Source organism: Marasmitruncus massiliensis (assembly GCF_900186535.1).
In the GTDB taxonomy this organism is placed as follows: Bacteria; Bacillota; Clostridia; order Oscillospirales; family Ruminococcaceae; genus Anaerotruncus; species Anaerotruncus massiliensis_A.
Genome location: NZ_FYDE01000003.1, coordinates 1 through 54,788 on the forward strand (window position 1 = coordinate 1; position 54,788 = coordinate 54,788).

The 54,788-nt window shown below is 55.0% G+C and carries 65 protein-coding genes, 2 tRNA genes and 2 rRNA genes (1 of these 69 running past the window's edge); 59 read left to right on the forward strand and 10 right to left on the reverse strand.

Going from position 1 to position 54,788, the window contains the following annotated elements:
- The first annotated feature begins 34 nt into the window (after window positions 1-34).
- From C1A10_RS01100 to C1A10_RS01120, 5 genes are all read left to right on the forward strand, one after another.
- Window positions 35-109, forward strand: a tRNA-Glu gene (locus C1A10_RS01100).
- Between the two features lie 21 nt (window positions 110-130).
- Window positions 131-247, forward strand: a 5S ribosomal RNA gene (gene rrf / locus C1A10_RS01105).
- A 66-nt stretch (window positions 248-313) separates the two neighbouring features.
- Window positions 314-389: transfer RNA gene (locus C1A10_RS01110), tRNA-Asn, on the forward strand.
- Between the two features lie 2 nt (window positions 390-391).
- Window positions 392-508, forward strand: a 5S ribosomal RNA gene (gene rrf / locus C1A10_RS01115).
- Window positions 509-678: 170 nt separating this feature from the next.
- Window positions 679-1,038: a DUF4234 domain-containing protein gene (locus tag C1A10_RS01120; RefSeq protein ID WP_101908471.1), complete on the forward strand. Its 360-nt coding sequence runs from the start codon at window positions 679-681 to the stop codon at window positions 1,036-1,038.
- A gap of 37 nt (window positions 1,039-1,075) precedes the next feature.
- Here C1A10_RS01120 and lexA read toward each other — a convergent pair whose 3' ends face one another.
- The 3 genes from lexA to C1A10_RS01135 all read right to left on the reverse strand — a co-directional run bounded on the left by lexA (window position 1,076) and on the right by C1A10_RS01135 (window position 3,318).
- Window positions 1,076-1,660, reverse strand: a complete 585-nt coding sequence (gene lexA, locus C1A10_RS01125; protein ID WP_101908472.1) for a transcriptional repressor LexA — start codon at window positions 1,658-1,660, stop codon at window positions 1,076-1,078.
- 301 nt (window positions 1,661-1,961) lie between these two features.
- Window positions 1,962-2,720: a heparan-alpha-glucosaminide N-acetyltransferase gene (locus tag C1A10_RS01130; protein WP_180950931.1), complete on the reverse strand. Its 759-nt coding sequence runs from the start codon at window positions 2,718-2,720 to the stop codon at window positions 1,962-1,964.
- A gap of 43 nt (window positions 2,721-2,763) precedes the next feature.
- The gene (locus tag C1A10_RS01135) at window positions 2,764-3,318 is read right to left on the reverse strand and encodes a DUF4358 domain-containing protein (protein WP_180950932.1); all 555 of its coding nucleotides are present in this window, start codon (window positions 3,316-3,318) and stop codon (window positions 2,764-2,766) included.
- Window positions 3,319-3,501: 183 nt separating this feature from the next.
- Here C1A10_RS01135 and C1A10_RS01140 point away from each other — a divergent pair, with 183 nt between their 5' ends.
- The 6 genes from C1A10_RS01140 to C1A10_RS01165 all read left to right on the forward strand — a co-directional run bounded on the left by C1A10_RS01140 (window position 3,502) and on the right by C1A10_RS01165 (window position 9,939).
- Entirely contained in the window at window positions 3,502-4,098 is a 597-nt protein-coding gene (locus C1A10_RS01140; protein WP_101908475.1) for a nuclease-related domain-containing protein, read from the forward strand.
- A 9-nt stretch (window positions 4,099-4,107) separates the two neighbouring features.
- On the forward strand, window positions 4,108-5,565 hold the full coding sequence (locus tag C1A10_RS01145; RefSeq protein ID WP_101908476.1) for an ATP-binding cassette domain-containing protein: 1,458 nt from the start codon (window positions 4,108-4,110) through the stop codon (window positions 5,563-5,565).
- Between the two features lie 320 nt (window positions 5,566-5,885).
- On the forward strand, window positions 5,886-6,971 hold the full coding sequence (gene serC / locus C1A10_RS01150; RefSeq protein ID WP_101908477.1) for a 3-phosphoserine/phosphohydroxythreonine transaminase: 1,086 nt from the start codon (window positions 5,886-5,888) through the stop codon (window positions 6,969-6,971).
- Between the two features lie 29 nt (window positions 6,972-7,000).
- Entirely contained in the window at window positions 7,001-8,167 is a 1,167-nt protein-coding gene (locus C1A10_RS01155) for a phosphoglycerate dehydrogenase (RefSeq protein WP_101908478.1), read from the forward strand.
- 343 nt (window positions 8,168-8,510) lie between these two features.
- A complete protein-coding gene (locus C1A10_RS01160; protein ID WP_101908479.1) occupies window positions 8,511-8,993 on the forward strand; it encodes an NfeD family protein in 483 nt (160 codons plus the stop codon).
- A 13-nt stretch (window positions 8,994-9,006) separates the two neighbouring features.
- Window positions 9,007-9,939 carry an SPFH domain-containing protein gene (locus C1A10_RS01165; RefSeq protein ID WP_101908480.1) on the forward strand — a complete coding sequence of 311 codons (933 nt, stop codon included), beginning with the start codon at window positions 9,007-9,009 and terminating at the stop codon, window positions 9,937-9,939.
- Between the two features lie 80 nt (window positions 9,940-10,019).
- Here C1A10_RS01165 and C1A10_RS01170 read toward each other — a convergent pair whose 3' ends face one another.
- On the reverse strand, window positions 10,020-10,619 hold the full coding sequence (locus C1A10_RS01170) for a DUF1638 domain-containing protein (protein ID WP_101908481.1): 600 nt from the start codon (window positions 10,617-10,619) through the stop codon (window positions 10,020-10,022).
- A gap of 216 nt (window positions 10,620-10,835) precedes the next feature.
- Between C1A10_RS01170 and hflX the strand changes: the two genes are divergently transcribed.
- Entirely contained in the window at window positions 10,836-12,083 is a 1,248-nt protein-coding gene (gene hflX, locus C1A10_RS01175) for a GTPase HflX (protein WP_101908482.1), read from the forward strand.
- 40 nt (window positions 12,084-12,123) lie between these two features.
- Here hflX and C1A10_RS01180 read toward each other — a convergent pair whose 3' ends face one another.
- Window positions 12,124-12,624, reverse strand: coding sequence for a flavin reductase family protein (locus C1A10_RS01180; protein WP_101908483.1), 501 nt, complete (start codon window positions 12,622-12,624; stop codon window positions 12,124-12,126).
- A 246-nt stretch (window positions 12,625-12,870) separates the two neighbouring features.
- Between C1A10_RS01180 and C1A10_RS01185 the strand changes: the two genes are divergently transcribed.
- From C1A10_RS01185 to ilvN, 10 genes are all read left to right on the forward strand, one after another.
- Entirely contained in the window at window positions 12,871-14,088 is a 1,218-nt protein-coding gene (locus tag C1A10_RS01185) for an argininosuccinate synthase (RefSeq protein ID WP_101908484.1), read from the forward strand.
- Window positions 14,089-14,191: 103 nt separating this feature from the next.
- Window positions 14,192-15,574 carry an argininosuccinate lyase gene (gene argH / locus C1A10_RS01190; RefSeq protein ID WP_101908485.1) on the forward strand — a complete coding sequence of 461 codons (1,383 nt, stop codon included), beginning with the start codon at window positions 14,192-14,194 and terminating at the stop codon, window positions 15,572-15,574.
- A gap of 32 nt (window positions 15,575-15,606) precedes the next feature.
- Window positions 15,607-16,647, forward strand: a complete 1,041-nt coding sequence (gene argC, locus C1A10_RS01195; RefSeq protein ID WP_101908486.1) for an N-acetyl-gamma-glutamyl-phosphate reductase — start codon at window positions 15,607-15,609, stop codon at window positions 16,645-16,647.
- A gap of 28 nt (window positions 16,648-16,675) precedes the next feature.
- Window positions 16,676-17,896 (forward strand): bifunctional glutamate N-acetyltransferase/amino-acid acetyltransferase ArgJ, encoded by a 1,221-nt coding sequence (argJ, locus tag C1A10_RS01200; protein ID WP_101908981.1) that lies wholly within the window; start codon window positions 16,676-16,678, stop codon window positions 17,894-17,896.
- Window positions 17,897-17,915: 19 nt separating this feature from the next.
- Window positions 17,916-18,770: an acetylglutamate kinase gene (gene argB / locus C1A10_RS01205; RefSeq protein WP_101908487.1), complete on the forward strand. Its 855-nt coding sequence runs from the start codon at window positions 17,916-17,918 to the stop codon at window positions 18,768-18,770.
- A 38-nt stretch (window positions 18,771-18,808) separates the two neighbouring features.
- A complete protein-coding gene (locus tag C1A10_RS01210; RefSeq protein WP_101908488.1) occupies window positions 18,809-19,972 on the forward strand; it encodes an aspartate aminotransferase family protein in 1,164 nt (387 codons plus the stop codon).
- Entirely contained in the window at window positions 19,969-20,874 is a 906-nt protein-coding gene (argF, locus tag C1A10_RS01215) for an ornithine carbamoyltransferase (RefSeq protein ID WP_101908489.1), read from the forward strand. Before C1A10_RS01210 ends, argF begins: the two co-directional genes overlap by 4 nt.
- Before the next feature lie 139 nt (window positions 20,875-21,013).
- Window positions 21,014-22,054 carry an ABC transporter substrate-binding protein gene (locus tag C1A10_RS01220; RefSeq protein WP_101908490.1) on the forward strand — a complete coding sequence of 347 codons (1,041 nt, stop codon included), beginning with the start codon at window positions 21,014-21,016 and terminating at the stop codon, window positions 22,052-22,054.
- A gap of 29 nt (window positions 22,055-22,083) precedes the next feature.
- Complete coding sequence (ilvB, locus tag C1A10_RS01225) at window positions 22,084-23,721, forward strand: biosynthetic-type acetolactate synthase large subunit (protein WP_242968798.1); 1,638 nt, start codon at window positions 22,084-22,086, stop codon at window positions 23,719-23,721.
- A complete protein-coding gene (gene ilvN / locus C1A10_RS01230) occupies window positions 23,718-24,215 on the forward strand; it encodes an acetolactate synthase small subunit (protein ID WP_101908491.1) in 498 nt (165 codons plus the stop codon). Before ilvB ends, ilvN begins: the two co-directional genes overlap by 4 nt.
- Before the next feature lie 52 nt (window positions 24,216-24,267).
- Here ilvN and trmB read toward each other — a convergent pair whose 3' ends face one another.
- Window positions 24,268-24,939: a tRNA (guanosine(46)-N7)-methyltransferase TrmB gene (trmB, locus tag C1A10_RS01235; protein WP_101908492.1), complete on the reverse strand. Its 672-nt coding sequence runs from the start codon at window positions 24,937-24,939 to the stop codon at window positions 24,268-24,270.
- Window positions 24,940-24,967: 28 nt separating this feature from the next.
- Window positions 24,968-25,942 (reverse strand): tRNA dihydrouridine synthase DusB, encoded by a 975-nt coding sequence (dusB, locus tag C1A10_RS01240; protein WP_101908493.1) that lies wholly within the window; start codon window positions 25,940-25,942, stop codon window positions 24,968-24,970.
- A gap of 148 nt (window positions 25,943-26,090) precedes the next feature.
- On the opposite strand from dusB, the gene polA reads away from it, so the two are divergent.
- From polA to C1A10_RS01260, 4 genes are all read left to right on the forward strand, one after another.
- Complete coding sequence (polA, locus tag C1A10_RS01245; protein ID WP_101908494.1) at window positions 26,091-28,667, forward strand: DNA polymerase I; 2,577 nt, start codon at window positions 26,091-26,093, stop codon at window positions 28,665-28,667.
- A 16-nt stretch (window positions 28,668-28,683) separates the two neighbouring features.
- The gene (gene rimI / locus C1A10_RS01250) at window positions 28,684-29,124 is read left to right on the forward strand and encodes a ribosomal protein S18-alanine N-acetyltransferase (protein ID WP_242968799.1); all 441 of its coding nucleotides are present in this window, start codon (window positions 28,684-28,686) and stop codon (window positions 29,122-29,124) included.
- 43 nt (window positions 29,125-29,167) lie between these two features.
- A complete protein-coding gene (gene tsaD / locus C1A10_RS01255) occupies window positions 29,168-30,181 on the forward strand; it encodes a tRNA (adenosine(37)-N6)-threonylcarbamoyltransferase complex transferase subunit TsaD (RefSeq protein ID WP_101908495.1) in 1,014 nt (337 codons plus the stop codon).
- 339 nt (window positions 30,182-30,520) lie between these two features.
- Entirely contained in the window at window positions 30,521-32,287 is a 1,767-nt protein-coding gene (locus tag C1A10_RS01260) for a phosphoenolpyruvate carboxykinase (GTP) (protein WP_101908496.1), read from the forward strand.
- Between the two features lie 181 nt (window positions 32,288-32,468).
- Here the strand turns inward: C1A10_RS01260 and C1A10_RS01265 are convergent, their stop codons facing one another.
- The 3 genes from C1A10_RS01265 to C1A10_RS01275 are packed head-to-tail and all read right to left on the reverse strand — an operon-like array spanning window position 32,469 to window position 34,788.
- Complete coding sequence (locus C1A10_RS01265; RefSeq protein ID WP_101908497.1) at window positions 32,469-32,969, reverse strand: shikimate kinase; 501 nt, start codon at window positions 32,967-32,969, stop codon at window positions 32,469-32,471.
- Window positions 32,966-33,808: a shikimate dehydrogenase family protein gene (locus C1A10_RS01270; RefSeq protein WP_180950933.1), complete on the reverse strand. Its 843-nt coding sequence runs from the start codon at window positions 33,806-33,808 to the stop codon at window positions 32,966-32,968. The genes C1A10_RS01265 and C1A10_RS01270 overlap by 4 nt, the downstream gene beginning before the upstream one ends.
- Before the next feature lie 47 nt (window positions 33,809-33,855).
- Window positions 33,856-34,788, reverse strand: coding sequence for an ACP S-malonyltransferase (locus C1A10_RS01275; RefSeq protein ID WP_101908499.1), 933 nt, complete (start codon window positions 34,786-34,788; stop codon window positions 33,856-33,858).
- Between the two features lie 170 nt (window positions 34,789-34,958).
- On the opposite strand from C1A10_RS01275, the gene C1A10_RS01280 reads away from it, so the two are divergent.
- The 33 genes from C1A10_RS01280 to secY form a co-directional block, all read left to right on the forward strand.
- Complete coding sequence (locus tag C1A10_RS01280) at window positions 34,959-35,951, forward strand: beta-ketoacyl-ACP synthase III (protein WP_101908500.1); 993 nt, start codon at window positions 34,959-34,961, stop codon at window positions 35,949-35,951.
- Between the two features lie 39 nt (window positions 35,952-35,990).
- Window positions 35,991-36,989 carry a nitronate monooxygenase gene (locus C1A10_RS01285; RefSeq protein ID WP_101908984.1) on the forward strand — a complete coding sequence of 333 codons (999 nt, stop codon included), beginning with the start codon at window positions 35,991-35,993 and terminating at the stop codon, window positions 36,987-36,989.
- Complete coding sequence (fabG, locus tag C1A10_RS01290; RefSeq protein WP_101908501.1) at window positions 36,982-37,722, forward strand: 3-oxoacyl-[acyl-carrier-protein] reductase; 741 nt, start codon at window positions 36,982-36,984, stop codon at window positions 37,720-37,722. Before C1A10_RS01285 ends, fabG begins: the two co-directional genes overlap by 8 nt.
- A gap of 98 nt (window positions 37,723-37,820) precedes the next feature.
- Window positions 37,821-39,056 carry a beta-ketoacyl-ACP synthase II gene (gene fabF / locus C1A10_RS01295; protein WP_101908502.1) on the forward strand — a complete coding sequence of 412 codons (1,236 nt, stop codon included), beginning with the start codon at window positions 37,821-37,823 and terminating at the stop codon, window positions 39,054-39,056.
- Between the two features lie 14 nt (window positions 39,057-39,070).
- Window positions 39,071-39,532, forward strand: a complete 462-nt coding sequence (accB, locus tag C1A10_RS01300; RefSeq protein ID WP_101908503.1) for an acetyl-CoA carboxylase biotin carboxyl carrier protein — start codon at window positions 39,071-39,073, stop codon at window positions 39,530-39,532.
- Window positions 39,533-39,542: 10 nt separating this feature from the next.
- A complete protein-coding gene (fabZ, locus tag C1A10_RS01305) occupies window positions 39,543-39,974 on the forward strand; it encodes a 3-hydroxyacyl-ACP dehydratase FabZ (RefSeq protein WP_101908504.1) in 432 nt (143 codons plus the stop codon).
- A gap of 43 nt (window positions 39,975-40,017) precedes the next feature.
- Window positions 40,018-41,370: an acetyl-CoA carboxylase biotin carboxylase subunit gene (gene accC, locus C1A10_RS01310; protein WP_101908505.1), complete on the forward strand. Its 1,353-nt coding sequence runs from the start codon at window positions 40,018-40,020 to the stop codon at window positions 41,368-41,370.
- Window positions 41,371-41,404: 34 nt separating this feature from the next.
- Window positions 41,405-42,292 (forward strand): acetyl-CoA carboxylase, carboxyltransferase subunit beta, encoded by an 888-nt coding sequence (gene accD, locus C1A10_RS01315; protein WP_101908506.1) that lies wholly within the window; start codon window positions 41,405-41,407, stop codon window positions 42,290-42,292.
- Complete coding sequence (locus C1A10_RS01320) at window positions 42,273-43,070, forward strand: acetyl-CoA carboxylase carboxyltransferase subunit alpha (RefSeq protein ID WP_101908507.1); 798 nt, start codon at window positions 42,273-42,275, stop codon at window positions 43,068-43,070. Before accD ends, C1A10_RS01320 begins: the two co-directional genes overlap by 20 nt.
- A gap of 64 nt (window positions 43,071-43,134) precedes the next feature.
- Window positions 43,135-43,365: an acyl carrier protein gene (locus tag C1A10_RS01325; RefSeq protein WP_101908508.1), complete on the forward strand. Its 231-nt coding sequence runs from the start codon at window positions 43,135-43,137 to the stop codon at window positions 43,363-43,365.
- Between the two features lie 241 nt (window positions 43,366-43,606).
- On the forward strand, window positions 43,607-45,043 hold the full coding sequence (gene proS / locus C1A10_RS01330) for a proline--tRNA ligase (RefSeq protein WP_101908985.1): 1,437 nt from the start codon (window positions 43,607-43,609) through the stop codon (window positions 45,041-45,043).
- Window positions 45,044-45,523: 480 nt separating this feature from the next.
- Entirely contained in the window at window positions 45,524-45,835 is a 312-nt protein-coding gene (rpsJ, locus tag C1A10_RS01340; protein WP_101908510.1) for a 30S ribosomal protein S10, read from the forward strand.
- Between the two features lie 94 nt (window positions 45,836-45,929).
- Complete coding sequence (gene rplC / locus C1A10_RS01345; RefSeq protein ID WP_101908511.1) at window positions 45,930-46,562, forward strand: 50S ribosomal protein L3; 633 nt, start codon at window positions 45,930-45,932, stop codon at window positions 46,560-46,562.
- Window positions 46,563-46,581: 19 nt separating this feature from the next.
- Window positions 46,582-47,205, forward strand: coding sequence for a 50S ribosomal protein L4 (gene rplD / locus C1A10_RS01350; RefSeq protein WP_101908512.1), 624 nt, complete (start codon window positions 46,582-46,584; stop codon window positions 47,203-47,205).
- Window positions 47,205-47,501: a 50S ribosomal protein L23 gene (gene rplW / locus C1A10_RS01355; protein ID WP_101908513.1), complete on the forward strand. Its 297-nt coding sequence runs from the start codon at window positions 47,205-47,207 to the stop codon at window positions 47,499-47,501. Before rplD ends, rplW begins: the two co-directional genes overlap by 1 nt.
- 74 nt (window positions 47,502-47,575) lie before the next feature.
- Entirely contained in the window at window positions 47,576-48,409 is an 834-nt protein-coding gene (rplB, locus tag C1A10_RS01360) for a 50S ribosomal protein L2 (RefSeq protein WP_101908514.1), read from the forward strand.
- Between the two features lie 27 nt (window positions 48,410-48,436).
- Window positions 48,437-48,712 carry a 30S ribosomal protein S19 gene (rpsS, locus tag C1A10_RS01365; RefSeq protein WP_101908515.1) on the forward strand — a complete coding sequence of 92 codons (276 nt, stop codon included), beginning with the start codon at window positions 48,437-48,439 and terminating at the stop codon, window positions 48,710-48,712.
- A gap of 24 nt (window positions 48,713-48,736) precedes the next feature.
- The gene (gene rplV / locus C1A10_RS01370) at window positions 48,737-49,072 is read left to right on the forward strand and encodes a 50S ribosomal protein L22 (RefSeq protein ID WP_101908516.1); all 336 of its coding nucleotides are present in this window, start codon (window positions 48,737-48,739) and stop codon (window positions 49,070-49,072) included.
- A gap of 20 nt (window positions 49,073-49,092) precedes the next feature.
- Entirely contained in the window at window positions 49,093-49,782 is a 690-nt protein-coding gene (rpsC, locus tag C1A10_RS01375; protein WP_101908517.1) for a 30S ribosomal protein S3, read from the forward strand.
- Complete coding sequence (gene rplP, locus C1A10_RS01380) at window positions 49,782-50,213, forward strand: 50S ribosomal protein L16 (RefSeq protein ID WP_101908518.1); 432 nt, start codon at window positions 49,782-49,784, stop codon at window positions 50,211-50,213. Before rpsC ends, rplP begins: the two co-directional genes overlap by 1 nt.
- Entirely contained in the window at window positions 50,213-50,413 is a 201-nt protein-coding gene (rpmC, locus tag C1A10_RS01385; RefSeq protein WP_101908519.1) for a 50S ribosomal protein L29, read from the forward strand. Before rplP ends, rpmC begins: the two co-directional genes overlap by 1 nt.
- Before the next feature lie 22 nt (window positions 50,414-50,435).
- Window positions 50,436-50,693 (forward strand): 30S ribosomal protein S17, encoded by a 258-nt coding sequence (rpsQ, locus tag C1A10_RS01390; RefSeq protein ID WP_101908520.1) that lies wholly within the window; start codon window positions 50,436-50,438, stop codon window positions 50,691-50,693.
- A 32-nt stretch (window positions 50,694-50,725) separates the two neighbouring features.
- On the forward strand, window positions 50,726-51,094 hold the full coding sequence (gene rplN / locus C1A10_RS01395) for a 50S ribosomal protein L14 (protein WP_101908521.1): 369 nt from the start codon (window positions 50,726-50,728) through the stop codon (window positions 51,092-51,094).
- Window positions 51,095-51,108: 14 nt separating this feature from the next.
- A complete protein-coding gene (gene rplX / locus C1A10_RS01400) occupies window positions 51,109-51,432 on the forward strand; it encodes a 50S ribosomal protein L24 (protein ID WP_101908986.1) in 324 nt (107 codons plus the stop codon).
- A gap of 16 nt (window positions 51,433-51,448) precedes the next feature.
- The gene (gene rplE / locus C1A10_RS01405; protein WP_101908522.1) at window positions 51,449-51,988 is read left to right on the forward strand and encodes a 50S ribosomal protein L5; all 540 of its coding nucleotides are present in this window, start codon (window positions 51,449-51,451) and stop codon (window positions 51,986-51,988) included.
- A gap of 12 nt (window positions 51,989-52,000) precedes the next feature.
- Window positions 52,001-52,186, forward strand: a complete 186-nt coding sequence (locus C1A10_RS01410) for a type Z 30S ribosomal protein S14 (RefSeq protein WP_016317586.1) — start codon at window positions 52,001-52,003, stop codon at window positions 52,184-52,186.
- Between the two features lie 32 nt (window positions 52,187-52,218).
- Window positions 52,219-52,617 carry a 30S ribosomal protein S8 gene (gene rpsH / locus C1A10_RS01415; RefSeq protein ID WP_101908523.1) on the forward strand — a complete coding sequence of 133 codons (399 nt, stop codon included), beginning with the start codon at window positions 52,219-52,221 and terminating at the stop codon, window positions 52,615-52,617.
- Window positions 52,618-52,632: 15 nt separating this feature from the next.
- The gene (rplF, locus tag C1A10_RS01420) at window positions 52,633-53,178 is read left to right on the forward strand and encodes a 50S ribosomal protein L6 (protein WP_101908524.1); all 546 of its coding nucleotides are present in this window, start codon (window positions 52,633-52,635) and stop codon (window positions 53,176-53,178) included.
- Between the two features lie 18 nt (window positions 53,179-53,196).
- Entirely contained in the window at window positions 53,197-53,556 is a 360-nt protein-coding gene (rplR, locus tag C1A10_RS01425) for a 50S ribosomal protein L18 (RefSeq protein ID WP_101908525.1), read from the forward strand.
- Between the two features lie 15 nt (window positions 53,557-53,571).
- Window positions 53,572-54,072: a 30S ribosomal protein S5 gene (rpsE, locus tag C1A10_RS01430; RefSeq protein WP_101908526.1), complete on the forward strand. Its 501-nt coding sequence runs from the start codon at window positions 53,572-53,574 to the stop codon at window positions 54,070-54,072.
- 13 nt (window positions 54,073-54,085) lie between these two features.
- Window positions 54,086-54,265, forward strand: a complete 180-nt coding sequence (gene rpmD / locus C1A10_RS01435; protein WP_101908527.1) for a 50S ribosomal protein L30 — start codon at window positions 54,086-54,088, stop codon at window positions 54,263-54,265.
- Between the two features lie 20 nt (window positions 54,266-54,285).
- Window positions 54,286-54,726, forward strand: a complete 441-nt coding sequence (rplO, locus tag C1A10_RS01440) for a 50S ribosomal protein L15 (protein WP_101908528.1) — start codon at window positions 54,286-54,288, stop codon at window positions 54,724-54,726.
- Window positions 54,727-54,728: 2 nt separating this feature from the next.
- A protein-coding gene (gene secY, locus C1A10_RS01445) for a preprotein translocase subunit SecY (RefSeq protein WP_101908529.1) crosses the window boundary here: on the forward strand, window positions 54,729-54,788 show its start. The gene runs 1,245 nt beyond the window's last position; only the first 60 of its 1,305 coding nucleotides appear in the window; it begins with the start codon at window positions 54,729-54,731; the stop codon falls past the right edge of the window.

Below are 54,788 nucleotides of genomic sequence, written 5' to 3' on the forward strand. Positions count from 1 at the left end.
CCGGGTTCGAGTCCCTGATGGCGCACCATCTTGTGGCCCGTTGGTCAAGCGGTTAAGACAGCGGCCTCTCACGCCGTTAACATGGGTTCGATTCCCGTACGGGTCACCAACTCTTTTACAGTTTCATATGGCTGGTGTTTATTACGCTGAGGTCCCACCTGTTCCCATTCCGAACACAGTAGTTAAGCTCAGCAGTGCCGATGATACTTGGCGGGAAGCTGCCTGGGAAAATAGGTCTTTGCCAGCTCTTGATACAGCACAATTGTTATTGTGCTGTATTGTCATCAAACGCCGGAATTCGGTGTTTCCATATTCCTCCTTAGCTCAGTCGGTAGAGCATGCGGCTGTTAACCGCAGGGTCGTTGGTTCGAGCCCAACAGGGGGAGCCATAACTGGTGTTTATTACGCTGAGGTCCCACCTGTTCCCATTCCGAACACAGTAGTTAAGCTCAGCAGTGCCGATGATACTTGGCGGGAAGCCGCCTGGGAAAATAGGTCTATGCCAGTATTGGAAAGCTCCTGCAAATAAGCAGGAGCTTTTTGTTATTATTTTTTATATCGATAGTAAAGAACAAGAAATATTGGATTAATATTTCAGTAAACGGTTGAAATCCATCTGTGGGAATGTTAAAATAGAAACGAGAAGATACCGGGGGTACCGGAGAAAGGAGTGTTTACATGTACATAAGGAATAAAAGCATCCCTATGGTAATTATTCTTTCCCTTGTGACCTGCGGCATCTACTATTATGTATGGATGTATCAGACTTCAGAGGAAATCAATAATTCTCTGGGCGATACCCTGGAAAATTCGGGGTTGGAAATTTTACTTACGATTATTACCTGTGGAATCTACGGATTGTATTGGCTTTATAAATACAACCATAAAATTCTCCGGCTGGCGACTAACATGGGGAAATCTGTGTCCGATAATTCAATTATCTGCATTATCCTGGCAATCTTCGGGTTCGCAATTGTTTCGCAGGGTATCATGCAGTCTCAGATCAATTTTCTGGCTGGTGATCCGACTCAACAATAAGGCATCAAAAAGGACGGCTACCGCCGTCCTTTTTTTGTTATTCAAAATTCCGCTGAAGCGCGATGACCTTGCCGAGAATTGAAACATGGTCGGTATAAATCGGCTCCATTGTATCGTTTTCAGGCTGCAGGCGGTATCCGCCGTTTTCCTTATAAAACCGCTTTACAGTTGCCTCGTCATCAATCATCGCTACGACAATTTCACCGTTATGGGCAGCGGAGCCTTGGCGGACAATAATGAGGTCACCGTCAAGAATCCCGGCATTGATCATACTTTCCCCCTGAACGCGCAATGCAAACAGCCCGTTCACATCACCTCGGCAGGAGAACGGAATGTAACTTTCAACAGACTCTACCGCCAGAATGGGGGCTCCGGCGGTAACCCGACCAACAACGGGAATCCGCGCCATTCCGGCTCCGGGGATGCGAATAGAACGATTCAGATTGTCGGAACGCTCAATATATCCCTTATCGGCAAGGCTTGTGAGGTAACGGTGAACGGTGGAAGTAGACTTGATAGTGAGTTTCGCGCAGATTTCCCGCACGCTGGGAACAACGCCGCCGTCGATTGACCGGCGAATGAATTCGAATACAGCTGCTTCCTTTGGTGTCAATTCTTGCATGGCGGCCTCCTTGTGTTTTTTTATACTATAACACAATCTCTTCCCGATTGCAAACATATGTTTGCAGGAGCTTCTCTGTAGAAGTCCGATCTTTCGACAAGCATACCAGTTTGTTCAGAGAAAATGTCACTTTTTTTTAAAATTCGTACATATATCATTCACACAATCCAAATTTTAAAGGGTATAATAAAGATGTACTCAAGATTAGCCGCAAACATTTTGAGTATCTCTACCCTCCTCAAAACACACCTCAAACAGATTGAGCCGGATGCCTCGTGCATCCGGCCCTTTTCTTTGTCTCTTATTTTAAAAGATGGAAAATGAGAACCAGAATTCCATAAAGAACCGGCTGATGGAACATATAGATCCAAATGGTGTAGCGGCCGATTTTCGATAAAACAGGCAGATGCTCACGGTAAAAATAGGAAGGCAGAGTACCCTGCCTTGCGAAAACGCCAAAATAGCTGCCTGTCAGAAAAAAGAACAGCCACGGCAGAACCGGAAAATAGTCGGAGGAGAAAAAACTGGATGCCGGAAAGCCCAGCGGAAACAGGACCCCCATCTGATAAATCGATTCCGGCAGCCGTACCGCAAACGGCGGGAACCCCAGAACACCGTAGGGCACATACATTGTGAGAGCAAAGCACAGCAGCATCAGCAAAAAGCCTGCGGCGGGATGCAGCTTGTCCAGCGGCCGCCGCAGAAAAGAAAACACAAGCATTGCCGTGCCCAAAAGATGCAGTACGCCAAACATGACCCGCTGAGATGGAATCACCAGCAGCGTGACTGCCGTAAGCACCATGCCAAGCCCGAACGTGATCAAGCCGCGTTTACGGTTGCTGTGGGAAAAACGGCAGGCTACGCCGGATATGAAAATAAAGCTGCCCGCAATCCCTTCCTGCACAACATGCATGCCGAACGACTGGAACAGCGGCCAGTCGACGCCGAAAATTTCCACCACGTCATAAGCGCCGTGGTAGAATACCATCAACAAGATTGCCAGACCGCGCCATTCATCAAAAAAGTGAACCCGCCCGGCGGGTCTGCTCTGATTGTTCAATGAGACTCCTCCGCTTCCAGCAAAACTGCGGCCAGATGTCGGCTCAGGCCGGGATGTAGTGGTCAATGATCTTCCGTGCGGCATTCATGTCGCCCACCATCAGCATAATGAGGTAGTCGCCCTGCTCAAAGATTTCGGCGTCATTGGCGATGCGCAGGGAATCATAGACGTCATAGTTTTCAAATTCCTTAATGCGGTTGATTTTCACCTGTTCGAGTGTTTCTCTCACGGTTGGCGTTTTGCCTTCCGCAGGCTTCAGGATAAACACGTCCGCTACACCGAAACGTCCGGAGGCATAACGTACATAGTATTCATCGAGATCGTCTAAATTAAAAAAGAATTTATTTTCCATCACGGATTTCGGCGCTTGTCTGACACCTCTGACATCAATGTCACGATAGATTTCTTCTACCGCTGCCTTTGGATCGGGTTCGTCAACAGGGGGCAGCGAGCTTTCAGGGATATCTGAGCTGGTGGAAATTTCCGAACTGCCGTAAGCGGTCAGGCTCTGCGGGACGGCTTCGGCTGTCTCGTTTGCGCAGCCGCCCAGCAGCAGCGAAAACGCTAAAATACAGGCGGCTGCTTTTCGCTTTAACAAAGCGGCACCTCCTTTTTTAAATAAGCTGCTCAAACAGTATAGCGGATTTCGGCCCATTATTCAAGCGTTCCGCGCTATGTTTAAAAAGCGTTCACGTTTTTGGGAGCAGTTGCAAAGAGACCGGATTTTTGATATAGTACCTAATAGAATAGGGCCGGAACATCAGAAAGGACTCGATGAAAGATGACACTCACTGATAAAATCGCATTCGGATCAGGAATCGCCGCACTGGCAGTTGCTCTGGTGGTGTTGATCGCCCGTGTGATGCGTGTGCGTGCCGGCGCCGCCGGGCAGAAAAAACGGGTTTCGGCGGCACTGCGGCGCTTTGCCGCGCCGCGGGGGTATCGGGTGATCGACGATGCGCGGTTCGTCATGGGCCCGCTGACCGGCTGGGCAGACCATCTCCTGATCGGAATGTTCGGTGTCCTTCTGGTTTATGACCTGAGCATCCAGGGCGAATATTATGGAAAACCGGACGACGAGAGATGGACGGTCGCCGCCGCCGGCGGAAAGCGCTGGGCGGTCGGGAATCCGCTTCTGGAAGCCGGGAAGTGCGAGGGCCGTGTGAGGACCCTGCTGAAGGAAGCGGGCATCAGGGTTCCGGTTGAGCACGCGGTGGTGATCGCGTGCCCGCTGAAAGGCTCTGTCAGCCGTATTCCGTCGGAGGAAGTGATGGTGCTGAACAAGCTGGGCGCCTATCTCGGAAAATCCAAATTTGAGACCGACCGCGGCATCGATGTGGAAAAGGTATTCCAGATCCTGTCCGGCGCGAAAAAATAGGAGGCCGTTATGGAACTGTTGGAACTGGAGCATGTCAGCCGCCGGATCAGCAGTGAATTCTCCCTGCGGGATATCAGCCTGACGCTGAAACAGGGTCAGGTGCACGCGCTTGTGGGGCGCAACGCTTCGGGCAAAAGCACGGTCCTTTCGGTGCTGATGGGCATTCATCCCGCGGATAGCGGTAGTATCCGGATTCGGGGCAGGCAGACGGAAATTCGGGAACCCAAGGACGCAGGTGCGAACGGCATCATGCTGATCAGCCAGAATCAGCAGATGTTTCCAAATCTTAGGGTTTATGAAAATATCTTCTTTGGGCGGGAGCTTACCGTGGGCGGCAGTGTCGGGATGCTGAGCAACCGGAAGATGATCGAAAGTGTGGAAACAGCTTTCCGCAGTATGCATGCGGACATCAACCCGATGTGCACCTACGGGAGCCTGACCCCGGCCGAACGGCAGCTGGCAACAATTGTGCGCGCACTCGTGTCCCATGCGGACATCATTCTTCTGGACGAGCCGTCGACCCATTTGAACCCGGAGGAAAAACAAAGGCTTTACGAGGCGGTTGCCGCGCTGCGGCAGCAAGGCTGTTCTTTTTTGATTGTATCGCATGACCCCGACGAGGTTCTCGCTCTGGCAGACCAGGTTTCCGTAGTGGAGGACGGCTGTATCGTCCGGACAGCACCGATCAGTGAATTTGACAAGCCTGCCCTGATTGAGGCGGCCTACGGCGTCAAAACGGCTGATCTTTACAGGCGTACCCGCGTGAAACCCGGTGAAGAACTGATGCGGGCGGAGCATCTGTCCGGGAGCGGATTTCAGGATGTGAGCTTCAGCCTGCACAGAGGCGAGCTGGCGGTACTGCTTGGAAATGCGAAATCAGGCAAGCTGCAACTGGCGGGCGCGCTGGCCGGACTGGAGAAACGCGCGGGGAAGCTGACCATTTCGGGAACGGAGCTGCCGGCGGAGGCGCCGCTTGCCACGGTGCGCGCGGGGCTTGTCTTGGCGTCCAGCGAGCAGGATGAGGAGGTCTTCCGGGAATGCGAGGCGGTGACGGACGCAGGCGGGAAGGATTCCCCGCTTGGGCGTATGAGCCTTGCGATGAAGCTGTTCGCTTCCGGGATGAGCAAAACGTTCGGCGCTTACGTCGGGGTCAGGCAGAACAAAGAGTACGTGACGGGCGGCAACCGCCAGCGGGAGCTGATGGAGCGCGCTCTGCGCAAGCAGGCGTCGGTCTATATCCTCTGCGAGCCTTCCGCCGGGGTGGATGTCCCCGCGCGGATGCATCTCTACGACGAAATCGGGCGTCTGCTGCAAAAAGGCGCGGCGGCGCTGCTGCTGACCTCCGACCCGGACGAGGCGCTGGGACTTGCGGACCGCGTAATGGCCCTGCGCAATGGGCAGTTGGTGCTCGACAGGGATACGGCGAATCTCACAAAGGAGCAGCTGGAGGCGGCTGTTTCTGAATAACAGACGTAGCGCGGGAAGCAGTTGCTTCCCGCGCGTTTTTGAAACGCCACAGAGAAAATATGGAAGATCAGGGGTAATTATATCAATGATCGATATAATAAGTACGCGCTGAAAAAACAATTGGTTTCGTATAAAACACACGAAATTGCATCAAAAATTGCTACAAACCTCGATAAAAAGCGGGTTTGACTTGCCTAAAACGTAGAATTTCAAACCGGCATTTAGAAACTGATTGACTAACGTCCGGAATAGAAATATAATAAAAATCAATGTTTATCGATTTAGAAGAATAAACAATACAAAACTAGGAGGCTTTGATTATGGCAAGAGTTTACAATTTTTCCGCTGGCCCGTCCATGCTGCCCGAGCGCGTGTTGGCAAAGGCGGCGTCAGAAATGCTGGACTACGAGGGCAGCGGACAGTCCGTTATGGAGATGAGCCATCGATCTAAAGAGTACGAGGCAATCATCAACGGATGCGAAGCTCTTCTGCGCGAAGTCATGAGCATCCCGGACAATTATAAAGTATTGTTTTTGCAGGGCGGCGCGTCCAGCCAATTTGCGATGATCCCGCTCAACCTGCTCAACGGCTCCGGCAAGGCGGATTTTGTGATCACCGGACAGTGGGCAACGAAAGCCTATCAGGAGGCTTCCCGTTATGGTGAATGCCATGTGGTCGCTTCCTCCAGGGATCAGACGTTTTCCTATATCCCGAAGCTTGATAAATCCACCTTCACACCGGATGCCGACTATTTCCACATCTGTTTAAACAACACGATCTATGGGACGGTTTATCATGAACTTCCCGATACGGGCAAGATTCCGCTGGTGGCCGACATCTCCTCCTGCGCGCTTTCTCAGCCGGTCGATGTTTCAAAGTTCGGCATGCTTTATGCCGGCGCACAGAAAAATATGGGACCCGCCGGTCTGACGGTGGTCATCATCCGCGAGGATCTGCTGGGGCACGCCCGTGAAAACACCCCGACCATGTTCAACTATGTGACCCATTCTGAAAACGGGTCGATGTATAATACGCCGCCGACCTATGCAATTTATATCTGCAAGCTGGTGCTGGAATGGCTGAAAAACGATATTGGCGGACTCAAAAGTATGCAGGCCATCAATGAGAAGAAAGCAAAGCTCCTCTATGAGTTCCTTGACGGCTCCAAACTGTTCCGCGGTACGGTTGTACCGGAGGATCGCTCGCTGATGAATATTCCGTTTGTTACCGGCAATGACGAACTGGATAAGAAATTTGTCACCGAGGCAAAAGCGGCCGGTTTCGTGAACCTGAAAGGACACCGCAGTGTGGGAGGTATGCGTGCCTCGATCTATAACGCGATGCCTGTGGAGGGCGTTGAAAAGCTGGTCGCCTTCATGGAAAAATTTGAGCGCGAAAACGCCTGACCGGGCGATGATGGAAAGGAAGAGATTGTGTGTACCAGATTTTGACGCTGAATAAGATCAGCCCCAGCGGGCTGGATGTTTTCGATAAAACCAAATACCGTATCACCGAAGACGGCGCGAACCCGGATGGGATCCTTGTCCGTTCCGCCGCGATGCATGACATGGCGCTGCCGCAGTCGCTGAAAGCGATTGCCCGGGCGGGAGCCGGCGTCAATAATATCCCAATTGACAAGTGCAGCGAACAGGGGATTGTCGTATTCAATACGCCCGGCGCGAATGCCAACGCTGTGAAAGAGCTAGTTATCTGCGCTTTGCTGATGAGCGCGCGTAAGATTTACCCCGCCATGGAGTGGACACAGACGCTGAAAGGACAGGGCGAGGAAGTCCCCAAGCTGGTGGAAAAGGGCAAGTCTCAGTTTGTAGGGCCGGAACTTTGCGGCAAAAAGCTGGGGGTCATCGGCTTGGGCGCCATCGGTACCCGTATTGCCAACTTTGCACGGCACCTTGATATGGAAGTCTGGGGCTATGATCCCTATATGTCGGTGGAGACTGCATGGAATATCTCCCGCGACATCAAGCGTGCGGCCTCTCTGAAGGAAATCTACGAGAACTGCGACTTCATTACGCTGCACCTTCCCTCCACGCCGGAAACAAAGGGCATGATTAATTCCCAGTCGATTCAGATGATGAAACACGGCGTCCGCCTGCTGAATTTTGCGCGCGGTGATCTGGTCATTAATGAGGATTTGATCGAGGGGCTCAACGAAAAGCAGATCCGCTGCTATTTCACCGATTTCCCCAGTGACGAACTGCTTGGCCATCCGGGTGTGCTTGCCATTCCGCATCTCGGTGCGTCCACACCCGAAAGCGAGGATAACTGCGCGAAGATGGCGGCGTCCGAGCTGGTGGATTATCTGGAGAACGGCAACATTAAGAATTCGGTGAACCTGCCCGCGGTTTCCATGGCGCGCAGCGGTGATATGCGCATCACCATAATCCACAAAAACATCCCGGCAATGATTACCAAGATTGCGACGGAAATTTCGGACAGCGGTGTTAATATTGAAAATCTGACCAACAAATCCAAAAAAGATTACGCCTACACGATGGTGGATATCAATGGCGCCATCAGTGACAGCGTGATTGCAAAACTGCGCGGAATTGAAGGCGTCGTCCGCGTCAATATTTATCACTGAGTCCAATGATACAGTTTTTTAAGCCAGCCCGCCGCCGTGCATTCAAAGTACGGCGGCGGGCTTTGTAATTAGAGCTCATCGAAATCCGGATAATTAGAATGAGCGAGATTGAGCGAGATCGAGAGAGATATAGAAAGAACGGAAGAGGACACTTTCAAACGGGAAAGCGGGCGGCCGGGAGGAGATTGGGAAGGAACCGTTTCTCAGCTTGTGCAAATCTCCCGATCTATGCTATACTATATACATGCAGGAAATCCCGTACAGGCGGACCTGCCGGCTATGGAATGTACATTGCATACCAATTTTCGAATACCATATCATATTAGAAAGTGAGGAGCGGAAAATGACCATTTTCGGGCTTGCAAGCCCACAGATCGCGGCGGTGCTGTGGCTGTTTCTGGGAGTCCTGTTTGCTGTAGGGGAGGGCCTGACGGTCCAGCTGATCGCCATTTGGTTTGCGCTGGGCGCAGCCGGCGCAGCGATCGTTGCCATGTTCGGTGCCTCGCTTTTGACTCAGTGTGTTGTTTTTCTTGTCCTGTCGGTGGCCTCGCTGGCCGCAACACGTCCCCTGCTGAAAAGCAAGCTGCGTGTCCATAAGGAAAGCACCAACGCCGACCGTGTCATCGGGGCGGTGGGGATTGTTGGGGAGGCCATTGACAACGACCTTGCCCGGGGGCGCGTTTCGGTTCTGGGGCTCGACTGGTCGGCCCGCTCGGTCGACGGTTCCCTGATTGAACAGGGAAGCAAGGTCCGGGTGCTTGCCATCGATGGAGTTAAGGTCATTGTGGAGCGTGTTGTGCGGCAAGATGCCGACACAGAATCATAAAGGAGGATTTTTTATGCCAATCTCAGTAACGCTTGTGCCAATTTTTCTTCTGGTGATCATCCTACTGGTCATCATCATCAGCAACATCAAAATCGTCCCTCAGGCGAGCGTATATGTCGTGGAGCGCCTCGGCAGCTACTTTGCCACATGGGAAACCGGACTGCACCTGAAGATCCCGTTTTTTGACCGGGTGGCAAAGCGGGTCTCGATGAAAGAACAGGTGGTAGACTTTGCCCCGCAGCCTGTGATTACCAAGGATAACGTCACCATGCAGATCGATACGGTCGTATTTTACCAGGTAACGGATGCCAAGCTGTATACTTACGGCGTGGAACGCCCGTTGTCCGCGATTGAAAACCTGACGGCCACTACGCTGCGTAACATCATCGGTGAGCTGGAACTGGACAGCACGCTCACTTCCCGTGATGTCATCAACACCAAAATCACTGCTACTCTTGATCAGGCTACTGATAAATGGGGGATCAAGGTTAACCGTGTGGAGCTGAAGAACATTCTGCCGCCGCGTGAAATTCAGGACGCGATGGAAAAACAGATGAAAGCCGAGCGCGAACGCCGCGAATCCATCCTGCGTGCTGAGGGTGACAAGCACAGCAATATCCTTGTTGCGGAAGGTGAAAAGGAATCCGCCATTCTGCGTGCGCAGGCGGAAAAGGAATCCGCGATTCTGCGTGCCGAGGGTGTGCGCGAGCAGAAGATCCGTGAAGCGCAGGGCGAGGCGGAGGCTATCGAACTGGTGCAGAAAGCGTACGCCGATTCGCTGCGGATTTTGACCGAGGCCAATCCCAGTGAGCAGGTCATCAAGATTAAGAGCCTTGAGGCGTTTGCCAAAGCGGCGGACGGCAAGGCGACCAAGATTATTATTCCGAGTGAAATTCAGTCGCTGGCAGGGCTGGTTGCTTCTGTCAAAGAGGCAGCCGAAAAATAAGCATGCAAAGAAAAGAGGGCGGGCTTCCAACGGAAGCCCGCCCTCTTGTTTGGCAATTAAAAATATACAGAAAGGACTATTTATTCAATAATTGCCTGATTATAGGATGGCTTTACGGTTTCTCCTTCGGTGACGACCGCGATGCGCGGGTCCTCCCAGTTGCCGTTGAGCAGCGCTGTGAGCAGGGAATAATCAGTTTCGGCGGTAAAAAAGTCCCAGGAGTTCCGGTATGCAAGGGCTCTTGCGGTCAGGCTGTCGTCCGGAAGCAGAAGCTGGGTATCGGCGAGATAACACAGGCAGGCACATTCCGCACGGGGGCAATCCAAAAGCTCTTTGCCTGAGTTGGGCAGATACCACGCAAGCCCGCCGCCAAACCGGAGAAACAGGCGGCGGTAGGGATCGGTGCCTCCCAACAGCAGGGAGACTGTGTTATGTACACGGGGAATTACCAGCGGGATACCGTTGGAGGACAGTCCGTCTTCGGGAAGGAGGCATCCGCCGTCTGCAAGGATCACTGCGTCATAGCCATCAGCTTGCGCCAGCTGCTCCCGGACAATCAGACCAACGTCTGCTCGGGACTGCTCCGGCAGCCAAAATACGTCAACATCATGGGGGCAATTCGGAAGCAGTTTCTCCAGGTAGAGTTGCAGGGAGGGGCAGGCGAAGACAAAAAGCTTCATTGTTGTGTTCACATCCTATTCAATCTTTATATTGAGTGTACCGCATTAACTGGGTGCGTTCAATGCAAAGAATTTGGTAAAAAGGATGCTTGTTTTTTCATCCTTATGATATAATAATAATGAATACGCCGACTGTATGGGATTTTGTTAAGAAAACTTCCCTTTAACGGGGCGGTTGCCTGAGAGGAACCACTTTATTTTCAGAAGGAGCAATATATGGTAGAAAATCAACTGGATGTGCCGCAGAAAGCGGTGCTTGTCGCGGTGGATACCGGTGAATATGATGTCCGGGTCTCTCTGGACGAGCTGGAAGAGCTTGCACGCACGGCGGGCGCCGTAACGGCGGCGAAGGTTACGCAGAAGCGCCCGTCTTTCGAACCCGCGACCTGCATCGGCGAAGGCCGACTGAAGGAACTTGCGGAATTTTGCCGCATCAATGAAGTGGATATCGTTATTTTTGACCATGAACTTTCGCCCGCACAGATTCGGAATCTTGAAAAAGCCTGCGAAATCCCGGTTATCGACCGCACGATGCTGATTTTGGATATTTTTGCCCAGCGCGCGGTAACTGCGGAGGGCAAGCTGCAGGTGGAGCTTGCGCAGCTGCGCTACCGGCTGCCGCGGCTCGCGGGTATCGGCACCGAATTATCGCGGCTGGGCGGCGGAATCGGCACGCGCGGCCCCGGGGAAACCAAGCTGGAAACCGACCGGCGGCATATCCGGCGCAGAATTTCCGCACTTCAGGAGCAGCTGGAGGAATTGGGAAAACGCCGGGAACTTCTGAGAGCCCGACGGAAAAAAGACGGGGTCACCACCGTGGCAATCGTCGGCTATACCAATGTGGGGAAGAGTACGCTGCTGAACGCGCTGACCAACGCGGGGGTTTTGGCGGAGGACAAGCTGTTCGCGACACTGGATCCCACCTCCCGCGCGCTTACCCTGCCGGACGGCAGGCAGGTGATGCTGATTGATACGGTCGGCCTGGTGCGGCGTCTGCCCCACCATCTGGTCGAGGCTTTTAAGTCTACACTGGAGGAGGCGGCCGGAGCCGATCTGCTCTGGTGCGTCTGCGATATCTCCTCCGACGAGACTGAGGAACAGATTGCCGTCACCCGGGACCTGATGCGGGAGCTGGGAGTGGAGGATACCCCGATGCTGGCGGTACTCAATAAATGCGACCGCATCGCCGAGACCCCTCTTCCGCTCAATTCCATGACCGCCGTTATTTCCGCAAAGACCGGATTTGGCTTTGACGCGCTTTTAAAGAAGACGGCGGATGCGCTCAAGCCGACCCACCGTAGGATGCGTTTGCTGATCCCCTACGACAAAACCGGGCTGATCAACGAAATTACAGAGCTGGGCAAGGTGTTCGCACAGGAATATGTCGAAGCAGGCACAAAAATAGACGCTCTGGTGGATCTCAAAATCCTTTACAAAGTGGAAGGCTTCGCAATCAGGGAATAAGCATAAAAAAGGCGGAGGCAGGAATGCCTCCGCAAGTGCGTTATTTCTGATAAACGCCAAGGATTTCGCCCACATAGAAGAAATGGTAGTCTTTGTTAGGGTAATTCGCGGCGTCGATGGAAGGGTCGACAAACGATTCCGGGTTGAATTTCTGACGGAACAGTTTGCGGCAGGTAATGGCGATTTCCGACTGCGCAAGCACCGGCGTATTGTCCAGCGTTACGGCTTCAAACCCGCAGATCGCCAGTTTATCAACCTCCCGTCCGGTATGCGAACCGCAGTATTGCAGTTCCTTGCGATAAGACTCAGGCAGGAAACAGGTGGAAAAGGTTTCGGATGCATCCATCAGTTCCCTCGTATATCGCTGCGGGCGAAGGAAAATATATGTTACGGGCTTGTTCCACAGAACCCCTACGCCGCCCCAGCTCGCCGTCATGGTATTGACATGTCCGTCGGCGGACTTTGTGGTGATCATTGCCCACTGTTTGCCGATCAGGTCAAACGGATTTTTATTCAGTTCCTGCGGTGTAATCTTGTTCATCTTCACACAGCCTTTCCATAAATCTAAGAATCGGATGCGGCAAAGCCGTACCAGACGGCTGCCAACAGCCGCCCAACATTCTTATCATAGCACGAAGGAAGGGAGAATAAAAGGGGATTTTGTGCAAAGGTACACAATTCAGATGCAAACAGAATGAATATTTATGCGAATATGGGGTTGCATTTGCATAAAAACAGTGTATAATAGACATTACAATGAATGATTAACCAAACGGAGGGTATACATATGCAAAAACAATTCAAAAAAGTTGTGCTCGCCTACTCCGGCGGGCTGGATACATCGGTTATTATCCCATGGCTGAAAGAGCACTACGACTGCGAGGTCATCGCCGTTGCCGCCAATGTCGGCCAGGGTGATTACGAACTGGAAGGCCTTGAGGAAAAGGCAATCAAGACCGGTGCGTCAAAATGCTACATCGAGGATTTAACCAATGAATTCGTGGATGAGTTCATCATCCCCACGATGAAGGCGGGCGCGGTCTATGAAGGCAAATATCTGCTCGGAACCTCTTTTGCCCGCCCGATTATTGCAAAGCGGCTGGTGGAAATTGCGAAAAAAGAGGGCGCCGACGCGATTGCGCATGGCTGCACCGGCAAGGGAAACGATCAGGTGCGTTTTGAGCTGACCATCAAGGCGTTTGCCCCCAACATGGGCATCATTGCTCCGTGGCGTTTCTGGGAACTCAACAGCCGTGAAAAAGAAATCGCATATGCCGAAGAGCACAAGATTCCGCTCAAGATCAACCGCGAAACGAATTACTCGAAAGATAAAAACCTGTGGCACCTTTCCCATGAGGGTCTGGATCTGGAAGACCCTGCCAACGAGCCGAATTATGACAAGATCCTTGAAATGGGCGTTACGCCCGAAAAAGCTCCCGACAAGCCCACCTATGTGACCATCGGCTTTGAAAAAGGCGTGCCGGTCTCTGTGGACGGCGAGAAGATGAAACCGGTGGATGCCATTTATAAGCTTAATAAGCTGGGCGGAGAGAACGGCATCGGCATTGTGGATATGGTGGAAAACCGGCTAGTCGGCATGAAGAGCCGCGGCGTCTATGAGACCCCCGGCGGTGCCATCCTCTACTTTGCGCACCAGTCTCTGGAGGAGATCTGCCTGGACAAAGAGACTCAGCACTATAAGATGCAGATGGGCGTCAAGTTCAGCGAACTGGTTTATAACGGTCAGTGGTATACCCCGCTGCGGGAAGCGCTGAGCGCGTTTGTCGACAAGACGCAGGAGCCGGTTACGGGTGAAGTCAAACTGAAACTCTATAAGGGCAACATCATGAATGCCGGTATGACTTCCCCCAACTCCCTCTATTCGGAAGAAATCGCGACCTTCGGTGAGGATCATGTCTACGATCAGGCGGATTCTGCTGGATTCATCAACCTGTTCGGCCTGCCGCTCAAGGTGAAGGCGCTGCTGGACGAGAAAAAAAATTAAGTAACAGGCAAAAAAGTAAGGGGGCTGTAACGTCGGGGCAGGTGTCCCGCGTTATGGCCTTTTCCTATACAGGACTCAGAACAAGTGACTGCGAGGTAACAATATGAAAATGTGGGCAGGGCGGTTTTCCAAGGAAGTGGATTCCCGCGTCAACGATTTTAATTCCTCCATCCGCTTTGACGCGCGGATGTTTGAGCAGGATATCGCGGGCTCGATGGCGCACGCGCAGATGCTGGCCGCGCAGGGGATTCTTGCAAAAGAGGACGCGGACAAAATTGTGGATGGGCTTGACACCATTCTTACGGACTTGAAAAGCGGCGCGCTTGCCGTTGACCCCAACGCCGAGGACATCCATATGTTTGTCGAGCAGGTGCTGACCGAACGAATCGGCGTGACCGGAAAACGCCTGCATACCGCCCGTTCCCGCAACGATCAGGTGGCGCTCGATATCCGCCTCTGCCTGCGGGAGGAGAGCGAAAAAATCGTGGGGCTCCTGCTGGAACTGACGGAGGAGCTGACCCGCAAAGCGGAAGAAAATCTGGAAACCGTGATGCCCGGCTATACCCATCTCCAGCGCGCGCAGCCGATTACGTTTGGCCACCACCTGATGGCCTATGCCTACATGCTGGCACGAGACGTGGGCAGGGTGCGGGACGCCGCGAAACGCATGGAGGAACTGCCGCTCGGTTCGGGCGCTCTGGCGGGAACCACCTATCCCATCGACCGGCAGATGACGGCAAAGGCGCTCGGCTTTTTGCGTCCGACCGCGAATTCGCTGGACGGCGTTTCCGACCGCGATTTCTGCATTGAGCTGGCGGGCGCGATTTCCACTGTTATGATGCACCTTTCCCGGCTTTCCGAGGAAATTGTGCTGTGGTGCTCGTGGGAGTTCAAATTTATTGAGCTGGATGACGCGTTTGCAACCGGGTCGTCGATTATGCCGCAGAAGAAGAATCCGGACGTCGCGGAACTGGTGCGCGGAAAGACCGGCAGGGTCTACGGCGACCTGATGACGCTTCTGACCATGATGAAAGGGCTTCCGCTTGCTTATAATAAAGACATGCAGGAAGATAAGGAAGCGATTTTTGACGCGGTGGACACCGTGAAGCTCTGCCTCTCGACCATGACGCCGATGATTCATACCATGACCGTCCTGAAAGCGAATATGCGGGCGGCGGCGGCAAAAGGGTTTATCAACGCCACCGACTGCGCGGATTATCTGACAAAAAAAGGCGTGGCGTTCCGGGATGCGTATAAGTGCACCGGCGGTCTGGTTGCTCTCTGCATCCAAAAGGGCCTGACGCTTGAAACGCTTCCGCTTGAGGAGTACCAAAAGGCAAGCCCTGTATTCCAGAATGATATTTATGACGCGATCAGTCTCGAAACCTGCGTGAAAGGCAGAACAAGTGAGGGCGGCCCGTCCCCGGAGGCCGTCAGGGTGCAGATAGAGAAGATACGGACGTTTCTCACCGCGGAGAAACGCTGAACTTCGCGGGGCGAATTTGTGAGGTGTGTGAAATGAAACAAATCAAAGCGGGCGTAATCGGCGCGACCGGTTATGCGGGTCTGGAAATCGTCCGGCTGCTGCTGTCCCATCCCGACGTTGAGGTTTCGGCGGTCTCGTCCGTCAGCTTCGAGGGGCAGGCCATCAGCGAAATCTATCCCCAGCTGACGGGGCTGTTTGAACAAAAGCTCACCGACGACGCGGCGGTTGTGGATTCCTGCGACGTGGTGTTCGGCTCCCTGCCTCATGGGCTCTCCGAAAAAATCGCGCGCCGATGCTATGACGCAGGCAAGCTGTTTATTGACATGGGCGCGGATTTCCGCTTGAAAAAGGAATCGGACTACCAGACCTGGTACGGCGGGAACTACGAAGACATGGAACTGCACCGGAAAGCAGTCTATTCGATTCCGGAACTGCACCGTTCCCTCGTGAAAGGCGCGAAGCTGATTGCGAACCCGGGCTGCTATGTCACTTCCGTCTGTCTGGGGCTTGCGCCTGTGATGAAAGCCGGCGCGATCGACCCCGACACGCTTGTGATCGATTCCAAATCCGGGGTGACCGGGGCGGGACGCGGGCTCGCGCTGAATACCCACTATCCCGAATGCAACGAGGCGTTTTCGCCCTATAAAATTGCTTCCCACCGCCACACGCCGGAAATTGAACAGGTGCTGGGGGAGCTATCCGGAGAACAGGTTACGGTGACGTTTGTGCCGCACCTGCTCCCGGTGAACCGCGGAATTGTCTCCACCATGTACATGAAACTGCGGCTCGATTTCGATGAGGAAACGGTGCGTGCGCTGTATGAATCGTTTTATAGCGGGGAACAGTTTGTAAAGCTGCTGCCGAAGGGCGCGGCGGCGAACCTCAAGAACGTCAAATACAGCAACTACTGCCATATTTCCCTGCACACCGACGCGCGCACCGGCCGGCTGATTGTGGTTTCTACCCTTGACAACATGGTCAAGGGCGCCGCCGGTCAGGCGATTCAGAATATGAACCTTGCGCTCGGGCTGGAGGAATCCGCGGGGCTGGACCTTGTGCCGCCCGCATTTTAAAACCGGAATCAGGAAGGATGAAACGAATATGCCATATACGCTGATTGAGGGCGGCGTCTGCGCCCCGAAAGGCTTTCAGGCGGGAGCCGTACACTGCGGAATCCGCAAAAACCGCGAGAAAAAAGATCTGGCGCTGATTGTGAGCAGCACACCCTGCACAGCGGCGGCAGTTTATACGCAGAACAAGGTGAAGGGCGCACCGATCCTTGTCACAAAGGAGCATCTGGCCAACGGAACCGCCCGCGCGATCCTGTGCAATTCCGGCAACGCGAATACCTGCAACGCCGATGGGGAGTTCATCGCGCACGCCATGTGCGAGAGTGCGGCAAACGCCCTGCACATCAGCGAGGAGGATATCATCATTGCTTCCACCGGCGTGATCGGGCAGCCGCTGCCGCTCGACCCGATTACCGACGCAATGCCCGCGCTTACGGCGTCGCTGAGCGCTGACGGCAGCGAAAGCGCCGCCGAGGCGATCATGACCACCGATACCAGACTCAAGCAGGTCGCGGTCAAATTCCTGCTGGATGGAAAAGAATGCATTATCGGCGGAATCTCCAAAGGGAGCGGCATGATCCACCCCAACATGGCGACCATGCTCTGCTTTATCACCAGCGACGCGGCGATCTCCGCCGCGATGATTCAGAAAGCCTGCAAAGAGGTGGCCGACGAAACCTTCAATATGATTTCTGTGGACGGTGACACCTCAACCAACGACATGCTTTCCGTCATGGCGAACGGCCAGGCGGGAAACCTGCTGATTGAGAGTGAAACCGCCGATTATTATAAATTTGTCGGCGCGCTGATGACAGTCTGCCGCCAGCTTGCCAAAGAAATGGCGGCGGACGGCGAGGGCGCGACCAAGCTGTTGGAATGCTCTGTAACCGGCGCGCCCTCCAAGGAAACCGCGAAAAAGGTTGCGAAATCTGTGATCTGTTCCAGCCTCTTTAAGGCGGCAATGTTCGGCGCCGACGCCAACTGGGGGCGGGTACTCTGCGCCATCGGATATACCGACGCGGAATTTGAAATCGGGCGCGTTGGCGTTTCATTCAGCTCAAAGTCGGGCGAAATTCAGGTCTGCGAAAACGGGGCGGGGATTCCGTTCAGTGAGGAGCTTGCGAAAAAGATCCTCAGCGAATCCGAAATCCATATTGAAATCTGCATGGGGCAGGGCGGCGGAGCCGCTACGGCGTGGGGCTGCGACCTGACTTATGACTACGTGAAGATCAACGGCGATTACCGCACCTGATGAACGGGGGGAAACAGCAATGAAGATGGCAAATTCCGATAAGGCGCAGGTACTGGCCGAGGCGCTGCCCTATCTCCAGAAATACAACCATAAGGTGGTTGTCGTCAAATACGGCGGCAACGCCATGGTGAATGAAGAACTTAAGGAAGCGGTCATGAGCGATATTGTACTGCTGTCCCTTGTGGGCATCCGGATTGTGCTGGTGCACGGCGGCGGTCCCGAGATCACCGAAACACTTGCGGCGCTGGGCAAGGAAAGCCGCTTTGTGAACGGCCTGCGCTATACCGATGAGGAAACTGTCCGCGTGGTGCAGATGGTGCTTGCCGGAAAGACCAATAAGGACCTTGTGGGTCTTTTGCAGAAGAATAATGGGCGTGCGCTCGGACTTTGCGGGATTGACGGTAAGATGATCAAGGTCAAAAAGGTCAATGCCGATGTGGGATATGTCGGAGAAGTGACCGGTGTGGAGACCAAGCTGATCAATGACGCGCTGGACATGGGCTATATTCCCGTGATTGCCACGCTGGGCTGTGATGAAGACGGTACGGTCTATAACATCAACGCGGATGCCGCCGCCGCCCGCATCGCCGCGGAACTGCACGCCGAAAGCCTGATTCTGCTCACCGATATCCGGGGTCTGCTCACCGACAAAAACGATGAGTCGACGCTGATTTTCTCGGTGAACGCCAGCGGGGTGCCCGCGCTCATCCGGCAGGGCATTATTCAGGGCGGTATGATCCCGAAAGTGGACTGCTGCGTGGAAGCGGTACGGCGTGGCGTCCGGCAGGCGAATATTATTGACGGGCGGGTCCCGCATTCCATCCTGATCGAGCTTTTAACCGACGAAGGGATGGGAACCATGTTCCTCGGCTGATGCCGGGCGGGAACAACTGACAGAAAGAGGTGGATTTTATGGGATGGAAAGAGCTTGACCAGACCTATCTCGCGCACGCCTACGGCCGGTTCGATATGGAAGCCGCTAGCGGACAGGGCGCGGTCTGCAAGGACGCGGACGGCAGGGAATATATTGATTTCACCTCCGGCATCGGCGTCAATTCGCTGGGCTGGTGTGACGGCGACTGGGCGGCGGCGGTTGGAAAACAGGCCGCGACGCTTCAGCATATGTGCAACCTTTACTACACCGAGCCGATGGCGAAGCTGGGCAAAACCCTCTGCGAACGCACCGGTATGAAAAAGGTGTTTCTGTGCAATTCCGGCGCGGAAGCCAACGAGGGAATCATTAAAACCGCGCGCAAATACAGCTTTGACCATTACGGAAAGGGCAGGCATACCATTCTTTCGCTGAACAACAGCTTTCACGGGCGCACGATTACCACCCTTTCCGCTACCGGTCAGGACGCGTTCCACCAATACTTTGACCCGTTTACCGAGGGCTTCCGGTTCATCGACGCCAATGATCTCAACGGGCTGAAAAAGGCGGCGGACGAAACCGTCTGCGGCATTCTGATTGAGCTGGTGCAGGGCGAGGGCGGTGTGGTGCCGCTGGAACCGGATTTTGTGGACGGGATTGCCCGTATCTGCGCAGAAAAGGATATCCTGCTGATGGTGGATGAGGTGCAGACCGGAATGGGACGCACCGGGAAGCTGCTCTGCTGCGAGCATTACGGCATCCAGCCCGACCTGCTCAGCCTGGCGAAGGGACTGGGCGGCGGCCTGCCGATCGGTGCCGCGCTGATGGGCGGAAAGTGCGCCGACACGCTGCGCCCCGGCGACCACGGAACCACCTTCGGCGGGAACCCGGTGGTCTGCGCCGGCGCGAACGTGGTGCTGGAAAAACTGACCGGAGAACTGCTTGACGAGGTCGCCGCCAAGGGCGATTATATCACGGAACGGCTGCTGAAAATGCCGGGGGTGAAGAGCGTCGAGGGCAGAGGACTGATGCTCGGCATCACACTGGACAAGGGCGACAGCAAAAAACTGGCCGCGCAGTGTCTGGAGTACGGCCTGCTGATTCTCACCGCGAAAGCGAAACTGCGGATGCTCCCGCCGCTTACAATTTCCCATGCCGAAATTGACAGGGGACTCAAACTACTGAATGAGGTGTTAAGCTTATGAACCATCTGCTCAAACTGCTCGACCTGACTCCGGAGGAAATCATCGAACTGCTCAATCTGGGCGATCAGCTCAAATATGAGCAAAAGCATGGAATCCGCCACCATCTGCTCGAAGGCCAGACGCTCGGCATGATCTTCCAGAAGGCTTCCACCCGCACAAGGGTCTCCTTTGAGGTGGGCATGAGCCAGCTCGGCGGCGACGCGCTCTTCCTTTCCAACCGCGACCTGCAGATCGGGCGCGGAGAGCCGGTGCAGGATACCGCGCGCGTGCTTTCCCGCTATCTCGACGGCATCATGATCCGTACCTTTGCCCAGCAGGAGGTCGACGATCTTGCGGAATACGGTTCTATCCCCATCATCAACGGCCTGACCGATTTCAGCCATCCCTGCCAGGTGCTTGCCGACCTGATGACGGTACGTGAACACAAAGGGCGTCTGGACGGCGTGAAGATGTGCTACATCGGCGACGGCAACAACATGGCAAACTCGCTGATCGTTGGAGGCCTGAAAACCGGCATGAAGGTTTCGGTCGCGACGCCTGACGATTACCGCCCCGACCCTGTGGTGCTGGAATTCGCCAAAGGCTACGGCAGCTTCAGGCTGACCGACAACATCCTTGAGGCCGCCGCGGACGCGGATGTCCTGTTCACCGATGTCTGGGCTTCCATGGGCCAGGAGGGCGAGGCGGAAATCCGCAGAAAGGCCTTCGCGGGCTATCAGATCAACGAGGAGCTGCTGAAAAACGCGGCCCCCGACGCGATGGTCCAGCACTGCCTGCCCGCCCACCGGGGGGAGGAAATTTCCGAGGAAACATTTGAAAAACATGCGGATGAGATCTTTGACGAAGCCGAGAACAGGCTGCATGCCCAGAAGGCCGTCATGGTGAAACTGATGAAAAAATAACTGCCGCTGGGGCGGCAAACGGGAACGCTATGCAAAGAGCGTTCCCGTTTTTTGTTCTGCCCCGCAGATTGACACGTTTCCCGCGATGGGATAAAATAGTGCTATCAGTTAAAAAAAGTGACGCCGAAAGGACAGAATCATGAAAAGACGTTTGACAGCCCTGCTGCTGGCGGGACTGATGATCTTTATGGTAACAGCCTGCAAGAAAGGCAAGGATACGGAGCCGTCCTCTTCCGAGGAAGTCAAAGACCCCAACTGGCCGGTTGCCGTCGGCGACATCCGCGTGGCGGAAAAACCGGATTCGATGGTATCGCTGTCGCCCGCACTGACGGAAATTCTCTGTGAGCTGGGCGGGGAAGGGCAGCTGACGGGTGTCAGCGATTACTGCGATTATCCTGATTCGGTGCGGGATCTGGAGCGTTGCGGGACCAGCCAGCTTCCGAACATGAAAGCCATTGAGAAGCTTTCCCCGCAGGTGGTGTTTTCCTCTTCCGCGCTGTCGCAGGAGGATACGGTGAAGCTCCAGCAGATGGGCGCGGAAGTGGTGGTGCTCCCCCATGCGGACAGCGTGGATGCGCTTGAGGAACTCTATGTGGCGGCGGGTACGATCATTGGCGGCATGGTGGACGGCGAAGAAAACGGGGAAGAGACCTTTGCCCCTCTGCGCAGAAAGTATGAGGCTATAACTGCCGCCGCAGAGACGGTGGAGAAGAAGCTCTCCGGTATTTATCTGCGGTCAGCACCGCTGATGATGGCGACCGGCGATACTTTTGAAGGGGAGCTTCTGGAGAAAATCGGCATCCAGAACGACGCGGCGGACGATACCGGCTGGGAGTACCCCGCGGATAAGGCAAAAGACCTCTATCCCGATATTATCTTTTACGACAAATCGATTGATGCGCAGTATTTAAAAGATAATCAGGTTTACAATACCACCGACGCGGTCAAAAATGAACGCTGCTATGAGGTGGATGCCACCGCGTTTGAACGGCAGAGCGCCCGCATGTTTGACGAACTGGAAACCATGTTCCGGGAAGCCTATCCGGACGTGGAAATCAGTACGGCAGAGCCGGAATCCGGGCAGGAATCCTCTTCCGAGCGGGATGAGGACGAATCCAAACCTTCCTCTTCGGACGATGAGGGGATGCTGAGCCTCGATGATGCCACAAAAGTAAACTGATCGTTCATTAACATGGGTGGGGAAGTGAAATGATGATGACTGGTGCGCAGGCAATGGTAAAATGTCTGGAAGCGGAACGGGTTTCCCTGCTGTTTGGCTATCCCGGCGCGGCAATCTGCCCGTTCTATGACAGCCTTGCGGAGTCCTCTATCCGGCATATCCTGCCCCGTAATGAACAGAACGCCGGACACGCTGCGTCAGGCTATGCGCGGATGACCGGGAAACCGGCGGTCTGCGTGGCGACCTCCGGCCCCGGCGCGACGAACCTATTCACCGCGATTGCAACCGCCTATATGGACAGTATCCCGCTGGTCGTGATTACCGGACAGGTATCGTCCGAGCTGCTGGGGCGGGATGTGTTTCAGGAGGTTGACACCACCGGCGCGGCGGAGCCGTTTACCAAATACAGCTATCTTGTCAAGGATGCGGCGGAGATTCCCCGCGTGTTTAAAGAGGCGTTTTATATCGCGTCCACCGGGCGCAAGGGCCCTGTGCTGATTGATATGCCGGTGGATATCCAGCGGCAGCTTCTGGAATTCCGTTATCCGGAAAAAGTGGACATCCGCGGCTATAAGCCCTGCAGCAAGGGGCACCCGATGCAGATCCGGCGGGTGGCGGAAGCAATCAAGACCGCGAAGCGCCCCCTGCTTTGTGTCGGGGGCGGCGTATTCGCGGCAGGGGCGCAGGACGCGGTGCGCACACTGTGTGAACAGTGCAGTCTGCCGGTTGTTGCGACGATGATGGGGCTTGGTGTTCTGCCTACCGGCCATCCCCTTTATATTGGCATGCTCGGACAGAGCGGCAGCGAGGCGGCAAACCGCGCGGTGGAACAGAGCGATCTGCTGATTCTCATCGGCGCACGCGCGGGTGACCGGGCTGTCGCATCTCCGCAGACACTTGAAGCGATGACCACTGTGGTGCATATTGACATTGACGCCGCGGAAATCGGCAAAAATCTGGGAACCACGATTCCTTTGGTGGGAGACGCGGCCCGTGTGGCCGAACAGCTTGTCGAACAGCATCCCGTGGGGGAGTGGCGAAAATGGCTGGAGTGGCTGGAAGCCCGCCGGGCGGAGGCCAGACGGCCCGATGCGCCCGTAAAGGACGGCTATATCGACCCGAACGCGTTTATCCGTCTGCTTTCCGAGCGGATGGAGGACGACGCGATCTATGTTTCCGATGTGGGTGAAAACCAGATCTGGTCGGCAAGGAACGTCAGAATCCGCAGCGGGCGGTTTCTGACGACGGGCGGCATGGGCACCATGGGCTATGCGCTGCCCGCTTCGATCGGCGCGAAGCTGGCCGCGCCGGAAAAACAGGTGGTCACCGTCTGCGGGGACGGCGCGTTTCAGATGGCGATGATGGAGCTTGCGACCGCCAACCAGCATCATGTGCCGGTCAAGCTTGTAGTGATGCAGAACGGCTGTCTCGGACTGGTACGTGAAATCCAGCAGAACCAGTACCGGGGACGGGAGGTCGCGGTCTGCCTGGACGGCAGCCCCGACATCTCCGGCATCGCGGCGGCTTATGGCATCCCCTCTGCGCGGATTCGCTCGATGGACGAAGCGGAGCAGGCGATTGACACCCTGCTGGACGGGGAACGCTCATTTGTGCTGGTCTGCATGGTAGACCCCCGCGAAGGAACCGGACAGGAGGCAGCGGTATGAGACGGATTATGTCGGTACTGGTGGAAAACAAGGCGGGCGTCCTTGCAAGGACTTCCGGCCTGTTCGCGCGCCGCGGCTTTAATATTGAAAGCCTTGCGGTGGGCGAGACGGAGGACCCCACCGTTTCCCGTATGACGATCGTGGTCAACGGGGACGAGCGGATGATTGAGCAGGTGGAAAAGCAGCTCAACAAGCAGATCGATGTCATCAAAGTGAAGACGCTGGAGATCGACACCTCGACAAGGCGGGAACTGGTGCTCATCAAAATCAACGCCGCCCAGCAGAACCGCGGAGAAATTATTGACATCTGCCAGATTATGAAAGCGAAGATTGTGGATATGTCCCACACGACGCTGACGGTGGAATTGTGCGACCGGCCGGAACGATGCAACCTGTTGCTGGAGATGCTCACTTCCTACGGCGTCGCGGAGCTTGCGCGCACCGGCATGGTGGCGCTGCAAAAGGGATCGGAAGCGATTGCGTTGAAAAAGTAAAACAGACACAAAAGGGCGCGGGATATTTCCCGCGCCCTTTTGTGTCTGTTTTTTAGTTTTGTTCCGCCGGTTTTTTTGCCCGGATCGCATAGATCGGCTGCCCCAGTTCGGAAAAATAGGCTTCATATTCCGTGATGATGTTGTCCATGGCATATTCGCTGTTATGAAGGTCACGGGTCACGAAATAGGGCGGCATCGCTGCCTCGAATTCAAATGTGGAAAAGTGAAACAGGTTGTAGTTGTCGGTTTTGAACCACAGTTCGCCGCCGTCCGCCAGCAGGGTTTTATAGAGTTCCAGCCGCACGCGGTAGGTCAGGCGGCGCTTGAACTGGCGGTGTTTGTGCCAGGGGTCGCAGAAGTTGATATAAATCTGCATAAGCTCGCCCTTTTCAATCAGCAGCGGCAGCAGTTCCGCGTCACAGAGCATAAACCGGACATTTTGCAGCCCAAGCTCCACCGCCCGTTCGGCGGCGACCACCGCGACGTTTTCCTCCCGCTCAAGAGCCAGAAAATTGACGCTGGGGTTGCGGGAAGCGAGCTCACAGATAAACTGTCCTTTGCCGCAGCCGATTTCCAGGTGGAGCGGCGCGGAGGGATTGGGGAACGCATCCCTGATATGGCCTTTGAGGGCGGGGATTTCTTTCGGGTCCGTTGGGACCGGAAGGATCACGGAAGCGCAGCGGGACAGCCGCGGTACCAGGTTTGGTTTTTTACGTGGACGCATGGAAAAGACCTCCCATATTCAGCGTTGATCAGCATTGTTCAGGATTCGCGGCAAGCACGTCCGCGGCAAGCCGTTCGGCGTCCGCATAGGTGCAGAGCTCCCCGCTCTGCTTGCGGAAAGCGGGCGCGCCGCGCATGCCCTTCATATACCAGGCCGCGTGCTTGCGTACTTCCCGCATACCCTGCCGCTCGCCTTTGTATTCGCAGACCAGGCGGATGTGGCGCAGCATGACCGCCATCCGTTCGGGAAGGGTGGGAACCGGGACCGATTCTCCGCAGGTCAGATAGCGGGCAACCTGCTCGAACAGCCATGGGCTGCCGAGCGCTCCGCGGCCGATCATCACGAGATCACATTTCGTATATTCGTACATGTTTATTACGGATTGGACATCGACACAATCGCCATTTCCAATCACGGGAATCGAAACCGCCTGCTTCACGGCGGCGATGATGTCGAGATCCACCGGCGGCTGGTAAAACTGCTGGCGGGTGCGTCCGTGGACGGTGAGGGCGGCCGCGCCGCTTTGTTCCATCATGCGGGCAAATTCCACAGCGTTGACGTTTTCATCGTCCCAGCCTTTGCGGAATTTCACCGTGACAGGCAGAGGGACTGCTTTCACCACCGCCTCGGTGATTTTTCCGGCGAGGACAGGGTTTTTCATCAGCGCCGAACCGCCGCCGTTCCCGGCGATTTTCGGCGCTGGGCAGCCCATATTCAGATCAATGACGTCCGGCTGAAAGTCCAGCGCTTTTATCGCCGCTTCCGCCAGAATTTCCGGTTCGTCGCCGAACAGCTGCACGGCAATGGGACGTTCCGCGTCTGTAACGCCCAGCAGGGCGGCGGTTTTCCGGTCGGAAAAATGCATGCCCTTTGCCGATGCCATTTCGCCCACCATATAGGCGGCGCCGAAGCTTTTGCAGATTTCGCGAAACGCGCGGTCGGTAACGCCCGCCATCGGGGCGAGCGCGGCGGTGCGGGGGAGTTCAAGATTTCCCAGTTTCATGGGCGCCTCCAAGAAAATTTAAAAATTGCACACTATATACTATCAGAAATTTGACTGTAAGGCAATGTTTTGTGTTATAATGTCGTATGTATAAGAATTTTCAGATTGATTTTGCGCCAAATGGATGGCGTTCAGATAGGAGACGCATATGAAACTTCTGGCGATTGACGGCAACAGTATTTTGAACCGCGCTTTTTACGGAATCAAAACACTGACGACGAAGGACGGCGAATTCACAAACGGAATCTATGGGTTTTTAAGCATCCTGCTTAAACTGCTGGATGAGGTGCGGCCGGATGCGGTTGCCTGTGCGTTCGACCTGCGGGCGCCCACCTTCCGCCACAAGATGTATGACGGATATAAAGCACAGCGCAAAGGGATGCCGGAGGAACTTGCCTCCCAGCTTCAGCCGCTCAAAGACCTGCTGATGGCGCTGGGCTATCAGATTGTTACCTGTGAGGGCTATGAGGCGGACGATATTCTCGGCACGCTGGCGAAATCCTCCGCAGATTCGGGGAATGAGTGCGTCATCGCAACGGGGGACCGCGACAGCCTGCAGCTGGTGGGCGGCGCGGTCAGCGTGCGGCTAGCAACCACCAAAGCGGGACAGCCGGCGTCCACGCTGTTTGATGTGGATGCCGTAAAGGAAAAATACGGGGTCACGCCCGAGCAGCTCATTGATGTAAAAGCGCTGATGGGAGACGCGTCCGACAATATTCCCGGCGTGGCGGGAATCGGGGAAAAGACCGCGCTCGACCTGATAATGCGCTTTCACGATCTGGATGCGATTTACGCGCAGCTTGATACCCTCGACATCAAACCGGGTGTACGCACGAAATTGCAAAACGGCAGGGAAATGGCCTATATGAGCCGCGACCTGGCGCGCATCTGCTGCGCTGTGCCGGTTGAAACCGATGTGGCAAGCTATCTGCCGAAACCTGCCGACCAGCAGGCCGCCGCCAATCTGTTCGCGCGGTTTGAAATGTTTACCATGCAGAACAAGTGGGGCATCACCGCGCAGGCCGCCGCCGCACCCAAAACGGCGCAGTCCCCCGGCAAATCGCTCCGGATTGTTTGCGATGGAATCCGGCCGGAGGATTTTGCGGGGCAGCCGGTGGATGTTGTCTGCGATTTTTCGGCGGACAGTGAGCTTTCGGGTGCGGCTGCCGCGGCGGACGGAACCCTTTTGCTGCTGGACGGAGAGGCCGCACGCCGGCTGTTGGTTTCCGCCGTCCGTCTGCGGGTATGGAGCAGTAAACCGCTCTATAAGTATGCGTATAAAAATCAGATAACGATACAAAACGTTGCGTTTGATGGGGAGCTGGCGGCATATCTCCTAAGCCCTACCAGCGCGGCCTATGAGATGGAGCAGCTCGCGGCGCAGTATGAAGTTGCCCCATGCGCGCTGGAAGGCGAGGTTCCTGAGCGCTATGCGTCCCTTGCGGCGCGGGGCGCGCTGCTGACGCCGCTGTTCGATAAACTGACCGATTTAATTGCCGGGGCCGAACAGGATCATCTCCTTTTCGAGATCGAACAGCCGCTGGCGAGGGTGCTCGCTTCCATGGAGCACGAAGGCTTTGCGCTGGATACCGATGCACTGCGGGAATACGGGGTTGATCTGGACAAGCGTCTGGAGGAACTGCAGGACGGCATTTATCAGATGGCGGGGCATGAATTCAACATCAATTCGCCCAAACAGCTGGGGGATGTCCTGTTCGTGGATTTGATGCTCCCCGCGAAGAAAAAGACTAAAAGCGGCTATTCCACCAATGCGGATGTCCTCGAATCCCTACGCGGAAAGCATCCGATCATCGAGTCGATTCTGGAATACCGTAAGCTGGCCAAGCTGAAATCTACCTATGTGGACGGGCTGATCAAAGTAGTGGATGCGGACGGTCGGGTGCGTTCCACCTTCCAGCAGACTGAAACCCGAACAGGCCGCATCAGCTCGACAGAACCAAACCTCCAGAATATCCCGATTCGGACCAAAGAGGGCAGCCGGCTGCGCCGGTTTTTCCGCGCGCGCCCCGGCTGGAAGCTGCTGGACGCCGACTATTCGCAGATTGAACTGCGGGTTCTGGCAGACCTTGCGGACGATCAGAATATGATTGCGGCATTCCGGAACGGGGAGGATATCCACACTACCACGGCGGCGCAGGTGTTCGGGATGCCGGAGCTGATGGTCACGCCGCTCATGCGCTCCCGCGCGAAGGCGGTCAATTTCGGTATTGTCTACGGCATCGGCGCGTTTTCCCTGTCGCAGGATATCGGCGTTTCCGTCGCAGAGGCGGACAGCTATATCAAGAACTATCTGGCGCACTATGCGGGGGTCAAACGCTATATGGAAGAGACCATCCGGCTGGCGCGTGAAAACGGATACGTCACGACGAAGTTCGGCCGCAGACGCTACCTGCCGGAGCTTGCCGCATCGAACAAGGTGACGCAGGCGTTCGGGGAACGGGTCGCGCGCAATACGCCGATTCAGGGCACCGCGGCGGATATTATTAAAATCGCGATGGTGCGCGTGTTTGAACGGCTGGAAAAGGAACATCTGAAAGCGAAGCTGATTCTGCAGGTGCACGACGAACTGCTGGTGGAGGCTCCGCAGGAGGAGGCCGCGATGGCCGCCATCATCCTGCAGGAGGAGATGGAGCACGCGATTTCCCTGAAGGTACCGCTGGAGGCGGATGTCAATATGGGTGAAAACTGGCTGGAGGCAAAATAACGATCAGGTGGTTAACATGACAATTGCAGTGATGACGATGGAAGATGTGCCGGAGGTTGCGGCGCTGGAAAGGCAATGCTTCTCCCAGCCGTGGAGCGCGCAGGTTCTGGAGGCCGAACTCCGGAATCCGAACTCCGTGTTTCTGGCGGCAAAAGAGGCTGGCCGGCTGGCCGGATATGCGGGGATGCACCGGGTGATGGACGAGGGCTACCTGTTTAATGTCGCGGTGGACAGCGGATTTCGGCGGCGGGGAATCGCAACGGCGCTGGTGGAAAAGCTGGTGGAGTTTGCAAAGGAAAAACGGATGGGATTTCTGACGCTGGAAGTACGGGAAGGAAACGCCACCGCGATTGCGCTTTACAAAAAATTGGGGTTTGGCGAAGTAGGGCGGCGGAAACGGTTCTATGTGAACCCGGTGGAAGACGCCGTGCTGATGACAAAATTTATCCAGAGATAGACAGCCGGGAGGATAATCCGGCGGGATAGCGGGGAACATAGTGATGAAAATTCTTGCAATCGAAAGCTCCTGCGACGAGACCGCGGCGGCGGTCGTTGAGGATGGGCGGAAGGTCTGCTCGTCCGTGATCAATACGCAGGTTGCGGAGCACAGAAAATATGGCGGCGTCGTGCCGGAAATCGCTTCGCGCAGGCATACGGAAAATATTGTGCAGGTGGTGCAGGGCGCGCTGGACGAGGCGGGCTGTGCGCTTGGCGATGTGGACGCGGTCGCGGTCACGGCGGCTCCGGGGCTGATCGGGGCGCTGCTGGTCGGGGTTAATTATGCCAAGGGGCTGGCAATGGCCGCGCATAAGCCGCTGATTCCGGTGCATCATATTCGCGGACACATCGCGGCGAATTACCTGGCGCACCCTGATCTGAAGCCTCCTTTTTTATGCTTGGTAGTGTCCGGAGGACACAGCCATATTGTGGAGGTGCGGGATTATACAGACTATCACGTGCTCGGGCGTACCCGGGATGACGCGGCCGGCGAGGCGTTCGACAAATCCGCGCGCGCGATGGGGTTCCCCTATCCGGGCGGCGTGTCGATTGACCGTGCGGCTCAAAAAGGCGACGACAGAATGTATAAGCTGCCCAAGCCCCGTGTGGAGGGTTCGCTCTACGATTTCAGCTTTTCGGGGTTAAAGACGGCTGTCATCAATCTGCTGCACAACACCGAACAGAAAGGCGAAAGCATTGATACCGACTCATTGGCGGCATCGTTCCAGCGCACGATCTGTGAAATCCTTGTAGACCACCTGGAGGCTGCGGCCCGCGACTTGGGATGCAGAACCATCGCGGCTGCGGGAGGCGTTTCGGCTAACAGCGGCCTGCGCAGGCGGCTGGAGGAGATGTGCGCGAGCAACGGATATGAGCTGTTTCTGCCGCCGCTTGCCCTTTGCGGAGACAATGCCGCAATGATCGGCGCACAGGCCTATTATGAGCAGCTGAAATACCCGCCTGCGGGCCTTGACCTCAATGCCGCGGCATCCAAAGATATTGAAACGCAATTTTAGCATCGCCTGCGCAGGAAAACGCAGGAAATCAGAATGAAATCCTGCATTTTTTTGCGAACGAAACTATATTGGCAGGAAAAATGGAAGTAAATTTGCCTGAAACCAGAAACATTTATAATGAACGAAGCAAGATGGCAAACTGTATTTGCAGGAGGGCGGTCCGCATCATTCAAAAATTGATGGAATTTTAACAAAAAAAGGATTGCATTTTTACAAAATATCCGTTATAATGTTATTTGTGAAAAATTTCGACTAACTTCCGGCAGAAAAGGAAGCAATTGGATTTTTTCGTCTATTTGTTTTATCTTAAATTTCAATATACTGAGAGGAGTAAACAAGATGACCAACAACAAGAACGTCCTCAGCTGGATTGAGGAAATGAAAGCGCTTGTCAAACCCGATAAAGTTGTCTGGATTGACGGCAGCGAAGCTCAGCTGAAAGAACTTCGCAACCTTTCTATTTCCACCGGCGAAATGGAAGAACTCAACGAGGAACTGCTCCCCGGCTGCCTGATTCACAGAACCGCAATCAACGACGTTGCCCGTGTGGAAGGAAGAACCTATATCTGCTCCAGAAAGAAGGAAGATGCAGGCCCGACCAATAACTGGGAAGACCCACAGGTGATGTACAGCAAGCTGCGCACACTGTTTGACGGCTGCATGAAGGGCAGAACCATGTATATTATCCCTTACTGCATGGGCCCGATCGGTTCTCCGTTCTCCAAAGTGGGCGTTGAGCTGACCGATTCCACCTATGTTGTTCTGAACATGGATATCATGACCAGAATGGGCCAGGCTGCTTTCGACCAGCTGGGCGACACTTCCAATGATTTTGTCCGCGGCCTGCACTCCAAAGCAAAGCTGGAGGAAGAAAACAGATACATTGTCCACTTCCCTGAGGACAACACCATCTGGTCTGTCAACTCCGGCTACGGCGGCAACGTTCTGCTCGGCAAAAAGTGCTTTGCACTCCGTATCGCTTCCTATCAGGCGAAGAACGAGGGCTGGATGGCAGAGCATATGCTCATTCTAGGCCTTGAAAATCCGAAAGGCGAAGTCAAATATGTCTGCGCTGCATTCCCATCCGCCTGCGGCAAGACCAATCTGGCCATGCTGATTCCCCCGAAGCATTTCCAGGAACTGGGCTACAAGGTCTGGACGGTCGGCGACGATATCGCATGGCTGCGCATCGGACCGGACGGCAGACTCTGGGCTATCAACCCCGAGAACGGCTTCTTCGGTGTTGCGCCGGGAACCAATGTCAAGTCCAACCCCAACGCGCTGGAATCCACCAAGAAGAACACCATCTTCACCAATGTTGTGCATAATCTGGATAACAACACCGTTTGGTGGGAGGGTCTTGATAAGAACCCGCCTAAGAACGCGCTCAACTGGAAGGGCGAAAAATGGGATTGCACCGATGGCTCCAAGGGCGCTCATCCGAACTCCCGCTTCACCGCTCCGGCAATCAACTGCCCCTGCATTTCCTCTGAGTTTGCCAATCCTCAGGGCGTGCCTATTTCCGCAATCATCTTCGGCGGCCGCCGTGCGAAGACCGCTCCGCTGGTTTACCAGTCCAGAGACTGGCAGCATGGCGTGTTCGTAGGCTCCACCATGGCTTCCGAGACCACCGCTGCCGCCGCCGGCGCTGTCGGTGTTGTCCGCCGCGACCCGATGGCAATGCTGCCGTTCTGCGGTTACCATATGGGCGACTATTTTGCACACTGGCTTGAGATGGGCGAAAAACTGGGCGATAAAGCTCCGAAGATCTTCAACGTCAACTGGTTCCGCACCGACGACGAAGGCCACTTTATCTGGCCGGGCTTCGGCGACAACATGCGTGTCCTGAACTGGATTGTCAACCGCTGCGAAGGCAAGGCCGACGCGGTGGAGACCCCGATCGGTTACGAGCCGAAGCCGGAGGATATCGACCTTGACGGACTCGACATCGATCTGGGAACCCTGAAGGGCCTGTTGAATGTCGACAAGGATCTTTGGAAAGAAGAAGCCAAGGGCATCCACGAATTCTATGCCAAGTTTGGCGACAAGCTGCCGAAGAAACTCTCCGAGGAGCTTACCAAACTGGAAGCAAACCTGAACAAGTAATCCTATGCTGAGAGAATACCGCGTGTTCAACCCGTGGCGCGGCGTTGCCGTGGTGGCACTGGTCACCGCAGCCGCCGTGATTGCGGCTTTATATGGCGTCATGGCTGTATTGATTCTCAACAAGGAACATCAATAAGGAAAAGGCATCCCGTTTTCGCGGGATGCCTTTTCCTCTACAGTCTTATGAAAGGTTTAGCATTGTGATGATCGCCTGAGCCGCCTCGTCGGCCGGCAGTGATCCGTCCACTCGGAACGTGGACGCGGAAAGATAGGCGGCGCGCCTCTGATCGAACAGGCCGCGGAGCTGTTCCTGCGTTGTGGAGCACACAATGGGGCGGCCGCTGTCTTTAATACGGCCATAGCAGACCTCAAAAGGCGTGTCCAGAAAAATAACGGTATCAAGAGGGTCGATTGCTTCCATGTTGCGCGCGAAGGTCAGCGCACCTCCACCGGTGGATACCACACAGTTGATCCGCTTTGCCAGTCCCGCTACTGCCTGATGCTCAAGATCGCGGAAATAATCTTCGCCGAACCGGGAAAAAATGTCAGGAATAGATAGTCCCGCTGTCTGCTCCAGTTCTGTATCGAGGTCTATGTACTCCATCGAAAGCAGTCGTGCCAGACGGAACCCTATGGTGGTTTTTCCACAGCCCATAAAGCCGCAGAGAATCAGATTTTTCATTGGGCGTCTTCCTTCGCAGCTAGAATTTCATTCATTTGCGCAATGATTCCTGCCATCTGTGCATCCTCATAATGGCTGCCGTTCCAGATTTCATGGGCAGCCGCGGCCTGCCAGACCAGCATGTCCATTCCGCCGGCAACCCGGCAGCCGGCCAGACGGGCTTCTTTCAGCAGCCTGGTTTCCGCCGGGTTGTAGATGCAGTCGAAAACAGCGTCGGTACCGCTGAAGATTGCTGCGGTCACAGGCGAAACCCCTGTGTTGGGAGACATGCCGACAGGGGTGGCGTTGATTACCAGCCCGTAAGGGCCGCCCGGCCGGTCAATGTCGCAGACTGTAATTTCACAGCCCAGCTTTTCCCTGATCTCACGGGCCAGCCCGTTCGCTTTTTCCCTGCCGCTTTTCCGGACGGCCACAGTAACCTGCGCGCCCTGACGCGCGCTTTCAATGGCGAACATCCGCCCGACGCCGCCTGCGCCCAAAACGCAGACGGAGGTCTTGAGTGAAAAATGATGCGCGGACATGGTGCGTAGAAAACCCGTGCAGTCGGTGTTGTAGCCGATGAGAATCCCGTCCCTGCAGCTGACGGTGTTTACCGAGCCGTACAGCAGTGCGCCGCCCGCGAGCTCTTCCAGCGCGGGGATAACGGCTTGCTTATAGGGAATGGTGACGTTGAATCCGGCGAGCCTTTTCAGATCGGGCAGATGGGCATCCAGCTCCCCGGGAGGAAAAGAGTCCAGCCTGTAGTCGGCCTCAATACCGTCCAGGGCAAAGAGCGCACGGTGGATTTCGGGGGAAAGGCTGTGCCCAAGCGGGTAACCGATTAACTCATACTGCTGCATATGTATGCTCCTTTTGATTCCTGCCTTCTGTCGGACGGAGCAGGAATTCATTCGTTCTGCGCGAAAGCGGCGCGGGCCTTTTCCAACGTTTTCAGGTTTTCCACATTGTAAGCCTCCGCCTGTTCAAAACTGCGCTTGACCAGTGTGGCAAGCACCTTGTTGGGGCCAAGCTCGACAAAACGGGTGATTCCGTCGCCCAGCATGACGGAAACCTCTTCATGAAAGCGTACCGGCGATACAAGGTGCCGCGCCAGATAAGCGGGCAGATCGGTTCCAGGTTCCAGGAGTTTTCCGGTGACGTTGGAATAAAACGGCTTTTCCGGCGCGGAGATCGGGATACCCGCCATACGCTCCTTTAATTCCTCGGCGGCGGAAGCCATCATTCTGGAATGGAACGCGCTGGAGACAGCCAGCTTAACCGCTTTTTTCGCGCCTTTTGCAAGCAGGGCGTCAGCGGCCTTCTGCGCGGCTTCCACTTCCCCCGCGATAACAGTCTGGTTCAGGCTGTTGTAATTGACCGGCAGGACATAGCCTTCCGTCTCCGCGCAGACCTGCGCGACGGTGGCTTCGTCGCTGCCGAGAATGGCAAACATGCTCCCGGGGTTTTCGTCGGCTGCACGCTGCATGGCGGCGGCTCTCGCGCTGATCACACGAAACCCGTTTTCCAGCGAAAAAGCCCCCGCTGCGGTCAGCGCCGCATATTCGCCCAGCGAGTGCCCGGCGAAGGCGCCCGGTTCACAGAATTCCAGTGCCGCATAATAGGCGGCCATTGATACGGCGAAAATAGCGGGCTGAGAAACTCCGGTGGGTGCCAGATCAGCATCGGAGCCTTCAAAGGAACTCTTTGCGAGGTCAAAGCCCAGAATATCGCTGCCGCACTCATAAACACGCCTTGCAGAGGTGAACTGATCGAAGAGTTCTTTCCCCATGCCGGCATACTGCGAGCCCTGGCCGCTGCACAAAAAGGCTGTTTTTTTCATTTTTGATCCTCATTTCAAAATTATTCATAAATTTATAGTTGACAACCTAGACGATTTAACGGTATTATAATCGTAAATATAACAATTGTTACATTTTTTACTTGCTTCAGTATACCACAGAAACATTTGGCCTTGCAAGCAAAAAATGCCATACAGGTCAGGAGTTGCGCATGACAGGAATCAGCATACTGGGAACAGGGCGGTATCTGCCCGACAGAGTTGTGTCCAATGAGGAGTTTACAGCTTTCATTGAAACATCGGATGAATGGATTTCCACCCGGACGGGAATCTCCAAACGGCATTTTGCCGACGGGGAAACCACTTGGCGCATGGGCGCATACGCGGCGCAGGCGGCGCTTGACAAAGCGGGTGTCAAAGCGGAAGAGATTGACTTGATTATCGGCACAACCGTAACGGCGGACTACCAGACGCCATCTATGGCGTGCGTGGTACAGCACGCAATCGGCGCGTCCCACGCGTACTGCTTTGACATAAACGCGGCTTGCAGCGGTTTTGTCTACGCACTTGATCTTGCCCGGAACCAGTTGGTTTGCGGCGGTGCCAAAACAGCGCTGGTTGTCAGCTCGGAGATGCTCTCCCGTCTGACCGATTTTGCCGACAGGACCACCTGTGTCCTTTTCGGTGACGGCGCCGGGGCTTGTGTCGTGCGCGCCGAAGAAAAACGGTACGCCTCATGCCTGGGGTCGGACGGTTCCGGATACGGCCTGATCTTCTGTAAAAACCCGCCGCCGGCTTCGCCGTTCAGCGCTATGCCGGAGGAATTGAACGACATCAGCTCGACCGATATCAAGCCGGGGCATCTCTGGCAGAACGGGCGGGAAGTTTATAAGTTCGCTACCAAAACCATGCCGGAGGCGGTTCATAATGCCTGTGTCAAAGCGGGCGTCAAAGAAGAAGATCTTGCTTATATTATACCGCATCAGGCAAACGCCCGCATCGTGCAGGCGGCCATGAAGAATATTGGTATGCCGATGGAAAAAGCATGGCTCACCATCGCGCATACCGGCAACACCTCGTCCGCCAGCATCCCCATTGCGCTGGACGAACTGGCGGAAAGCGGAAAGCTGAAACGCGGGGACCTGCTCTGTGCGGTCGGGTTCGGCGCCGGACTGACTTACGGCGCGGCAGTCTTTGAATGGTAAACAATACTGACAAAAACCGGTTGGGAGGATTTAAGGATGATCAAAACAAAACTGACCGAGCTGCTGGGCATTGAGTATCCGGTGATACAGGGCGGTATGGCATGGGTCGCGGATGCAAAACTGGCGGCGGCGGTTTCCGAGGCCGGCGGACTCGGGCTGATCGGGGCAGCAAACGCGCCCGGTGAAGTGGTGGAAAACTGGATCCGCGAAGCGAAGTCCCTGACAAAGAAACCGTTCGGCGTCAACATTATGCTAATGAGCCCTTATGCGGACGACATTGCCCGCATCTGTGTGGAGCAGGGTGTGAAAGTGATTACGACCGGGGCGGGCAACCCTGGAAAATATATGGATATGTGGAAGGCTGCCGGCATCAAGGTGATTCCCGTGGTGCCGTCGGCGGCGCTTGCGAAGCGCATGGAGCGCGCAGGCGCGGACGCTGTGATTGCTGAGGGGACCGAATCGGGAGGGCATATCGGCGAGCTGACCACAATGGCGCTGATTCCGCAGGTGGCGGACGCGGTTTCCATTCCGGTTATCGCGGCGGGCGGCATTGCCGACGCGCGCGGCGTTGCGGCGGCGATCGCGCCGGGCATTGCCGACGCGCGCGGCGTTGCGGCGGCGATCGCGCTGGGAGCCTGCGGGGTGCAATGCGGGACCATCTTCGTCTGTGCAGACGAAAGCCCGGCGCATGACAACTTCAAACGGATGATCGTCGAAGCGAAGGATACCGATACGGTGGTGACCGGGCGTGCAAGCGGCGCTCCCGTCCGCTGCCTCAAGAATAAACTCACCCGTAGCCTGCTGAAACTGGAGCATGAGGAAGAGCTCGACCGCGAGGCGTACGAGGCCCGCACCGTGGGTTCCCTGCGCAAAGCGGTTGTCGAAGGGGACGAGGACAACGGGACCTTTATGGCGGGACAGATCGCAGGACTCGTGTGCCAGATCGCACCGGCAGCGGTCATCATTGAGAAACTGATGAAGGACAGCGAGGCCCTGCTCAAAAATCTTTTGCAGGAAAGGGGCGTTACGATTGCGTAAGGTGGCTTTGGTAACCGGGGCAAAACAGGGAATCGGCCGTGCAATCGCGATTGCGCTGGCAAAGGACGGCTTTGATGTTGCAATCAACTGCCGCAATGAGAATTCTGTTCCCGCGGCGCGCGAAGTTGCCGCAGAATGTATGAAGTACGGCGTGGATGCCGACTGCTTCACAGCGGATGTCTCCAGCCTGGGCGAGTGCGACGAGATGGTACGTAAGGTTGTAACACAGTTTACCCGCATCGACGTGCTGGTCAACAACGCAGGAATCACCCGCGACGGGCTAATCGCCCGCATGAGCGAGGAGCAGTATGACGATGTCATTGCCGCGAACCAGAAAAGCGTTTTCAATATGATGCGTCTGGTAACCCCCATCATGATGAAGCAGCGGGAAGGGCGCATCATCAACATCACCTCCGTGGTAGGGCTTTACGGAAATCCCGGACAGCTCAACTACGCCGCCTCCAAGGCTGCAATTGTGGGTATGACCTATGCGGCGGCGAAAGAGCTGGGTGGACGGAACATCACGGTTAACGCGGTTGCGCCGGGCTGTATCGGCACAGAGATGACCGAGAAGCTGCCTGAAAAGGTGAAGGAAAGCATGCTGGCCGCAATCCCGCTCAGGCGTGTGGGCAGGCCGGAGGATGTGGCGGATGCAGTCTGCTTCCTCGCGGGCGACAGAGCCGGCTATATCACCGGGCAGGTGCTCAGCGTTGACGGCGGCATTATCATGTAACAATGTCATTGGATATACACATATCCCGATGCCGCTGGGCGACGGGAAAGCGATCCGCCGCAGAGCGGATAGATCAAGATATAGGGAGATTACACGATATGAAACGAGTCGTCATCACCTCGGCAGGCGCTGTGACGCCGGTCGGACTGAATACACAAACCCTCTGGGAGAGCATTGTGCAGGGGCGGCATGGCTTTGCGCCGATTACTTCGTTTGACGCCTCCCGGCTGGAGGTAAAATGCGCCGCCGAAATAAAGGACTGGGATCCCGCGGCTATGGGACTGAATAAGAAGGAAGCGCGCCGGATGGACCGTTACACCCAGTTTGCAATGGCGGCAGCCAAAGAACTGATGGAGCATGCGGGCGATCTCTCCGGGATAGACCCGTTCCGTGCGGGCGTCATCGTGGGAAGCGGCATCGGCGGATTCGACACAACCGTGTCTGAGCATGCGAAATTTATGGAAAAAGGCCCGGACAGGGTATCTGTTTTTCTGGTGCCGATGATGATTTCCAATATGGCAGCCGGACAGATTGCGATCGAATACGGCTTTAAGGGCGACAATTTCTCCATCGTTACCGCCTGCTCCACGGGAGGCAACTGTATCGGCGAGGCTTATCGCAAGATCAAGCACGGCTATCTCGATCTCGTAATCGCCGGCGGGGCGGAAGCGGCGATCAATGAATTTGCGATTGCCGGCTTCCAGAATATGAACACGCTGACAAAATCCACCGACTGCGACAGGCTTTCCATCCCGTTTGACAAGGAACGCAGCGGGTTTGTCATGGGCGAAGGCGCGGGGCTTGTGCTGCTCGAAGAATACGAGCATGCCAAACGGCGCGGCGCGCGGGTCATCGCGGAAGTGGCGGGCTATGGCGCGACCGACGACGCGCACCACATCACCGGCCCGTCCCCGGACGGAGAAGGCGCGGGGCACGCGATGATCAACGCCATGGCAGAGGCGGGCATCGCCCCCGGGCAGGTAGGGTACATTAACGCCCACGGCACTTCGACCCCGCTTAATGAAAAATGTGAAACCGCGGCGGTCAAATATGCGTTTGGAGACCATGCCTATCATCTGGCGGTCAGTTCCACGAAGTCCATGACCGGCCATATGCTGGGGGCCGCGGGCGGCGTGGAGGCGATTATCACCGCGTTTGCGCTGAAGGACGGTATCCTGCCTCCGACTGCCGGTTACCGAGTGCCGGATGAGGACTGCGACCTTGACTATGTGACGGAGGGCGCGCGAAAGGCGGACATCCAATACGCAATTTCCAATTCTATGGGTTTCGGCGGGCATAACGCGTCGCTGCTGCTGAAAAAATTTGAAGGCTGATAGGAGGAGCGTTCATGGGTAGAGAATTCGATATGGAACAGATTCAGGCGCTGATGAAAAGCGTGGCCGAGAATAAGATCGGGGAGCTTTGCCTGGAATGCGAGGGCTTCAAGCTGAAGATCAAAGGGCAGTGCGCGGCGTCTCAGGCAGCCACACAAATCCCCGCGCAGGCGGCGGCCATCGCCGTAACGGCGGACAGCGCCGCTGCCGCGGCAGCCGGGACGATCGCAAGCCATGCAAAGGCAAACTATCTGACCTCCCCGATTGTGGGAACGTTTTACGCGGCCAGCGCTCCTGACAAAAAGCCGTTTGTCAGCCCGGGATGCCGGATTGCAAAGGGAGCCACCGCGTTTATTGTGGAATCCATGAAGGTCATGAACGAGGTGCCCGCGGAAATGGATGGGATCGTCGCCGAAATCCTGGTCAAGGACGGCGAAGCGGTCGAATACGGCCAGCCGATTATTCGGCTGGAGTAAGGAGACGGAAATGCCGCTTTTTAATAAAGAACAGATTATGGAGATTATCCCGCACCGCGACCCGTTCCTTCTGATTGACGAGGTTGAGGAGATGGAGCCGGGAAAACGCGTTGTGGCGAATAAGTATATCGCCCCGGATTCCTTTTGGTTCCGGGGCCATTTCCCGGAACATCCGGTAACGCCCGGCGTGCTCACGATTGAGATGCTCGCGCAGGCGGGCGCAGTCTGTGTGCTGTCCCTGCCGGAAAACAAGGGAAAGCTGGCCTTTTTCGCGAAGATTGACAAGGCGAAATTTCGCCGACCGGTTCTGCCGGGCGACACTGTGCGTCTGGAAGTGGAGATGCTCAAGCTGCGCGGCAGCTTCGGCGTGGGCAGCGCAAAGGCCACCGTCGGGGGAGAACTGGCTGCGGAGGCCGAAATCACGTTCGCGCTGTCGAAATAAGATCGCGGATACCGCTTTGAATTTATATAAATGAGGGAAAGCCATGTTTTCAAAAGTTCTGATTGCCAACCGCGGCGAAATCGCGGTGCGTATCATCCGCGCGTGCCGTGAAATGGGGCTGCGCACGGTTGCGGTCTGTTCCATCGCGGATAAAGCCGCGCTTCATGCGCAGATTGCGGATGAGTGCGTCTGCATCGGCCCCGCTCCCTCCAAAGACAGTTATCTGAATATGCATGCCATTCTCGCGGCCTGCGAGCAGACCGGCGCGGACGCCATTCATCCGGGATTCGGTTTCCTTTCGGAAAATGCGCGGTTCGCGCGGCTTTGCAGTGCCTGCGGCGTCAAATTCATTGGTCCCAGGCCGGAATCCATCGAACTGCTGGGGGATAAGGCTCAGGCCAAGGCGACCATGAGAAATGCCGGCGTGCCTGTCATCCCCGGCTCAGACGGCGTTGTGGCCGATGAGAAAAAGGCGGCGGAAATCGCCGCTTCCATCGGCTATCCGGTCATGGTAAAGGCAACCGCGGGCGGCGGCGGCCGCGGTATCCGCATTGCGCGGACTCCGGAGGAACTGGAAACGGCGTTTACAGCCGCGCGGCAGGAAGCGATTGCCTGCTTCGGGGACGGAAGCATTTATCTGGAAAAGTTCCTGCAGAACCCCCGCCATATCGAAATTCAGGTGCTGGCGGATGAGCGCGGCAATGTCATTCATCTGGGCGAGCGGGATTGCTCCGTGCAGCGCCGCAACCAGAAAATGATTGAGGAGGCGCCGTCCCCCGCGCCGGTTATGAATCCGGAACTGCGCGGGCGGATGGGTGAAGCGGCCAAGGCCGCCGTGCGCGCCGCCGGCTATCAGAATGCCGGGACGATTGAATTCCTTGTGGATGGGGACGGAAGATTCTACTTTATGGAGATGAATACCCGGATTCAGGTGGAGCATCCGATTACCGAACTGGTGACCGATGTAGATATTGTGAAAAATCAGCTGAGCATTGCGCAGGGCGAGCCGCTGAAGCTTTGCCAGGACGATATTGTTTTGCGCGGACATGCGATTGAATGCCGCATCAATGCCGAAAATCCAGCGCTCAACTTCCGCCCCTCCCCGGGGGTCATCCGGGCGCTCTATATGCCGGGCGGCCCGGGAGTACGCATTGACAGCGCGGTTTATGCGGGTTATACGATATCGCCGTATTATGACTCGATGATTGCGAAACTTATTGTGTTCGCGCCTACCAGACGCGAGGCAATTATGAAGATGCGCTGGGCGCTGGCGGAATTTCTGGTGGAAGGTGTGGACACCAATATCGATTTTCAGCTTTCCCTGCTGCACAATCCCGATTTCGAGGCGGGCAGCTATGATATCGGTTTTCTGGACCGTCTGATGAAACAGGAGTGAAACGCGCATAAACAGGGAAACAGGAGGTGGGCGGATGTTACAGGATTTATTTTCCAAGGTGAAATCCCGCGCGGCGATTGACAGCGGGGAAAAGCAGAAGGGCAGACTGAACATACCGGATAATCTGATGTTTAAATGCCCGCGCTGCGGCAAGGTGGAATTTATGGAGGCGTTTGCACTGGCGGGGAAAATCTGCCCCAACTGCGGCTACCATGCCCGCCTGACGGCACCGGAACGCATTGAAATTACAGCGGATAATTTTACATTTACGGAATATGATAAGCATATGAAAAGCCTCAACCCGATTGACTTTGAAGGCTATACCGAAAAGACCTTTCAGCTGCGTCGTAAGACCGGTCTGCGCGACGCTGTGGTTACAGGGAACTGTACCGTTATGGGGCAGTCGTGTGCACTTGGCGTGATGGATACCCGGTTCATGATGGGGTCAATGGGGTCGGTTGTGGGGGAAAAGATCGCGCGCCTGTTTGAACGGGCGGGCGACGAGAACCTGCCGGTGGTGCTTTTCACCGCGAGCGGCGGTGCCCGCATGCAGGAGGGGATCGTTTCCCTCATGCAGATGGCGAAAACGGCGGGCGCTGTGGGACGCCATTCCCGCAAGGGGCTGCTTTATCTCACTGTGCTCACCGACCCGACCACGGGAGGCGTTACCGCCAGCTTTGCGTCACTCGGCGATATCATCATCGCAGAGCCGAAGGTGCTGGTGGGCTTTGCCGGGAGGCGCGTGATCGAAGGAACCATAAAACAGCGCCTGCCGGAGGACTTCCAGTCGGCGGAGTTTGGTCTGGAGCATGGCTTTGTGGATATGATCGTGGAGCGCAGCGCGCTTCGCAAAACCATCGCCCAGCTGCTCAGGCTGCACGGCGGGAAAGGAGCGGCGCAGGATGAAAACAGCGTGGGATAGGCTATTGATTGTCCGGGAGAAAAACCGCCCCACCATACGCGATTACATCCCGCTCATTTTTGAAGATTTTATCGAGCTGCACGGCGACCGCCTCTACGGGGACGACGGGGCGATTCTCGGCGGAATAGCGACCATCGGCGGTATCCCGGTGACCGTGATTGCGCACGTGAAAGGCCGTGACCTCAGGGAGAACCAGCAGACCAATTTTGCGATGCCCCATCCGGAAGGCTACCGCAAGGCGCTGCGTCTTGCCAGACAGGCTGAAAAATTTCACCGCCCCGTGATTTGCTTCATCGACACCCCGGGCGCGTTCTGCGGCGTGGGAGCCGAAGAGCGCGGGCAGGGCGAGGCGATTGCCCGCAACCTGATGGAATTTATGGAGCTGGAGACGCCGGTCATTTCGATTGTCCTCGGTGAAGGCGGCAGCGGCGGGGCACTTGCGCTCGGAGTCTGCGACGAGCTTGCCATGATGCAGAACGCAATCTATTCGGTGATCTCTCCGCGCGGCTTCGCGTCCATCCTCTGGAAAGACGCGAAGCGGGAAGAGGAAGCCGCCAATATCATGCGCATTACGGCGGAGGATTTGATGGAGCTCGGAGTCGCGGATGCGGTCATTCCGGAGCCGGGCGAAGGGGCTCATATGGACCATGAAACAGCGGCCGCAAACATATCTGCATACATTTTGAAAACAATCCAAAAATATCTGGAAATACCTATTGCCAAACTGCTGGAAAACAGGTATTATAAGTTCCGTAAGATTGGAGAGTTCACAGAATAGTGCATGCGGACGCTCTTTAATCAGTGAATAAGGCCATTTCATATAATATTAGGAGGAAACGGTTATGGTATTTGAAAAGGTTAGGGAAATTCTTGTGGATCAGCTGGACGTTGAGGAAGAGGCTGTTACCATGGATGCGAGCATCCAGAATGATCTGGGGGCGGATTCTCTGGACATTGTAGATCTCGTCATGAGCCTGGAAGAAGAATTTGATTGCGAAATCCCTGACGAAGAAATTGAAAATATTAAGACTGTCGGCGATATCGTCAAGTATATCGAAGAAACACAGGACTAATTCGGCGGACACATTGAGAAAGGTATGGCAGAGGGGTGTCCCTCTGCCCTTTCTGTTTATTGGGGACGGGCATCTGCTGCCTGATTCCCTTGCATTTTCTCTGCCGATTCGTTATGATAGGAACATCTGAACCAAATGCGGGGCCTGTTTTATACTGTCAGGGCAGGTGTTCGTGCAAAAGCCGGCGGGCGGCAGCTTTGTTGTTGTGGCGCAGCCGGACAAAAAGGAGTTTGTTGTTAATATGGCCGATCAGAAAAAGATGGTGGAAGCGATCACCTCCATGGAGGAGGATTTCGCAAAGTGGTATACGGACATTGTGAAGAAAGCCGACCTCATTGACTATTCCACGGTTCGCGGCTGCATGGTGATCCGCCCCTACGGGTATGCGATCTGGGAAAACATCCAGCATCTGCTGGATGCCCGTTTTAAAGAGACGGGGCACGAAAATGTCTATATGCCGATGTTTATCCCCGAAAGCCTGCTGCAAAAGGAAAAGGATCACGTGGAAGGGTTTGCGCCGGAGGTGGCGTGGGTTACTCACGGCGGCAGCGAAAAGCTTGCCGAACGTCTCTGTGTCCGTCCTACGTCGGAAACACTGTTCTGTGAACACTACGCGAAAATCATTAAGTCCTACCGTGATCTGCCCAAACTATATAACCAGTGGTGTTCCGTTGTGCGCTGGGAAAAAACCACCCGTCCGTTCCTGCGCACCTGTGAGTTCCTCTGGCAGGAAGGCCACACCATGCATGAAACCGGGGAGGAGGCACTGGAGGAAACCGAGCGGATGCTGAATGTCTATGCGGATTTCTGTGAAAAATCTCTCGCCATCCCGGTCACCAAGGGCCGCAAGACGAAGAAGGAGCAGTTTGCCGGTGCGGAGGCAACCTATACGATCGAAGCGATGATGCATGACGGCAAAGCGCTCCAGTCCGGAACTTCCCACTATTTCGGCGACGGGTTTGCGCGGGCGTTCGATATCACCTTCCAGGGGCGCGACAACAAGCCCCAGTATCCGCATCAGACCTCGTGGGGGCTGTCCACCCGTATCATCGGCGCGATCATCATGACCCACGGCGATGACAACGGCCTTGTCCTGCCGCCCGACATTGCGCCGATTCAGGTCATTGTGCTGCCGATTGCGCAGCATAAAGAGGGTGTGCTGGAGAAAGCGAATGAGGTTACCGAGCGGCTGAAAAAAATCTGCCGCGCAAAGATCGACGACAGCGACAACTCCGCCGGATGGAAGTTCTCGGAGTATGAGATGAAGGGCGTGCCGCTGCGCCTGGAGATGGGCCCCCGGGACATTGAATCCAACCAGTGCGTGCTGGTGCGCCGCGACAACCGGGAGAAGACGATTGTATCCCTGGACGAGCTGGAAGCCCGTGTGCCCGAACTGCTGCGGGCGGTACACGACGGCCTCTACGATAAGGCGCTTGCCAACCGCGAGGCGCGCACCTATACCGCCCTGACGTTCGATGAGCTGAAGGAACTGGCCGCCTGCAAAAGCGGGTTCTTTAAAACCATGTGGTGCGGGGACGAAGCCTGCGAGCTGAAGGTGAAGGAAGATGCGGGCCTGACCTCCCGCTGCATGCCGTTCGAGCAGGAACATCTTTCAGATGTCTGCCCGATCTGCGGAAAGCCCGCGAAAACCAGCATTATCTGGGGCAAAGCGTATTAAACAGGAAAAACTGGGACAAAATACCTTTAAAACGGGGCGCGGCGGCACGTCCGCCGCACCCCGTTTCCGCTTAAGCTGCAAGCAAACCGGCAGATAAAGCCATCCCGGAATTCTACTGAAGATTTTTATGATTTTTTTAAAAAAATACTTGCATTACGAAACGCTGTATGGTATTATACTTAAGCGTGACTGCACAAGATATGCGTTGATGCGGGAGGTGGCCACCCTTTGCGGTGGGGAATTTCCGCGGAGTATGTCCGATTTTAAACCGGGCGACTTTAATACTGAACAGAACCTGCTGCCTTTCGTAAGGTGCGGCAGCGCGGTTTGGCGGAGAAATCCGTGAGCGGTATAAAGTCCGGATAAACGAAAGTTTACCGGATTTTTTGTATGCTCATCTGCGGAACACCCGGTGGGGTGTGCAGGTAATATCAGTTCTTAAAGCGTCGCCATGTGGAAACTGTAAGGAGGCGATGTTAAGTGGCAGTCAAGGAAAAAATCAGGATCAGGCTCAAAGGTTACGATCATCAGCTTGTTGATTCGGCATCGGAAAAGATCGTGGAGACAGCGAAGCGTACAGGCGCGCGCGTGTCCGGACCGATTCCCCTTCCGACCGAGAAGGAGATCGTCACCATTCTGCGCGCTGTTCATAAGTACAAGGACAGCCGTGAGCAGTTTGAGATGAGAACCCACAAGAGGCTCATCGACATTCTCAGACCTTCCAATAAGACTGTGGAAGCTCTGACAGGGCTTGAACTTCCTGCCGGCGTTGAGATTGAAATCAAACTTTAATTTCTTCGGCAAAGGCAGAAACCCCGACGACGGATTCGCCGTCAGGTCAAGTTGGCCCAGTGCCAACCAATAACCGTAGGAGGTAAAGAAAGGTATGCAAAAGTGCATCGTAGGCAAAAAGATCGGCATGACCCAGCTTTTTAACGAAAGCGGCAAAGTGATCCCTGTGACTGTCATTGAAGCTGGCCCCTGCGTTGTCGTCCAGAAGAAGACAACCGAAAACGACGGCTATGAAGCTGTGCAGATCGGTTTCGGAGACATCAGCGACAAAGCCTGCAACAAACCGCAGAAGGGACATTTCGCGAAGGCCGATGTTGCCAACAAGAGAACACTCAAAGAGTTCCGCCTGGAGGACTGTTCCACGCTGAATGTGGGCGATCTGATCAAGGCTGACGCTTTCGCTGCGGGTGACGCAGTGGATGTGGTCGGAACTTCCAAAGGTAAAGGCTACGCAGGCGTTATCAAGCGTTACAATTTCGGACGCCTGAAAGAAACCCACGGTACCGGCCCGGTAGCGAGACATCAGGGCTCGCTGGGTGCGTGCTCCGACCCGTCAAGGGTTATGAAGGGCAAAAAGCTCCCCGGACATCTGGGTGCTGAGCGCGTCACTGTTCAGAATCTTGAAATCGTCAAGGTTGACGTTGAAAACAATCTTATTGCTATTAAGGGAGCTGTTCCGGGCGCCAAGGGCGGCCTGATCTGCATCACCGATAGCGTTAAGGCGTAAGGGAAGGAGGATACACACAATGCCAAAGGTTAATGTATATGATATGGCCGGCAAAGTCGTTTCGGAGATGGAGCTTTCTGATTTCGTCTTCGGTATCACGCCCAACCCGACGGTGGTACATCAGGTTGTTGTAAACTACCTTGCCAATCAGCGCCAGGGCACACAGTCCACGCTCACCCGGACAGAAGTTTCCGGCGGCGGCCGCAAACCCTGGAAACAGAAGGGTACCGGCCATGCGAGACAGGGTTCCATCCGTGCTCCCCAGTGGAGAAAGGGCGGAATCGCACTCGGCCCCAAACCGAGAGATTACAGCTATGCTCTCAACAAAAAAGTCCGCCGTCTGGCGATCAAATCGGTCTTTTCCGATAAAGTGCTCACCGGCGACATGATTATTGTGGACAACATTGCGGTCGAAGGTTACAAGACCAAAGCCGTGGTCGGTATGCTCAAGGCTCTGGGCGCAGAAAAGAAAGCACTGATTCTGATGCCCGAAATGAACGAACAGTTGGTGAAAAGCGCGGCAAATATCCCCGGCGTGAAAACCGCTCTGGTCAACACCATCAACGTTTACGACCTCGTAAACTGCGGCAAGTTCATTGTTGCGAAAGATGCTGTTGCCAAACTCGAGGAGGTGTACGCATAATGAAAGCACCGCAGGATATCATCCTTACCCCGGTGATCACCGAGGCTTCCATGGCGAACGTGCAGCTCAGAAAGTACACTTTCAAAGTTGCAAAAGACGCCAACAAGATTGAAATCGTCAAGGCTGTCGAGGCGCTGTTCCCCGGCACCAAGGTCGCAAAGATTAACACGGTTAACTGCCGCGGCCGCTATAAGAGAATGGGTCAGACCGGCGGCTACCGCCCTTCTTTCAAGAAGGCGATTGTGACGCTGAAAGAGGATTCGAAGACGATCGAATTCTTTGACACCATGCTGTAATGGATGCCCTGAGCATCCGGGTATGGGGTAACTCATATGCCCCGCTAACCACATTATGAGGAGAGTGAAACCGAATGGCTATTAAAAGCTATAAACCGACAACACCTAGCCGCCGTCAGATGACCTGCACGGATTACAGCGAGTTGTCGAAGGTTGCTCCGGAAAAAAGCCTTCTTGAACCTGTCAAAAAGCACTCCGGCCGCAACAGCAACGGCAGAATCACCGTTCGCCACAGAGGCGGCGGCAACCGCCGTAAATATCGTGTGATCGACTTCAAGAGAGACAAAGCCGATATGCCGGCGACCGTCCTCACTCTGGAGTACGACCCCAACAGAACCGCTCATATCGCACTTGTGCAGTATGAAGATGGCGAAAAGCGCTATATTATCGCTCCCAACGGCCTGAAAGTCGGCGACCAGATCGTTTCCGGCGCAAAGGCGGACATCAAGCCGGGCAACGCATTGCCGATGCTCAACATCCCGACCGGTACCTTTATCCACAACATTGAGCTTTATCCCGGAAAGGGCGCGCAGCTTGCACGTTCCGCCGGCATCATGGCTCAGCTGATGGCAAAAGAAAACGGCCATGCGATGGTGAGACTTCCATCTGGCGAGCTTCGGAACATTCCGGACAGCTGCTATGCGACAATCGGCCAGGTTGGTAACATCGACGCTGAGAATGTCAATTACGGTAAAGCCGGCCGCCGCCGCCATATGGGCTGGAGACCGACCGTCCGCGGTTCCGTTATGAACCCCTGTGACCATCCGCACGGCGGTGGTGAGGGCAAGAGCCCTGTTGGACGTCCCGGCCCTGTTACCCCTTGGGGCAAGCCGGCGCTGGGTTACAAGACCCGCTCAAAACACAATCGCTCCGACAAGTTTATTGTCAAGCGCCGCAACGCTAAGTAAAGCGGGCTGAAAGGAGGCAAATGATTCATGGGTAGAAGCGTTAAAAAAGGACCTTACGTGCAGCCCGTTCTGCTCGAAAGAGTTCGCAAGATGAATGAGAGCGGCGAGAAGAAAGTAGTTCTGAAAACATGGAGCCGCTCCTCCACAATATTCCCTGACTTTGTAGGACACACCTTTGCCGTCCATGACGGACGCAAGCATATGCCGGTTTATGTGACCGAGGATATGGTTGGACACAAACTCGGCGAGTTTGCGCCCACCAGAACCTATCGCGGCCATGCCGGCGCGAAGAAATCCAACTAACGTGGCCGAAAGGAGGACATCACAATGGAAGCAAAAGCTTCTTTGAGACATGCTCGTATCGCGCCCCGTAAGGTGCAGATCGTGCTTGATCTTATTAGAAACAAGCCGGCCGATCAGGCCATGGCAATCATTAGGCACACTCCCAAGGCCGCATGCGAGCCTCTGGAGAAGCTGCTAAAGTCGGCAATTGCGAACGCGGAAAACAACTTCAGCATGGATAAGAACAATCTCTATGTTTCGGAGTGCTACGTTACGCCGGGCCCGACAATGAAACGCATCAGACCCCGTGCCCAGGGCAGGGCTTTCCAGATTCTGAAAAGAACTTCACATGTTTTTGTAACCGTGAAGGAATACGAATAAGCTGAAAGAGGAGGTAAACTATGGGCCAAAAAGTAAATCCGCACGGTCTGCGTGTCGGAGTCATCAAGGATTGGGATTCCCGCTGGTTTGCTAAGGACGACGCTTTCGGCGATATCCTTGTCGAGGATTACAAGCTGCGCAAGTTCTTAAAGAAAACCCTGTTTGACGCTGGCATTCCCAGAATTGAAATTGAAAGAGATGCCACCAAGGTGCGCATCCATGTCCACTGCTCCAGACCCGGCATTGTGATCGGCAAAGGCGGCGCGGAGATCGAAAGAATCCGCAAGCTGTGCGACGACATGATCAACAAGGGCAAAGCGGATGCAGACAAACGCCAGGTATTCATCAATGTTGTCGAGGTGAAGCAGCCCGATAAAAACGCGCAGCTGGTTGCAGAAGGCATCGCTGCTCAGCTTGTCGGACGCGTATCCTTCCGCCGCGCGATGAAGCAGGCGATCGGCCGTGCCATGAAGTTTGGCGCCAAAGGCATCAAGGTCAGCGTTTCCGGCCGTCTGGGCGGCGCTGAAATTGCCCGCACCGAGCACTATCATGAGGGTACGATTCCCCTGCAGACCATCCGTGCCGACATTGACTATGGCTTCGCTGAAGCCGACACCACCTACGGAAAGATCGGCGTCAAGGTCTGGATCTACGCCGGAGAGGTGCTCGGGGATGCGAAAAGAACCCGTAAGGAAGGAGGCAATAAATAATGCTTCTGCCGAAAAGAGTAAAGTACCGCAGGGTACACAGAGGGCGCCTGACCGGTAAAGCCTACAGGGGCAACACGGTCACTTACGGTGAGTATGGCCTTCAGGCGCTGGAGCCGGCTTGGGTCACTTCCAATCAGATCGAGGCCGCCCGTATCGCAATGACTCGTTATATTAAGCGCGGCGGTCAGGTTTGGATCAAGATTTTCCCTGATAAGCCGATTACAGAAAAGCCCGCCGAGACCCGAATGGGTTCCGGTAAAGGCAGCCCGGAGTATTGGGTTGCAGTCGTGAAGCCGGGCCGCGTGATGTTTGAAATCAGCGGTGTGTCTGAAGATCTTGCCCGCGAGGCAATGAGACTTGCTGCCCACAAGCTTCCGATCAAATGCAAATTTGTTTCAAAGGAAACCGAGGAAAAGGGGAGTGAAGAGTAATGAAGGCAAGCGAGATGAGAGAACTGTCCGCAGCGGAATTAACCCAGAAGCTGTCTGACCTCAAAGCCGAGCTTTTTAACCTTCGCTTCCAGCACGCTATAAACCAGCTTGAAAACCCGATGCGTTTGAACGCTGTCAAAAAGGACATTGCGAAAATCAAAACTCTGATTCGGGCAAACGAGCTCAAGAACGTGCAGTAAGCGGAAGGGAGGACGACGGTAAATGAGCGAAAGAAATCTCAGAAAGACCCGTGTTGGCATGGTTGTCAGCGACAAAATGGACAAAACGGTTGTAGTCGCCATTGAAGACAACGTGAAACACCCCCTTTACAAAAAAATCATCAAACGCACCACGAAGTTCAAGGCACATGACGAGAACAACGAATGCGGAATTGGCGATAAAGTAGAGATTATGGAAACCCGCCCCCTGTCCAAGGACAAAAGGTGGAGGGTCACCGAGATCATTGCAAAGGCGAAATAAGCAACTAATCCGACCGAAAGGAGGAACGCACTGTGATACAGATGCAGACCTATCTCAAAGTAGCTGACAACACCGGCGCCAAGGAACTTATGTGCATCAGAGTGTTGGGCGGCTCACGCAGGAGATACGCCAATATTGGCGACGTGGTAGTGGCTTCCGTCAAGAAAGCTGCCCCCGGCGGCCAGGTAAAAAAAGGCGATGTAGTAAAAGCAGTAATCGTTCGTTCCGCCAAAGGTGTACGCCGGGATGACGGCACATACATCCGTTTTGACGAGAATGCGGCGGTTATCATTAAAGAGGATAAAAATCCCAAGGGCACACGTATTTTTGGACCAGTGGCGAGGGAACTCCGCGAAAAGGAGTACCTCAAGATATTAAGCCTCGCGCCTGAGGTACTGTAATGGAGGGCTCGAAAGTGAATAAACTTCACGTGAAAAAGGGCGATACAGTAATCGTTCTGTCCGGTAAGGACAAGGGCAAAAAGGGCAAGGTTCTTGAGGTAAGCCCGAAGGAGCAGAAAGTGATCGTCGAGGGCATCAACATGATGACCAAACACCTGAAACCCCGCAAGATGGGCGATCAGGGCGGCATTGTGAAGGCCGAGGGCGCCCTGTATGCTTCTAAGGTGATGCTTGTTTGCCCCAAATGCGGCAAACCCACAAGAATTGCCCATAAGATCCTGAAGGACGGTTCTAAAGAACGCCTGTGTAAAAATTCCAAGTGCGGTGAAACTTTTTAAGTAAGGAGGATACATCATGGCAAGATTAAAAGACCAGTACAAGAGCGAAATGGCTCCTGCGCTGATGAAAAAGTTTGGTTATACTTCTGTCATGCAGATCCCCAAGCTTGATAAAGTTGTCATCAACGTTGGCTGCGGAGAAGCGAGAGATAACCCCAAGGTTATTGACGCGATCATGAACGACCTTGCAAAGATCACCGGTCAAAAGGCGACCATTTGCAAAGCGAAAAAATCCGTCGCTAACTTCAAGCTTCGTGAAGGCATGAACATCGGTGCAAAGGTTACCCTGCGGGGAAACGTGATGTACGAGTTTGTTGACCGGCTGTTCAGCGTTGCGCTTCCGCGCGTGCGCGATTTCCGCGGCATCAACCCCAACGGGTTCGATGGCAGAGGCAACTATAACATGGGCCTCAAGGAACAGCTGATCTTTCCGGAGATCGAGTTTGATAAGATCGACAAGGTAAGAGGTATGGATATCTGCTTTGTCACCACTGCGAAGACCGATGAAGAGTCCCGCGAGCTTCTGACGCTCATGGGCGCTCCATTTGCGAAGTAAGGAGGAATCACTGTGGCAAAAACATCCATGAAAATCAAGCAGCAGCGCCCGGCGAAGTTTTCCACAAGAGAATACACCCGGTGCAAAATCTGCGGCAGACCACATGCTTACCTTCGCAAATTCGGCATCTGCCGTATCTGCTTCAGAGAGCTGGCCTACAAAGGGCAGATTCCGGGCGTAAGGAAAGCAAGCTGGTAAAACAAAGCTGAGCTATAAAGGAGGTTGACGGCATGCATATCACCGATACAATCGCTGACATGCTGACACGTATCAGAAACGCAAACAACGCGAAACATGATACTGTTGATATTCCTGCTTCCAACATGAAGAAAGCAATCGCTCAGATTTTGTTGGATGAAGGATATATAAAAGCGTTCCAGGTCGTCGAGGACGGCAAGCAGGGCACGATCCGTGTGGCCCTGAAATACGGGCAGGGCAAGACCCCGATCATTCAGGGCCTTCGCAGGGTTTCCAAACCCGGCCTGCGCATTTACACCAGCTGTGAGGAAATGCCCCGCGTTATGAAGGGTCTCGGCACCGCCATTCTCTCCACGAACAAAGGCGTTATGACCGACAAACAGGCTCGTAGTGAGAATGTTGGCGGCGAAGTCCTCGCATTCATCTGGTAAGGGGAGGTACAGACGATGAGTAGAATTGGTAGAAAGCCCATCACTGTGCCTGCGGGCGTTGACGTCAAGATTGACGGCAGCACAGTTACCGTCAAAGGCCCTAAAGGCACTTTGACCCAGAGCTTCCGCCCGGAAATGAATATCGCGCTGGAAAACGGCGAGATCCTCGTTACCAGGCCGAACGATGAGAAATTTGAAAAGAGCGTCCATGGGCTCACCAGAACGCTGATTGCCAACATGGTTCACGGCGTTACCGAGGAATTCCACAAGGAGCTCGAGATCAACGGCGTCGGTTACCGTGCTGCGAAGCAGGGTAAAAAGCTTGTCATGACCCTTGGTTATTCGCACCAGGTGTTCATGGAAGACACTGCCGACATCACAATTGACGTGCCTGCGCCTAACAAGATCATTATCCATGGCCCCGACAAGCAGAAGGTTGGCCAGTTTGCGGCGGAAGTCCGCGAGAAACGCCCGCCTGAACCGTATAAGGGCAAAGGAATCAAGTATATCAACGAAGTGATCATCCGTAAGGAAGGCAAAGCAGGCAAGGGCAAGAAGTAATCGAAGGAGTGAATCAACATGATAACAAAGCCTGACAAAAATACAGCCAGACTGAAAAGGCATGTAAGAGTCAGAGCAAAGATTGGCGGCACGCCCGAGTGCCCTCGTCTTGATGTTTTCCGCTCCGCTAAACACATTTATGCCCAGATTATTGACGATGCCAACGGCGTGACCCTTTGCGCGGCATCTTCAATGGACAAGGATTTCGAAGGTTTTGGCGGTAATAAGGAAGCAGCAAAGAAGGTCGGCGCAGCACTTGCGAAAAAAGCGGCCGAAAAGGGCATTGAGAATGTTGTCTTCGACCGTGGCGGCTATATCTATCACGGACGTGTGAAAGAACTTGCTGAAGCGGCTCGTGAAGGCGGCCTCAAATTCTAAGAAGGAGGGATACTTTTGGCTCTTATCGATGCAAGCAAATACGAGCTCACAGAGCGCGTGGTAGCAATCAACCGCGTTTCCAAAACAGTGAAGGGCGGACGCATTTTTAAGTTCGCGGCGCTTGTTGTTGTCGGCGACGGCAATGGCATGGTGGGCTTCGGGCTTGGTAAAGCGGGCGAGGTACCCGACGCAATCCGCAAGGGTATTGAGGACGCGAAAAAGAATCTGCATAAGATCTCGCTGAAGGGCACAACCATTCCCCACGAGATCATCGGTGTATACGGCGCGGGCAGAGTGCTCATGAAGCCGGCTCCGCAAGGTACCGGCGTTATCGCCGGCGGCCCTGTGCGTGCAGTGCTGGAGGTTGCGGGCATCAGGGACATCCGCACGAAGTCCCTTCGCTCCAATAACCCCTGCAACGTTGTCAGCGCAACCATCCAGGGGCTGTGTGCCCTGCGTGATGCAGAGCAGGTAGCTGCGGTGCGCGGCAAGTCCGTTAAGGATATTATTGGTTAAGGAGGAAGCGAACATGGCACAGCTGAAAATCAAGCTCGTCAGGAGTCTTGTCGGCCGCAAAGATGGCCAGATTGCCACCGCGGACTCCTTAGGACTGCGTAAAATCGGCGACGAGACTATTCAACCCGATAATGTTGCCACAAAAGGCAAAATCGCGAAAATTTCCCACCTCATTGAGGTTACCGAAGCATAAAGCAAGGAGGTGCAGGTAAGATGAAATTGCATGAACTTTCCCCGGCGCCCGGTTCCAGCAAAGAAGCATTCCGCAAAGGCAGAGGTGCAGGCTCCGGTAACGGAAAGACTGCCGGTAAGGGACATAAAGGCCAGAAGGCCCGTTCCGGCGGCGGTGTCAGACCTGGGTTCGAAGGCGGCCAGATGCCCCTTCAGAGGCGCGTACCCAAGAGAGGCTTTGTGAATATCTTTGCCACTAAGTACGCAACCATCAACGTTTCCGATCTAGAGAAATTCGAAGACGGAGCGGTTGTGGACGCTCAGGCGCTGCTTGAGTCCGGTCTGATCAAAAAGACCCTTGGCGGTGTCAAAGTGCTCGGCAATGGCGAACTCACAAAGAAACTCACAGTCAATTGCGCAGCTTTTTCTGCTTCTGCGAAGGAGAAAATTGAAAAAGCAGGCGGAAAGGCTGAGGTGAAGTAAGAATGTTTACGACCTTAAAGAACGCATGGGGGATTCCGGATTTAAGGAAAAAGATTCTCTTC

What these genes read in the sequence shown, in the direction of transcription:
- rimI (WP_242968799.1), top strand. Translation starts at nt 28,684, where the DNA reads ATGACAATTGCAGTGATGACGATGGAAGATGTGCCGGAGGTTGCGGCG.
- rpsC (WP_101908517.1), top strand. Translation starts at nt 49,093, where the DNA reads ATGGGCCAAAAAGTAAATCCGCACGGTCTGCGTGTCGGAGTCATCAAG.
- rplR (WP_101908525.1), top strand. Translation starts at nt 53,197, where the DNA reads ATGATAACAAAGCCTGACAAAAATACAGCCAGACTGAAAAGGCATGTA.
- rpmC (WP_101908519.1), top strand. Translation starts at nt 50,213, where the DNA reads ATGAAGGCAAGCGAGATGAGAGAACTGTCCGCAGCGGAATTAACCCAG.
- argC (WP_101908486.1), top strand. Translation starts at nt 15,607, where the DNA reads ATGAAACAAATCAAAGCGGGCGTAATCGGCGCGACCGGTTATGCGGGT.
- rplF (WP_101908524.1), top strand. Translation starts at nt 52,633, where the DNA reads ATGAGTAGAATTGGTAGAAAGCCCATCACTGTGCCTGCGGGCGTTGAC.
- C1A10_RS01320 (WP_101908507.1), top strand. Translation starts at nt 42,273, where the DNA reads ATGAAAACAGCGTGGGATAGGCTATTGATTGTCCGGGAGAAAAACCGC.
- C1A10_RS01210 (WP_101908488.1), top strand. Translation starts at nt 18,809, where the DNA reads ATGGGATGGAAAGAGCTTGACCAGACCTATCTCGCGCACGCCTACGGC.
- rplV (WP_101908516.1), top strand. Translation starts at nt 48,737, where the DNA reads ATGGAAGCAAAAGCTTCTTTGAGACATGCTCGTATCGCGCCCCGTAAG.
- C1A10_RS01165 (WP_101908480.1), top strand. Translation starts at nt 9,007, where the DNA reads ATGCCAATCTCAGTAACGCTTGTGCCAATTTTTCTTCTGGTGATCATC.
- C1A10_RS01265 (WP_101908497.1), bottom strand. Translation starts at nt 32,969, where the DNA reads ATGAAAAATCTGATTCTCTGCGGCTTTATGGGCTGTGGAAAAACCACC.
- C1A10_RS01120 (WP_101908471.1), top strand. Translation starts at nt 679, where the DNA reads ATGTACATAAGGAATAAAAGCATCCCTATGGTAATTATTCTTTCCCTT.
- C1A10_RS01280 (WP_101908500.1), top strand. Translation starts at nt 34,959, where the DNA reads ATGACAGGAATCAGCATACTGGGAACAGGGCGGTATCTGCCCGACAGA.
- tsaD (WP_101908495.1), top strand. Translation starts at nt 29,168, where the DNA reads ATGAAAATTCTTGCAATCGAAAGCTCCTGCGACGAGACCGCGGCGGCG.
- accC (WP_101908505.1), top strand. Translation starts at nt 40,018, where the DNA reads ATGTTTTCAAAAGTTCTGATTGCCAACCGCGGCGAAATCGCGGTGCGT.
- fabF (WP_101908502.1), top strand. Translation starts at nt 37,821, where the DNA reads ATGAAACGAGTCGTCATCACCTCGGCAGGCGCTGTGACGCCGGTCGGA.
- rplW (WP_101908513.1), top strand. Translation starts at nt 47,205, where the DNA reads ATGAAAGCACCGCAGGATATCATCCTTACCCCGGTGATCACCGAGGCT.
- rplE (WP_101908522.1), top strand. Translation starts at nt 51,449, where the DNA reads ATGGCAAGATTAAAAGACCAGTACAAGAGCGAAATGGCTCCTGCGCTG.
- C1A10_RS01270 (WP_180950933.1), bottom strand. Translation starts at nt 33,808, where the DNA reads ATGCAGCAGTATGAGTTAATCGGTTACCCGCTTGGGCACAGCCTTTCC.
- accD (WP_101908506.1), top strand. Translation starts at nt 41,405, where the DNA reads ATGTTACAGGATTTATTTTCCAAGGTGAAATCCCGCGCGGCGATTGAC.
- rpsQ (WP_101908520.1), top strand. Translation starts at nt 50,436, where the DNA reads ATGAGCGAAAGAAATCTCAGAAAGACCCGTGTTGGCATGGTTGTCAGC.
- rpsS (WP_101908515.1), top strand. Translation starts at nt 48,437, where the DNA reads ATGGGTAGAAGCGTTAAAAAAGGACCTTACGTGCAGCCCGTTCTGCTC.
- ilvN (WP_101908491.1), top strand. Translation starts at nt 23,718, where the DNA reads ATGAGACGGATTATGTCGGTACTGGTGGAAAACAAGGCGGGCGTCCTT.
- lexA (WP_101908472.1), bottom strand. Translation starts at nt 1,660, where the DNA reads ATGCAAGAATTGACACCAAAGGAAGCAGCTGTATTCGAATTCATTCGC.
- C1A10_RS01325 (WP_101908508.1), top strand. Translation starts at nt 43,135, where the DNA reads ATGGTATTTGAAAAGGTTAGGGAAATTCTTGTGGATCAGCTGGACGTT.
- C1A10_RS01145 (WP_101908476.1), top strand. Translation starts at nt 4,108, where the DNA reads ATGGAACTGTTGGAACTGGAGCATGTCAGCCGCCGGATCAGCAGTGAA.
- dusB (WP_101908493.1), bottom strand. Translation starts at nt 25,942, where the DNA reads ATGAAACTGGGAAATCTTGAACTCCCCCGCACCGCCGCGCTCGCCCCG.
- rplP (WP_101908518.1), top strand. Translation starts at nt 49,782, where the DNA reads ATGCTTCTGCCGAAAAGAGTAAAGTACCGCAGGGTACACAGAGGGCGC.
- C1A10_RS01220 (WP_101908490.1), top strand. Translation starts at nt 21,014, where the DNA reads ATGAAAAGACGTTTGACAGCCCTGCTGCTGGCGGGACTGATGATCTTT.
- proS (WP_101908985.1), top strand. Translation starts at nt 43,607, where the DNA reads ATGGCCGATCAGAAAAAGATGGTGGAAGCGATCACCTCCATGGAGGAG.
- argH (WP_101908485.1), top strand. Translation starts at nt 14,192, where the DNA reads ATGAAAATGTGGGCAGGGCGGTTTTCCAAGGAAGTGGATTCCCGCGTC.
- rplO (WP_101908528.1), top strand. Translation starts at nt 54,286, where the DNA reads ATGAAATTGCATGAACTTTCCCCGGCGCCCGGTTCCAGCAAAGAAGCA.
- C1A10_RS01260 (WP_101908496.1), top strand. Translation starts at nt 30,521, where the DNA reads ATGACCAACAACAAGAACGTCCTCAGCTGGATTGAGGAAATGAAAGCG.
- rplB (WP_101908514.1), top strand. Translation starts at nt 47,576, where the DNA reads ATGGCTATTAAAAGCTATAAACCGACAACACCTAGCCGCCGTCAGATG.
- C1A10_RS01170 (WP_101908481.1), bottom strand. Translation starts at nt 10,619, where the DNA reads ATGAAGCTTTTTGTCTTCGCCTGCCCCTCCCTGCAACTCTACCTGGAG.
- serC (WP_101908477.1), top strand. Translation starts at nt 5,886, where the DNA reads ATGGCAAGAGTTTACAATTTTTCCGCTGGCCCGTCCATGCTGCCCGAG.
- rpsH (WP_101908523.1), top strand. Translation starts at nt 52,219, where the DNA reads ATGCATATCACCGATACAATCGCTGACATGCTGACACGTATCAGAAAC.
- fabZ (WP_101908504.1), top strand. Translation starts at nt 39,543, where the DNA reads ATGCCGCTTTTTAATAAAGAACAGATTATGGAGATTATCCCGCACCGC.
- trmB (WP_101908492.1), bottom strand. Translation starts at nt 24,939, where the DNA reads ATGCGTCCACGTAAAAAACCAAACCTGGTACCGCGGCTGTCCCGCTGC.
- ilvB (WP_242968798.1), top strand. Translation starts at nt 22,084, where the DNA reads ATGATGATGACTGGTGCGCAGGCAATGGTAAAATGTCTGGAAGCGGAA.
- polA (WP_101908494.1), top strand. Translation starts at nt 26,091, where the DNA reads ATGAAACTTCTGGCGATTGACGGCAACAGTATTTTGAACCGCGCTTTT.
- argJ (WP_101908981.1), top strand. Translation starts at nt 16,676, where the DNA reads ATGCCATATACGCTGATTGAGGGCGGCGTCTGCGCCCCGAAAGGCTTT.
- rplC (WP_101908511.1), top strand. Translation starts at nt 45,930, where the DNA reads ATGCAAAAGTGCATCGTAGGCAAAAAGATCGGCATGACCCAGCTTTTT.
- accB (WP_101908503.1), top strand. Translation starts at nt 39,071, where the DNA reads ATGGGTAGAGAATTCGATATGGAACAGATTCAGGCGCTGATGAAAAGC.
- hflX (WP_101908482.1), top strand. Translation starts at nt 10,836, where the DNA reads ATGGTAGAAAATCAACTGGATGTGCCGCAGAAAGCGGTGCTTGTCGCG.
- C1A10_RS01140 (WP_101908475.1), top strand. Translation starts at nt 3,502, where the DNA reads ATGACACTCACTGATAAAATCGCATTCGGATCAGGAATCGCCGCACTG.
- C1A10_RS01180 (WP_101908483.1), bottom strand. Translation starts at nt 12,624, where the DNA reads ATGAACAAGATTACACCGCAGGAACTGAATAAAAATCCGTTTGACCTG.
- C1A10_RS01160 (WP_101908479.1), top strand. Translation starts at nt 8,511, where the DNA reads ATGACCATTTTCGGGCTTGCAAGCCCACAGATCGCGGCGGTGCTGTGG.
- argF (WP_101908489.1), top strand. Translation starts at nt 19,969, where the DNA reads ATGAACCATCTGCTCAAACTGCTCGACCTGACTCCGGAGGAAATCATC.
- argB (WP_101908487.1), top strand. Translation starts at nt 17,916, where the DNA reads ATGAAGATGGCAAATTCCGATAAGGCGCAGGTACTGGCCGAGGCGCTG.
- C1A10_RS01275 (WP_101908499.1), bottom strand. Translation starts at nt 34,788, where the DNA reads ATGAAAAAAACAGCCTTTTTGTGCAGCGGCCAGGGCTCGCAGTATGCC.
- rplD (WP_101908512.1), top strand. Translation starts at nt 46,582, where the DNA reads ATGCCAAAGGTTAATGTATATGATATGGCCGGCAAAGTCGTTTCGGAG.
- C1A10_RS01185 (WP_101908484.1), top strand. Translation starts at nt 12,871, where the DNA reads ATGCAAAAACAATTCAAAAAAGTTGTGCTCGCCTACTCCGGCGGGCTG.
- rpmD (WP_101908527.1), top strand. Translation starts at nt 54,086, where the DNA reads ATGGCACAGCTGAAAATCAAGCTCGTCAGGAGTCTTGTCGGCCGCAAA.